This is a genomic window from Flavobacterium degerlachei (assembly GCF_900106645.1).
In the GTDB taxonomy this organism is placed as follows: Bacteria; Bacteroidota; Bacteroidia; order Flavobacteriales; family Flavobacteriaceae; genus Flavobacterium; species Flavobacterium degerlachei.
On record NZ_FNMV01000001.1, the window covers coordinates 173,015 to 230,685 of the forward strand.

Genomic DNA, 57,671 nt, shown 5'->3' on the forward strand with positions numbered 1-57,671 from the left:
CTGCGTTATGCATTGACATCAAACGCTCCTGAAACAAAAGACAACGATTTTACTTGGAAAGATTTTCAAGCAAGAAATAATAATGAATTAGTTGCCATTTTCGGAAACTTCATTAACCGCGTGGTGGTTTTAACCAATAAATATTACGAAGGAATTGTTCCAAGTCCAAATACATTTTCGACTGTTGATGAAGCAACTTTAACAGAGTTGAAAGCGTATCCAGCCGTGATTTCGAGTTCTTTGGAACGTTATAGATTCAGAGAAGCTTTGGGCGAGATGATGAATGTCGCTCGTTTAGGAAATAAATACTTGGCAGACGAAGAACCTTGGAAAATGATAAAAACGGATGCTGGTCGTGTACAAACTCAAATGTATGTTGCCTTGCAAATCGCAGCAGCTTTGAGTTCACTTTGCGAACCTTTCTTGCCGTTTACAGCTAAGAAATTATCTAGAATTTTAAAAATTGAAAGTTCGTTGAGTTGGAGTACAATTTCTGAAAGTTCAGACTTACTACCAGCGGGACACCAAATAGGAGAAGCTGAATTATTGTTTGCTAAAATTGAAGATGAAGAAATTCAGAAACAAATAGACAAACTAGAGGCTACAAAAACAGCTAACAAAGCGGAAAACAAGCTAGTAGAATCACAAAAAGAAGCAATTCAGTTTGATGATTTTGCCAAAATGGACCTGCGTGTTGGAACCATTCTAGAAGCAGAGAAAATGCCGAAAGCAAACAAGCTTTTAATCTTGAAAGTAGACACAGGTATTGACGTTCGTATGATTGTTTCAGGTATTGCCGAGAGTTTTAAACCAGAAGACATTGTAGGGAAAAAAGTGACTGTTTTAGTGAACTTGGCCCCGAGGACTTTGCGTGGTGTTGAAAGTCAAGGAATGATTTTGATGTCAACCAATACCGAAGGAAAACTGGTTTTTGTAAATCCAGATACGGAAGGTGTTGCGAATGGCGAGACGATAAATTAATAAAAGTCTGAACACGAATTTCATAGATTATCACTAATTAACTGGTGACAATTCATGTAATTCGTGTTCTTTTTTAAAAGGAAGCACAGATGACCAATGCAAAACCAAGATTAGCCCTTGCTTTCGGAATACTATGTATTTCTATTTTTCCAATATTGGTCAAACTCAGATTGACTCCTGGATTAATTTCGGCATTTTACAGAATGGCAATTGCTATTTCTTTATTACTGCCTTATGTCCTAATCACTAAAAAATTTCAACTACCCGAGAAAAAACATATGCTACTTGCGATTATTTGCGGTGTCTTATTTGCTTCGGATGTTGCGGTCTGGAATATTGCTATCCAGGAATCAAGTGCTACACAAGCCTCGCTACTGACTAACTTATCACCATTATGGGTAGGTATTATTTCTTATATGTTTTTAAAAACCAAACCTGCCACTAATTTTTGGATTGGAACTACGGTAGCCTTATTTGGAATGGCAATGTTAGTTGGCTTCAAGTTCTTTCTCGAATTAGACTTTGACAATGCTTTTATACTAGCCGTATTATCAGGGATATTCTATTCCATTTATTTATTGGTCAGTAAAAAAGCCTTGACACATATAGATGTACTTTCATTTATGGTCATTAGTTTGCTCGCATCGACAGTATATTTAGCAGTAGTTTGCGTTGTGATGAAAGAACCTTTTTCGGGTTTTTCAGATATGGGCTGGTTGGTTTTACTGATTCAAGCTGTGGTTTGTCAATTGATGGCTTGGTTATCGATCAGTTATGCAACGCAGCATATGCGTCCCACGCGAGTTTCATTGAGTTTACTTGGCCAGGCGGTACTAACTTCAATTTTAGCTTGGCTCTTTTTGGATGAAAAAATTACATTAAATATGATAATAGGAGGTATAATACTACTTCTAGGAATCCGAATTACCTTTTTTACCAAAACACTTTCAATCAAAAATTTATTTAAAAAAACAAAAGAAGATTCCTCTTTGACAACATAAACAGACATGAAAAATTTAAAAGTAATAGCCTTCGATGCTGATGACACCTTATTTATAAATGAAACCTATTTTGCCGAAACCGAAGAAAAGTTCTGCGCACTAATGGGAGACTACTTATCAAAACAAGGGATTTCACAACAGCTTTTCAAAGTAGAAATCGACAATTTAAAAATATATGGTTATGGAATTAAAGGATACATCCTTTCCATGATTGAAGCCGCTATGAGTATTTCTAATAATACCATTCCGATTGAAATTATTGAAAAAATCATACAATACGGAAAAGAATTAACTGAAAAACCTATTGTATTACTTGAAGGCGTTGAAGAGACACTTGAAGCCTTACACGGAAAATACAAACTCGTTGTGGCTACAAAGGGAGATCTATTAGACCAACGTAGAAAACTACATAATTCTGGATTGGGGAGATATTTTCACCATATCGAAGTGATGTCAGACAAGCAACAGGTTGATTATTCCGACCTGATAAAACGTTTGGAAATAACACCCGGGGAGTTCTTAATGATAGGTAACTCACTGAAGTCTGATGTTTTGCCGGTTTTAGAAATTGGAGGGTTCGCTATTCACATCCCATTTCACACTACATGGGCACACGAAAAAATAGACCACAAAATTGTACATGAAAACTTCAAGAATTATGATAAAATTAGTGCTGTGTTAAATTTTTTAGACTAAAAGAAGACATATTTAATCTCGAATTCCTTGTAAAGGCATCAAAACCCTAGAATAACGGCACATTACATTCTTAAATAAAAGCAAAATAAAAGATTTTTTAATAATTTTTATTATAAAATATTATCAAAAAATCTATACCAAGGTGCTTTTTATAAGATTATAACTAATTCTTATATAATTAACACATAGAAATTTCTTATTAAACATTATGTCGTAAATTTGCATAAATTTAAAAAAATAAAATTATGAAAAAACTTATACTAACGTTGATTTGTGCTGCGGCAATCACAACAGTAAGTGCTCAAAATGAGACTGAAAAAACAGCTACTAATACTGACTACAACAAATGGTCTATTGAATTGGCTGCTGGTGTAAACAAACCACAAAGACCAATGACTTCAGGTTATTTTACATCAACTCCAAGTCCTTACGTTATTGATTTAGGAGCTAGATATATGTTTAACAACAAATTTGGTTTGAAAGCTGACTTTGGTTACAACAGCTTCGAAGGAAAAGACGAATCTAAATCTTTTGACACTAAGTACTACAGAGTTGATTTACAAGCTGTAGCTAACTTAGGAAGAATCATGAACTTCGAAACTTGGACTAACACAATTGGTTTATTAGGACACGCTGGTTTTGGTTTATCAATGTTAGAGAGAGAAGATCCTTCTTACGTAAAAGACAGAATGGGTAATTTCATGGCTGGTGTAACTGGACAAATCAAATTAACTGATAGAATCTCTTTAACTGGAGATTTCACAACTATTCTTAATGCAGCACAAAATGCAGCATTTGATGGTGCAAGTACTCGCGCTTCAAGAGGATTTCAAGGAATTCTTTTTAACGGTACTGTAGGTGTAACAGTTTACTTAGGTAAAAATGCAAAACATGCTGACTGGGTAACTCTTGTTGATAAAGATGTATTAGCTTTAACTGATAGAGTTGATAATATTGAAAACAAAATGTTAGATACTGACAATGATGGTGTAGCTGATTACCTAGACCAAGAAGCAAATACTGCTTCTGGAGCTTTAGTTAACACTAAAGGTGTTTCAGTTGACGCAAACAACAATAATGTTCCAGATGACGTAGAAAAATACATCATGGAGAACTATACTAGTAAAACTGACAAATCTCCAATGTTAAGCAACAATGAGTTAATCAAAAGCTTAATTAATGGTGGTTATGTTGCTACTTATTTTGATTTTGATAAGTCTACTCCAACAAATGTTTCTACTGAAGGTATTGATTTCATCTTAACTTACTTAAGAAACAATCCTACTGCATCAGTTGACATTATTGGTCATGCTGACGAAATTGGAAGATCTGCATACAATGACAAATTGTCTAACGCAAGAGCTAACAAAGTAAAAAGTATCTTATTAAAAGCAAATGTTGATGCTTCAAGATTGAATGTAATTGCAGCTGGTGAAGATAATTCAGTTGATAAAGATTCAGAATTGGCTAGAAAACTAGTAAGAAAAGTTACTTTCAGAATAAAATAATTTACACATAGATTATTTAAAAAGCCCTAAAGGAAAATTCCTTTAGGGCTTTTTTCATTTAACCTATCTCACAACTACATCTACAAAATTACAAGAAAAAAATATTGATTAGTAAAATTATAAAACAACGAATTTTAAATTCAAAACAATAGTAGTATTTTTGAACAATACTAAAATCAAAAAATATTGAAAGCACTATTGGACATAGAAAAATGGCCTAGAAAAGAACATTTTCATTTCTTCAAACAATTCGAAGAACCCTTCTTTGGCGCCACAGTAGAAATCGATTGTACAAGAGCTTACGAAAATTCAAAAAAACTAGACAGTTCTTTTTTCATCTATTATCTACACAAAACTTTAGTTGCAGTCAACAGCATTGAATCATTTCGCTATCGCATTTCAGCCGATACGATTGAGATACACAATCGAATTGACGCCTCAGCGACCATAGGACGAGCCGACGGTACCTTTGGATTCTCATTAATAGAATACAACCTTAATTTTGACATTTTTAAAGCAACTGCGTTAGCGGAAATCGCACGTATTCAAAATACCACTGGTATTTTTACTCGAACATTTGAATCTGACAATATGATTCATTTTTCAGCTATTCCTTGGCTGAATTTTACTTCCCTTTCACATGCGAGAAGTTATACTTTTCCCGATAGTTGCCCAAAAATTTCCTTTGGCAAAATGATGGTGGCTGAGACTGGAAAGAGAACAATGTCCATGTCCGTTCATGTACACCATGGATTAATGGACGGTATGCAACTGGGACAATTTGTCGATTGTTTTCAAGAAATTATGAATCAATAAACAAAGGTTTTTGTAACTTTACTGTCAACACTAAATACTACAACATGTTATCAAAAAATATTGAAAAAGCACTGAACGATCAAGTTCGTATAGAAGCTGAATCTTCGCAAATCTATCTTTCGATGGCATCTTGGGCTGAAATTCACGGCTTGGCAGGTATCGCAAAATTCATGTACCTCCAATCAGATGAGGAACGTGCCCACATGCTTAAATTAGTGCGATTCATTAATGAACGTGGAGGCCATGCTAAAGTATCCGAATTAAAGGCACCAAAAACAACTTATGAAACATTCAAAGAAGTATTTAATGAAGTTTATAAACATGAAGTTTTTGTATCAGAAGCTATAAATGAATTGGTACATATATCCATCACTGAAAAGGATTATGCCACTCATAACTTTTTACAATGGTACGTAGCTGAACAAATTGAAGAAGAGGCGCAGGCTAAAACCATCTTAGACAAAATAAACCTGATCGGTGACGATAAGGGTGGTCTTTATTTATTTGATAGAGATTTGGAACAACTAAGCACAAACGGCTCGACCTCTGGTATCTAAAAAAGCATTTGCAATTTGGCACTTGCGTAATAGGGTAACTTTAATCTAATTTAAAAAAATTGGGTAAAAAAGATAAAAATAAAAAGAAGAACAAAGAGAAGAAAGATGCCGATCCCGGTAAGCTCAAGTCAAAATGTTGCGAAAAATATAAAAAAGGAGAAGACAAGCGTTGTAAAAAATGCCCCAGATTTGATTTAGACAAATAGCAAGATTGACTTTTGTTAAACTAAAAAAACCATCGATTACTGTCGATGGTTTTCATTTTGCATTCAGTCTCAAGACATTTAAACAAGTCTACTTACCTAAAAGCATCACTTCATTAGCAACCACTTCCGTAACATAGCGTTTTTCACCATTTTTATCCTCGTAGCTCCTGTGTGTCAATTTCCCATCGATAGCAATCTCCTTGCCTTTGGTTACATATTTTTCTATGATCTCGGCCGTTTTTCCCCAGGCTACTACCTTGTGCCATTCCGTCTGTTCAACCTTTTCTCCTTTATCATTTTTGTAACTCTCATTAGTCGCGATAGTTAAATTCGCTAACTTTCTTCCTCCTTCAAAAGTTTTGATTTCCGGATCATTCCCTACGTGTCCAATTAACTGTACTCTGTTTCTCATTGCATTCATGGCGTGTAAAATTTAAATGTTTATGTTAGATTAAAACTCATGCCGATTGTATTTTGATTTCGACATTGCAAAGATCTGACAGCTTCATAAATTTATTCGGTTGGTATTCAATTACTTTCGGTTGTAAATATTTGTAAACGTTTGTAAACGGATACTAATTGTATTATATTTACTGCAAAAAATAAATAATATGCCGAATACCATACAGTCTATTGAGTTAAGAAACTTAAAAATAGAGGACTACAAAGAATTAAAAAAATCAATGGTTGAATCTTATCCAGAAATGGCAGATTCATTTTGGCAAGAAGAACAATTAGAAATTTTACTAAAAAAATTTCCTGAAGGACAACTCGTTATTGTAGTTGACGGAATTGTTGTAGGTTCAGCTTTATCAATTTTGGTAACTGAAGATTTCGCTTTCAAAACAAAAACATATAAAGACATTACTGGTAATTATACTTTTTCAACACATAATTCAGAAGGAGAAGTTATATATGGAATTGACGTTTTTATCAATCCAAAATATCGTGGACTTCGATTAGGAAGACGTTTGTATGATGTTCGAAAAGAATTATGCGAGCAATTAAATCTGAAATCAATCATTTTTGCAGGTAGAATTCCTTCTTACGGGAAATACAAAAATGAAATTACTCCCAAAGTTTATATCGAAAAAGTAAAGAAAAAAGAGATTTACGATCCTGTTTTATCTTTTCAATTAAGTAATGATTTTCACGAAGTTCGTGTACTAAAAAACTATTTAGAAGGCGATACTGAATCCTTAGAATATGCTGTATTATTAGAATGGAATAACATTTATTATGAAGACAGCCCAAAATTAATTAATGTTAAAAAAAGCGTAGTTAGGCTGGGATTAATCCAATGGCAAATGCGCTCATTAGCGAATTTAAATGCTTTATTTGATCAAGCTGAATTTTTCATTGACACTGTTTCTGGCTACGAAAGTGATTTCGCATTATTTCCAGAGTTTTTTACAGCACCATTAATGGCTGATTTCAATCATTTATCAGAACCGGAAGCGATTAGAGAACTAGCAAAACATACTGAAGCCGTAAAGCTAAAATTTCAAGAATTTGCTATTTCCTATAACATCAATATTATCACAGGTAGTATGCCGTTTATAGAAGATGGACATGTTTATAATGTAGGCTTTCTATGCAAACGTGACGGTACAAACGAAATGTATCGTAAAATTCATATTACACCTAATGAAGTGTTCCATTGGGGAATTACCGGAGGAAATGCTATCCAAACCTTTGACACCGATTGTGGAAAAGTTGGGGTTATAATTTGCTATGATGTTGAGTTCCCAGAGCTTTCTAGATTAATGGCAGATGAGGGAATGAACATTTTATTTGTCCCTTTCCTAACCGATACCCAAAATGGATATACGCGCGTTAAACATTGTGCTCAAGCACGAGCCATTGAAAACGAATGCTATGTTGCTATTGCAGGTTGTGTAGGTAATTTACCGAAAGTGAATAATATGGACATACAATATGCTCAGGCAGCTGTATTTACTCCATCTGATTTTGCATTTCCAAGTAATGGAATTAAAGCTGAAGCGACACCAAATACTGAAATGACTTTGATTGTTGATGTTGACATCAATCTTTTAAAAGAACTACACGAACACGGAAGTGTAAAAATACTGAAAGACAGAAGACATGATTTATATAGTCTGAAAAAAATATAATAATGAAAAATTGTTTAGAATGTGAAGAAAAAATTGTGGGCAGGGAAGATAAAAAATTCTGCAGTGACGGTTGTCGCAATGCCTACAATAACAAAATAAACAAAGACAACAATAATTTTATGCGCAACATCAACAATAAGTTGCGCAAAAATTATCGTATTCTCTTAGAACTTAATACCGATGGAAAGTCAAAGACAACAAGAGCAAAACTACTAAGCAAAGGTTTTGATTTTGAATTTTTCACTAACATATTAAAAACAAAAACAGGAAATACCTACTATTTCTTGTATGATCAAGGCTATCTGCTTTTAGACAATGATTTTTACATGCTAGTGAAAAAAGATATTTAATACCACATCCCCAATCCCCAAAGTATGAAAAAAGGTTTTTCCTCCCTATTTTGCGTTTTATTTATCCTGACAATCCTAGGGATACTTTACTTCACAATGATGCCCCAACGGACTTCAGATGACGTACCACTTTCTGAATTTTCTACAAAGAGAGCGTTCACGCAAGTAGAGGCGATTTCACAACAACCACATTACGTAGGTTCCAAAAATCATGAAAAAGTAGCGGAATACCTTCAACAGGAATTACAGAAACTGGGATTGGAAACATCTATACAAGAAGGTTATACCTTAACAGATTGGGGAAATTTAGTAAAATCAAAAAATATCTTAGCCCGAATAAAAGGGACACAAAACTCAAAAGCATTATTATTGCTTACTCATTACGACAGTGCTCCACATTCATCGTCCTATGGCGCAAGTGATGCAGGCTCTGGAGTTGCCACAATTCTAGAAAGTGTACGCGCTTTTTTATATGCAAAGACACCGCATAAAAATGACATTATCATTCTTTTCTCAGATGCTGAGGAATTGGGGTTAAACGGTGCAGCTTTGTTTGTAACAGAACACCATTGGGCAAAGGAAATAGGGCTAGTTTTAAATTTTGAGGCTCGTGGCTCATCAGGACCTAGTTATATGTTAATGGAAACCAATAATGGCAACGCTGGATTGGTAAAAGAGTTTGCCGCTGCTGACGCTCCCTTTCCGGTAACCAATTCATTGATGTATAGCATTTACAAAATGCTTCCTAACGATACTGATTTAACTGTTTTTAGAGAAAAAGGAAATATTCAAGGTTATAATTTTGCATTTATTGACGATCATTATAATTACCATACTGCACAAGATGATAGCAAACATTTAGATAAAAACACATTGGCTCATCAAGGAACTTACTTGATGCCTTTATTAAATTACTTTTCGAATGCTAATTTGAACACAACTCAAATTACAAATGACGAGGTTTATTTTACAATCCCATATACTTTTATACATTATCCTTTTAGTTGGGTTTTGCCAATGTTGTTTATTGCATTAATCCTATTTGTTTTTTTAATTTTTATAGGGATTGGCAAAAGAATTCTATCATTTCCAGAAATCATAAAAGGATTTGTTCCTCTATTGGGTTCCATAATAACAACTGGATTGCTAACTTATTTAGGATGGAAAGGACTTTTGTTGGCCTACCCGCAATACAATGATTTGCTGAATGGTTTTACCTATAATGGACATGCCTACATTGCTGCCTTTGTACTACTGAGTATGGCAATTTGTTTGGCCTTTTATCAGAAATTATCGGCTAAAAAACGCACGATGAACTATTATGTAGCACCATTATTTCTATGGCTTGTTATAAATGGCCTGATCGCATTTTATTTACAAGGCGCTGGGTTTTTAATTATTCCAGTATATTTTGCAATTTTCACTTTTGGATTTTTTATTGTTACACAAAAATCAAGCGTGCTTCTAAACCTTATTTTAGGTATTCCCGCTTTATTGCTAATCGCTCCATTTATTCAAATGTTCCCAATAGGTTTGGGGCTAAAAGTACTTTTTGGAAGTGCCATTCTTACAGTGCTAACTTTTGTATTGCTTCTGCCTGTTTTTGATACTTTTGTCAAAAAGGGAAGATGGGCATTGTTCTTTCTATTCATCTCCATCGGATTTTTTGCGAAAGCGCATTACGAATCGGGTTATGAAAAAGGCAAAGCCAAATCAAATAGCTTGGTTTACATTTATGATGCCGATAAAAATAAAGCCGACTGGGTTACTTATGATAAAAATCTGGATTATTGGACTAAAACCTATTTAGGAGAAAACCCAAAAGAAGGAGTTTCTTATAATGAAACGCCATTATTTAGCAAATACGCTTCTAAATTCACCTTTGCTACCGAAGCGCCCGTGAAGGAATTGGCACAACCTACAATTGAATTTCTAAAAGACAGCTTGAGTGGTAATCAACGTTATCTTAAAATTAAAATTAGTCCTAATAGACGGGTTAATCGCTATGATATTTTTGCTAGTGAAAAAATAGTTTTTAATGACTTCAAAGCTAATGGCGCAACCCAACTAGAACAGCAGGGTTCTAAAATGAATCGCAAAGGAAAGAAAATCTTAAGTTATTATGTTGTTAATAATGAACCGCTAGAAATGCAATTTACCATTCCTAAATCGGCTCTTTTTGATATGCAACTTCTAGAAAGCTCTTTTGATTTAATGGCTAATCCATTATTCAACATAGCTCCTAGAGCTTCGTGGATGATCCCAACTCCTTTTGTTTTAAATGATGCTGTGGTTATCAAAAAAAGAATCAAACCCACACCAAAAATAATCGAAGTTCCTGTATTTATTCAGACTACTAAAATAATCCAACGAAAGGTAGTAGCTCCCGTTGTAAAGGACACTTTATAAAAAAGATTAATATTTAAAATTAACCGCAAATTCGCAAATTAAACTTTGTGAATTTGCGGTTTTAATTTTTACACTAAAGTAAAAAACAGCATTAAAAATTTTAACCAATACCCTCCTATTTTATACTATTTTTGTAATTTCTATTTAAGTTTACGATGAAACAAATTAGCATTTTAGGTTGTGGTTGGTTGGGATTGCCTTTGGCGAAAGCCTTAGTCGAAAAAAACATCAAAGTAAAAGGATCTACGACTTCAGTGGAGAAGCTTTCTATTTTAGAAAATGAAGGAATCCAAGCTTTCTTGTTAGCATTAGATAGCGAAAGCGCTCCTGATGCTCTTCCCGCATTTTTTGAAGGAAGCGGAACACTAATCATCGCTATTCCTCCAAAATTAAGAGGGAAAAACAAAGATTATTCCGGCGCCAATAGCAATTCGTTTGTAAAAAAAATAGCAAACCTTTTACCCTTACTCGAGCAATCTTCCATTCAAAATCTACTATTCATCAGTTCGACTGCTGTATACGGTGATGCAAATGCAACGGTTGACGAAGACACCAAACCGATTCCTGTTACCGAAAGCGGCAAACAATTGTTGGCAATAGAGAATCTTTTGATGGAGAATAGCCATTTTAAAACTACCATATTGCGTTTTGGAGGCTTAATAGGCAAAGATCGTCATCCTGCAAGGTTCTTGGCTGGAAAAGAAAATGCAGACAATCCTGAGGCTCCTATCAATCTTATTCACCAAGACGACTGCATCGGAATTATCATAAAAATTTTGGAGACTAACACTTGGGGAGAAATTCTTAATGCAGTTACACCATACCATCCTACAAGAGAACAATATTACACTCAAAAAGCAGTCGAATTAAACTTGGTTCCACCAACATTTAATCATACTAATCCATCTACAGGAAAAACCATTTTAAGTGACAAACTAATAGAAATGCTTGATTATACTTTTACAAAAACACATTTATAAAGTGAAAACTAAAATTAGGAATGCATTTTCGACCAAAATAAACGCTGTCGGTCTACCTATATTAGCCTTGTCTTTTGTGTGCTTTTTTTGGGGAACAACCTGGATAGCCTCAAAAGAAGGAGTTAGACATATGCCTGCCCTTCAACTTGCGGCAATCAGGCAATTTATAGGAGGAACGCTTTACGTTTGTTTTTTCCTTTATAAAAAAGCACCTTGGCCAAAAGGAAAACAATGGAAAACAATAATAATCCTGAGCATTCTTAATTTTGCTTTAAGCAATGGATTAAGTACTTGGGGAGTAAAATACATCAGCAGCGGATTAGGCGCAATCTTAAATGCAGTTTTCCCATTGTGGATTGTAATCATAACCTTTTTTAGAGGTGAAAAACTCGCGAAATTAGCTATTATGGGACTGATAATAAGTTTCAGTGGGGTTTGTGTCATATTCTACGACCACCTCAGCGACTTCTTGGACCCTGACTTTAGATTTGGTATAATGTTGTCTTTGATTGCAACGATAAGTTGGGCATTCGGTAGTTTGTATACCAAGAAAAAAGCAGCAACCTTCAATCCGTATTTCAGTCTGGGGTTACAAATGGTAATTTCGAGCAGCTTCCTTTTTGCCGTTACAGGTGCAACAGGAACTAGCGTAAACATAACTTTAATTCCGGCAATTTCCTGGTGGGCAATTGCCTATCTTGTTATAATGGGTTCTGTTTTATCATTTATTGCCTATATCTATATGCTACAGAAACTTCCTCCGGAAATCAATAGTATTTACGCTTATATCAACCCAATAATAGCTGTACTACTTGGAGTAATTATTTTTGGAGAATCCTTAACGGTGACTATTGGAATAGGTGGTGCAGTAACACTTTTTGGATTATATATGGTCAATCATTCTTTAAGAAGGACCCGAAAAATGGCACTACAAAACAAATTATAAAGTAAAAACATCATCTATTTAGATAAAAAAAATCCCAAGCTTACACTTGGGATTTCCCTTTATAATCAAACTTTTATCTTACCAAATCTTAACTCTTTTTCCTGGTTCGATATACATTCCATCTCCTTTTTGTATTCCAAATGCATCATAAAATGCATCTATATTTTGCATAGGCACGTAGGAACGGTACATCCCTGGAGAATGCGGATCAGTTTTCACTTGGTTCTTTATCGCTTCATCACGAGATTTTGTACGCCAAACAGTTGCCCAAGAAATAAAGAAACGTTGTTCAGGCGTTAATCCATTTATTAGTCCCGGGTTTTTATTTTCTTTTAAGTACAATTGCAATCCATCATAAGCTGCGTTAACACCTCCTAAATCTCCTATATTTTCCCCCAAAGTAAACTTACCGTCTACAAATGTTCCTGGAAGAGGCTGCAATGCGCTATACTGATCAGCCAATGCTCCTGTCAAGGCTGAAAATTGTTTTAAATCATCTGCTGTCCACCAGTCCATCAAATTTCCATCAGCATTATATCGAGATCCAGAATCATCAAATCCATGAGAAATTTCGTGTCCAATTACGCCACCGATACCTCCATAATTTACTGCTTCATCTGCTTGATAATTGTAAAATGGCGGTTGCAATATTGCTGCCGGAAAAACAATTTCGTTATACGACGGGTTGTAATAGGCATTCACCGTTTGTGGTGACATGTTCCATTTTGTTTTATCAACAGGCTTATTCAGGTCCGCTAAATCTTGCTCAAAGCGCCATTTAGCCATGTTTTTTGTATTCTCAAAATAACTCCCACCATCTTCTGGACTTTTGATAACTAATGCAGAGTAATCTTTCCATTTGTCAGGATAGCCAATTTTTATTTTGGATTTATGCAGTTTTTCAACAGCACTCAATTTAGTCTCTGGCGACATCCAAGTCAAATTGTTGATTCTGCTTTCAAAAGCGACAAAGATATTTTTTATCATAATTTCCGCTTTGGCTTTGGCTTCAGCCGGAAACATTTTCTCAACATATAATTTTCCTAAAGCCTCTCCTATTCTACCATTGATTACTTGCAACGCTCTCTCATCACTTGGTCTTTGTTTCACAGCGCCAGTTAAGGTCTTACCATAAAAGTCAAAGTTGGCATCTTCAATAGTTGTTGACAACTGGCTAGAAGCTCTATTTAATAATGACCAACGCATGTATGCTTTCCAGTCATTTACTTTATTCTCTTTTAATACTGACTCTAGAGCCGTCATGTATTTAGGTTGGGAAACGATTAACGAATCCACATTTTTTAAACCAATTTTTGTAAAGTAGTTGTTCCAATTAATAGAAGGAGTCAGCTTTTGCAAATCAGCAACCGTCATTGGGTTATATGATTTTCTTCTATCTCTTCTTTCAACACGATCAAATCTTGGTTTTGACATTTCGATTTCAAGTGCCAAAATTTGTTCTGCTTGTACTTTAGCCTCTGCCGGTTTTTCACCTAGGAACCCTAACATTTTTGCAACGTGAAGAACGTATTTCTCTCTTTTTTCTTTAGAATCTTTATCTTCAGAAACATAATAATCTCTATCAGGAAGACCTACTCCTCCAGGTCCAACACTAATCACGTTTCTATTACTGTTCTTTGCATCAGCACCAACGTTAGCACCAAAGAATCCAATTCCACCAATAGGTTCCATTTCGATCATTAAAGCTTCTAGATCTTTAGCATTTTTAACTGCTTCGATCTTTTTTAAGTAGGGCTTTAAAGGCGCAATACCTAATTTGTTTCGTCCAACGGTATCTAATATTGACTTATATAAATTGATGGCCTTGCCTTGATCTGTATTTGATTTGTATTTCGGATTATTTACAGATTCTTTTAGGATTGCCAATGCATCTGCATCAGTCCTTTGTCTTAGTTCGTCAAAACTACCCCAACGGGTTCTGTCACTTGGAATTTCTGTATTGTCAAGCCATGTCCCATTCACATATCGAAAGAAATCATTACTTGGCTTTACATTTTTATCCATGTAATTAATGTTAATTCCAGGCTGCACTGGTACCGAAACATTTTGTGCCTGAGTAGCTGCAAGTCCCATAATTGCAGGTATTGCAAAAAGAATTTTTTTGTTTATTTTGTTCCTCATTTTTATTCTTGCTAAATTATTTTGACAAATATAATTAATAAACAGTATCAATTATATAAATTATTCGAGACCAAAAAGAGAAATCAATCAGCAATTAACATAAAAACGTTATAAACGCACAAAACCCGAATAAAATTCGGGTTTTGTGCGTTTATAAATTAATCAAATTACCAGATTTTAACTCTTTTTTCTGGCTCGATATACATTCCGTCTCCTTTTTTAATATCAAATGCTTTGTAAAAAGCATCCACATTTTGAACAGGAACATAAGCTCTATACATTCCCGGAGAATGAGGATCAGTTTTTACTTGGTTTTTGATCGCTTCATCACGAGATTTAGTTCTCCAAACCGTTGTCCAGGCAATAAAGAAACGTTGCTCAGGAGTGAATCCATCAATAAGACCTGGGTTTTTATTCTCTTTTAGATACAATTGCAATCCATCATAAGCAGCATTTACTCCGCCTAAATCTCCAATATTTTCTCCAAGAGTAAATTTACCATCAACATGAACACCTGGCAATGGTTCCAAAGCGCTATATTGATCAGCAAGAGCAGTTCCTAGCGTTGTGAATTGTTCTAAATCTCCGCTAGTCCACCAGTCAACTAAATTACCATCGGCATTATAACGTGCTCCAGAATCATCAAAACCATGCGAAATTTCATGCCCGATAACAGCACCAATTCCACCATAATTTACTGCTTCATCAGCTTCGTAGTTATAGAAAGGTGGTTGCAAAATAGCTGCTGGAAAGACAATCTCATTATAAGAAGGATTGTAGTAAGCGTTTACCGTCTGTGGTGACATATACCATTCTGTTTTGTCAACTGGCTTATTCAACTTGTCGATATCCTTTTGAAAACCCCATCTTGCGATATTTTTTACATTCTCAAAATAACTTCCGCCTTCAGCTATTCCTTTAATTTCTAATTTTGAATAATCTTTCCATTTGTCTGGATATCCTATTTTAATGGTAATTTTATTTAGCTTCTCTATCGCTTTGACTTTAGTCTCGGCAGACATCCAAGTTAAATTATTAATACGGTTTTGATAAGCAAGAATAATATTCTTAATCATTTTCTCCGCTTTTATTTTTGCTTCAGCAGGAAATTTCGCCTCAACATATAACTTACCTAATGCTTCCCCTACAGTTCCGTTAACAGTTTGCAAGGCTTTTTCTTCACGGGGTCTTTGCTTAATTGCTCCGGTTAGTGTTTTTCCATAAAAATCAAAGTTAGCTTCTTCTATTTTTGTAGATAATAAAGGAGTAGAACCATTGATCAAGTTCCATTTCATGTATTCTTTCCATGCCGAAACATTATTTTCAGAAAGGATTGTTTGCAACGCTTTCATGTATTTAGGTTGTGTAACAATAACGGTATCTAGCTTTGTAAAACCAATTTCTGTAAAGTAGTTGTTCCAATTAATTGCCGGAGTCATTTTCTGTAATTCGGCTACAGTCATCGGGTTGTACTGTAATCTTCCGTCTCTACGTTCTACTCTATCTAAACGTGGTTTAGACATTTCAATTTCTAAAGCTAAAATTTTACTTGCACTCTCTTTAGCCTGCTCTGGAGATTCCCCAATAAATTGAAGCATTCTAGCAATATGTAGCTCGTATTTTTGACGTTTTTCTTTTGTGTCTTTTTCTTCTGAAGAGTAATAATCCTTATCAGGTAATCCTAATCTTCCAACACCTATACTAAGTGAGTTTTTAGCACTGTTTTTATTATCAGCTCCAACTCCAACTCCAATAAAACCAATTCCTCCGATAGGTTCCATTTCAACTAATAACCGCTGCAAATCACCAACATTTCTTACTTTGTCAATTTTAGCCAAATAAGGTATTAACGGAATTATATCTTGTTTATCTCTTGCAACGGTATCCAGAATAGTATTGAAAAGATTAATTGCTTTTCCCTGATCAGTATTGGATTTGTATTTTGGATTCTTAGAAGCTTCTTTCAAAATTGTTAAAGCATCCTTATCCGTTTTTTTTAGCAATTCATTAAAACTCCCCCAAGAAGTTCTGTCGCTCGGAATTTCAGTTTTGTCAAGCCAAGTACCATTTACAAATCGAAAAAAATCGTCAGCAGGTTTCACTTTATTATCAAAGTAGGAAACATTAATTCCAGGCTCTTTAACGGTAGTTTTCTTTTGCGCTTCCGCTTCCGTTAATCCAATTATTGCAGGAATCATAAAAAGCAATTGCTTATTCAACTTTATTTTCATAATTTTTTATTGTTTAGTTAGTATCACAAAGCTATTGATAAAAGTTTTAATAAATGTTAATTTCTTACTTGAATTTACAGTTCTCAAAATCGGTTTAAAAGAGCCTACTTTTTTGTATTTTTGCAAAAATTATTTTCTATGAAGTCTATTTTTATTAAATACCGACTATTTCTTGGTGTTTTTTTCGTGCTCTCAGCCATTATCTTATACTTATTCTACACAGCATTAAAGCCAGTTAAAACACTTCCTATATATAATCCGGCAGACGTAAATCCCGAACTGGTTGACAGTACCGTACAATACATCAGCAAATACCATACTATCGCTGATTTTTCTTTTGTGAACCAAAATGGAAAAACAATAACCCAAAAGGATTATGAAGGCAAGATTTATGTCGCCGACTTTTTCTTTACCACCTGCCCTTCCATTTGTCCAAAAATGACAGCCAATTTATTTGATGTTCAAAAAGCCATTATCAATAACCCAAAGGTGATGCTGCTTTCCCACACTGTCTTTCCTGAAAACGATAATGTTGCAGTTTTGAAAGCTTACGCTCTTAAAAACGGTGTTGATGATAGTAAGTGGAACCTAGTTACTGGTGATAAAAAAGAAATTTATACCATGGCAAGAAAATCCTATCTGGCAGTTAAAATGGGTAAACCAGAAGAATTATATGATATGGTTCATACTGAGAATTTTGTTTTGGTAGATGCTAAAAGAAGAGTTCGTGGTTTTTATGACGGAACAAAAAAAGAGGATATACAAAAGTTAATTGAAGATATTAATTTTTTGAGTAAAGAATAAGCTCTGCTTACCGGAATTTTCATCGCTCTCAAATCCTATCTAAAGGCCTTCTTTTTTCTTAGTCTTAAAATAGTTCAAATAAGTTATAAAAGTGATAATTATCATCTGTTTTAGTATTATAATATGTACTTTTGCAATATTAATTCAATCTAAATAAGACTTGCGAACAACGATAAATTCACTTAAAAAAGGCGAGAAAGCCATTATCAAAGATTTTGATATTGACATTATTCCATTAAAACTTCTCGAAATGGGTTGCTTACCTGGGAATACGGTCGAATTGCTGCAAATTGCTCCTTTCGGTGACCCTTTATATTTGGATATCAACGGTTCCCATTTAGCCATTCGAATTGAAACGGCTAAAGAGATTGAAGTTGAACTAATAAAAATTACGCTTTAATGATCAACACTAATATCAATGTAGCCTTAATAGGTAATCCAAATACGGGTAAGACTTCCGTTTTTAACCAATTGACTGGACTGAATCAGCAGGTGGGGAATTATCCTGGGATCACCGTTGAAAAAAAGATAGGTTTTTGCAAATTACCCCATAATATAAAGGCAAATATTTTAGACTTGCCAGGTACATATAGCCTTAATGCGAGTTCGATTGACGAAAATGTTGTGATCGAATTGATGCTTAATAAAAATGACAAATTGTATCCAGACGTAGCCCTGGTAGTTACAGATGTCGAAAATCTAAAGCGTAATTTACTGCTTTTCACACAAATAAAAGACTTGGAAATCCCTACCATTCTAGTCATCAATATGGCTGACAGAATGGAACACAAGGGAATCACATTAAATATACCTTATCTTGAGGAGCACCTTAAGACAAAAATTGCCCTTATCAGTTCCCGAAAAGGTTTTGGAATTACTGAGTTAAAAGAATTGATTGTCACTTATAAAACCATTTCAAGTGAACCTTGTTTGAATGCTTCAGTTATTGACACAGAATATTTCAATAGTTTGCGTAAAGCATTTCCAAATCAGTTATTATACAAGCTCTGGTTAGTAATCACCCAAGATGTAAATTTCCTGAATTTAGAACGTAAAGAGATTCAAGGCTCTTTTACTAAATCACATTCTGATTTAAAACGATTGCAACAAAAAGAAACCATCAAGCGCTATCAGTTCATCAATGAGGTTCTGAAAGAAGGGCTCAAAGTAGATACCACAGTTGCAAAAGATTTTCGGAGCAAATTGGATCGCGTTTTAACCCATAAGGTCTGGGGTTACGTGATTTTCTTCGTGATATTATTCGTGATTTTTCAATCTATTTTTGAATGGTCAAAAATCCCCATGGATTTCATTGACAGTACGTTTGCCTCTTTAAGCACCTTAGCAAATGATTCACTTCCAGCAGGCGCTTTAACCAATTTGATTTCGCAAGGAATAATCCCTGGAATTGGAGGAATCCTGATTTTTATTCCGCAAATTGCTTTTCTGTTTCTATTCATTTCCATACTTGAAGAAAGTGGTTATATGAGTAGAGTTGTATTCTTGATGGATAAGATCATGCGTAAATTTGGTTTATCTGGAAAAAGCGTCGTCCCATTAATTTCTGGTACTGCTTGTGCTATTCCAGCTATTATGGCCACTAGAAATATCGAAAACTGGAAAGAAAGACTAATTACCATACTAGTTACTCCGTTTACAACTTGTTCAGCTAGGTTACCCGTTTATGCCATTATTATTGCTCTTGTAATCCCAGACGAACGTGTATTAGGAATTTTAAATCTTCAGGGTTTAACACTGATGTTGCTTTATCTTTTAGGTTTTGGTATGGCGATATTATCTGCCTATGTTTTAAACAAAATAATGAAAATCAAAGGAAAGACATTTTTTGTTGTTGAAATGCCAAATTACAAATTACCAATGTTTAAAAACGTGGCGATTAATGTGATTGAAAAAACAAAAGCTTTTGTATACGGTGCAGGAAAAATAATTTTAGCGATTTCGATTATTCTGTGGTTCCTAGCTTCTTACGGTCCTGGAAAAAAATTCAAAAATGCAGAGCAGATAATACAATCCAAAATCGAAAATACTGCATTACCTCAACAAGAACTAGACAACAAAATAGCTTCATACAAACTAGAGAATTCTTATATTGGAATTATGGGTAAAACCATAGAACCAGCTATCTCACCTTTGGGTTACGATTGGAAAATAGGTATTGCCATTATTAGTTCATTTGCTGCTAGAGAAGTTTTTGTAGGGACACTTGCCACAATATACAGTGTAGGCGGAAGTGATAATGAAGACACAATAAAAAACAAAATGGCTGCGGAAATCAATCCTGAAACGGGCGATAAAATATTCAATTTTGCCTCAGGAATTTCACTATTGTTATTCTATGCCTTTGCCTTACAATGCGCAAGTACACTTGCTATAACTAAGAAAGAAACTAACTCTTGGAAATGGCCGGTAGGTCAACTTATTTTCATGAGTGGTTTTGCATACGTTGTAGCGCTTATTGCCTACCAAATTTTAAAATAAACACATTATGTTACAAGAAATAATAGCCTTTATTATTCTAGCAGTTGCAGTTGGTTTTTTAATTAAAAAATATTTTTTTAAGAAAAAAAAATCTGCTAAAGATTGTGGTAGCGACGATTGTGGTTGCCACTAAGATATAAACCATTCCTCTTTTTACGCCTTCTGCAAAAGGAATATATAATACCTCTTTTCTTTTTTTGTAAATTCTAAAATCCTGTTAATCCAAAAAGAGAAACAAGCTCCATCCTAATTAAAAAACTCTTCTTTAATTTAAGTTAATTAATTTATATTAACTAAATTTACGTAGCTCCCGTATGCATTTAAAGCTTAAAGGTCAGTTGTTTACATCGCTAACTGTTAATTATTGGATTTAAATCTAATTTCATACCTATTCGCTTTACTCCTACAAAAGCAATTGAAATTATGGAACAATTTGAATTAGAACTAAATATTGCATTGTACAAGATTATTTAAATGAAAAGCGCTATATCATTTATAGCAGTAATCATCAAAATGGAAACAGTAGAAGTTTATCGGTCTATAAATCGTAATATCTCTGCTGTCTCAATACATTTTAAAGAATAACTAAGTGCAGCCAAAAAACACACAACTACCAACTATGAAAATAAAAAGAGACTCCTTTTGATTTCCTAAGCAAATCTTTTACAAGCTGCTTAGTCAAGTCGCCAAATGAGAATTTCATACAATTATTATGTTACAATTGATTTCAAATCAAAAGGACCAATAACAACTGATTATGAAAAAATTTGTCTTACTACTTTTAATCCTAAATATGAGCTCGCTTTATTCACAAAAAGCAATCTCTGGCTACGTATTGAACAATGCTGGCGCAGGTCTTTCAGGAGCTAACATAACCGAAAAAGGCACCACTAACAGTGTCTCTACTGATATTAATGGAGCATATCGAATTGTTGTAAAAGACCAGGCTACTTTGATCTTTAGCTACTACAGTTTCCCTAAACAAGAATATGACACCACAGAATCTGTTCTAAACGTCATTTTATCTGAAGAAGGAGGACAAAATCCCAATGAAATTGTAGTCACAGGAACAAGAGCCGCTCCACGAAGCAATACTACTACCGCACTCCCCATAGATGTGTTATCATTTGAAGATTTAAGTTCGACTGGGCAATTAACCTTTGATAAAGCACTACAACACTTAATACCCTCATTTAACACGGTTCAAACACCCGTAAATGATGCCACTTCATTACTGGATCCCTATGAGATTAGAAATATGGGACCTAGCAGGACATTAATTCTTATCAACGGTAAACGAAAAAACTTAAGCTCACTACTCTATGTTCAAACATCTCCTGGTCAAGGAGAAACTGCGGCTGACCTTTCTGCAATACCAATTGACGCGATCGAAAGTGTAGAGATTCTTAGAGATGGCGCCTCAGCACAATATGGCTCTGATGCGATAGCTGGGGTTATAAATATTATATTAAAAAAGAGAACTGGCAACGGTATAATAAATTTAAAAACTGGCATTACAGCCAAAGGTGACGGCGAAATGATAGGCGTTAGTTTAAACAATGGATCTACAGTAGGCGAAAAAGGTTTTGTCAATTACACCCTCGATTTCTCAAAAGTAAATCTGGCGAACCGAGCCGGAAAAGTTGATGCAGAAGGAGATTTTAATGATTTTATAGCAATATCTCCCAGTAACCCGGCCAGTTATGTCAATAATGACAATACACTTAATGGTACCAACATTACTGGACTGAATGAAACCCAAATTAATGCAATATTCGAAGACTATAAAGGTTCTTCTGATTACAATGCAAAATTGGCTACCATTAACCAAGGTAATGTGGCAGGAAGAACTTCAGTGGATTCATTTTTAAAAGATAATCCAGACGGCAGGAATATAAATGGATCTCCAGAAACAGCTTCCGCTAAATTCTTGGTCAATGGAGGATTTAATCTGTCAGACCAAACGCAATTGTACTATAATGCCGCTTATAGCTATAAAAAAGTGAACTCGTTTGCGAATTATAGAACCCCTTATTGGAAATCGATACAAAACCCCTTTGAAAACCCCAATATCTCGAACTGGAGTACCGCATCAGTTTATCCAACTTATCTAAAGGATTTCTTTGGTGATGGTACAACAGCCTCTTACAAAGGCTACCATCCCACTTTTACCGGCGACTTAAATGACTACAACGCAACCTTGGGTTATGGAGCGATAAAGAATGGATGGAACATTGATGCCAGCATAACCGTTGGTGGCAATACCCAAACCTATACAGTAGAAAATTCACAAAACAGCTCCAATATAAAAGCTTCTAATGGCCTAAATGTCTATCAAGAGAACAGTCCCGTTTTTTTTAAACCGGGCGCTGCTTCTTTTAACCATATTGTGGGTAATCTGGATATTTCTAAAGTACTATCAGACAAAATTAGTATTGGGTTTGGTTCAGAGTTTAGATCCGAAACCTTTAAAATTGTCGAGGGAGACAAAGCCTCTTGGGATGGATCAGGTGCTGATTCTTTTTCTGGTAATAGACCGGAAGATTCCGGTAAGTGGAACCGCTACAATCTGGGCGGTTATTTTGATCTTGCTTATGATTTTAATAAAGACTTTTTGGTAAATGGTACAGTCCGTTATGAAAATTACAGCGATTTTGGCGGAGCCACTGTTTGGAAGCTAAGTTGTAGATATAAATTCGCTAATGATAAAGTTACCTTAAGAGGATCTGTTTCTACAGGATTTAGAGCACCAACCTTACACCAGATTTATACTCAAAAATCACAATACTCATTCCTGCCTGGCCAAGCTATTCAAATTAGCGGCTTAATAAACAACATTTCGGTGCAAGCGCGTGTTCTTGGAATCCCCAAACTAGATGCAGAAAAATCAACGAATATAACCATTGGAGTTGGAGCCAAACCATTCAAAAAATTTAACTTCACCATAGATTACTATAACATTAAGGTGGAAGACAGAATTATCCTGGGAGACAATGTTGAAACACAATTTGGAACTGTAACCTGGTTTGAAAACTCATTTGACACAAGGACTTCGGGTTTAGACGTAGTTACAAATTATAGTAATCTGCAACTTGGATATGGAGAACTAGGTTTCAATTTATCTGGAAACATAACTTTCGAAAATAAAAGAATTTCAGCCGTCGCAAGTGACAATTTTGGACCTACGCTTGATGCTTTAATGTTTACATCAAGACCCAAAACAAAGTGGATTTTAGGAACAACTTACAAAATTAACAAATTCGACTTATTTCTGAACAACACCTATTTTGGCAAAGCAACATTCAAACAAGATGGGTTAGATTCTAATTTAAGAACCGAGTTTACACCAAAAATTGTAACTGATCTAGGAATGAATTATGCTGTAACTGAAAAATTTACACTAGCTTTAAATGTGAATAATTTACTGAATGTATTGCCGAAATGGAATTTTAAGGCTGAAAACACGACTGGAGCTGCTATTTTAAATGACCCAAATCAAGTAAAATCGCAATTCAACCTGATTACATTCAATGGCCGATATTCTCAAATGACCTATGAAGGATATCACTTTAGCCAATTGGGAACACTATCTAGTGTAGCACTAATCTATAAATTTTAATTTGGTTAAAAACCAACTAAAACTACCGTAATACATCATTAAAATTATAAGATATGATACTCAAACACTACCTGTTTTATTTGATACTGCTGCTCACACTGATGGGAAGCAATCAAATATCAGCCCAAGAGCAAGCTGGCGGGAAGGATTATGCATTAAAAGCTGATTTTCTATTTCGTTTTGTGGACTATGTATATTGGAAAAATTATTCCAAGGAACAAACATTTAAGATTGCCATCTTAGAAGAAAGTCCCATTACCACTTCATTGCTAAAAGCAACAAAAAACAAGAAAATTGACATTAAGGAATACAAAACCCTGAAAGAAATTCGTTCTTGCCATATTTTATTTATTCCTTACAATTGTACAACCCCCATCGAAACCATACTTTCCAATTTTTCCGGAAAGCCAGTATTAATAGTAACGGAGCATAATGGGGATGGCAAAAAAGGGGCACATATGAATTTTGTTTTGATGGAAAATAAATTAAAATTTGAAGTAAACCTAAAGGCAATAAACAAAGCAGGAATAGGAATTAGCTCCTTCTTGCTACAACATGCAATTATTGTACAGTAATTTCTTAAATTTACATTGATTCAGGACTGCAGTTTTGATGACCTCCAATACTAATTATAAAACAAAACCACTACAACGACTTCAAAATGTAGTTGTTTATAGACTTGAAAAACAAATATAAATGATAAATCTACGCAACATTTCTATTAAAAATAAACTGGTCCTTATGCAGGTTTTCACATCAGCATTCGTATTAGGGATTTGTATTACAGCATTTGTGCTAATCAACATTAAAGGATTTAAAGACAGAAAAGCAATTACCTCAACTGCTATTGCTCAGGTAATCGGCTTCAATAGTGCTTCTGCCATTGAGTTTTTAGACAATGCTGCGGCCGAAAAAATCCTAACTGAATTACAAGTACAAAATGACATCTTAAATGCAGTTATCCTTGACAAAGAAGGGAAAGTTTTTGCTTCTTATACCAAAGTAGGATCTGATTCAACTTACAAGTTCTCTGTGCCAGAAATGGGGCAAAATAAGTCTTTGTTTACAACTGAAAATCTTTTTATTTATAGCAAAATTAAAAAAGACAATGAAACGATAGGATATGTTTGCATCCGCTTTGAGCTAACGGAGTTAACCAAAATAAAAATGGATGTATTAAGCCTAGGAGTAATACTTCTAGTCGTGGGAATCGGGCTTGCTTTTTTAATTGCGATGATTATTAAAAAATACATTTCAAAACCCATACTAAACCTCGTAAAGGTTATTCAAAACATAAAAGAAACATCTGACTATAAAATTCGAATGACTGTTGAAGGAAAAGATGAAATTAGCGTACTTGCCTCTGGTTTTAATGATATGCTAGAAAACATTGAAAAAAGAGACAATGAAGTAGCCAAATCAAAAGAGCAATTAGATGAGCAAAATACTCTTTTACAATCCGTAATTCAAAATATGGGTGACGGATTAGTAGTATCTGATGAAAAAGGAAAATTCCTTATTTGGAACCCCGCCTCCGCAAAAATAATCGGAATTGGATTGTTGGATATTCCTGAAGAGCGATGGGCTGATACCTATGGCGTATTCTGGCCAGACACTAAGATCATTATGAAAACTGAAGATCTTCCTTTGGTAAAAGCTTTACATGGCGAAGATGTTGATGACATGGAGCTGTTTATTCAAAACTACAGAAAAACCGAAGGTAATTTTGTTATAATGTCAGCAAGGCCATTGAGAGACTCAGCAGGTAAAATTACAGGCGCGGTCGCCGTTTTTCATGATATTACTGAAAGAAAAAACTCAGAAAATGTTATTAAGAAATTAAATGAAGAGCTAGAAAAAAAGGTGACTGAACGTACAGCTCAATTGGCAGAAGCCATAGAAACACTTCAAACAAGCGAAGAGAAATATCGTGAAATAGTAGAAAACACAAGTGATGTTGTGCATACTACGGATTATAAAGGTAACGTAACCTATATCAATCCTGCTTGCGAAAAATTAACTGGTTATACTCAAAAGGAATTGACAGGCACTAATATTTCAGATCTTGTTGCGCCAGAATGGAGAGAACGTGTAAACGAATTCTATCTTAATCAATTTAAACATAAGATCGACGAGACCTTATATGCCTTTCCCATAATCACAAAATCTAGACAACAAAAATGGGTGGAGCAAACCGTAAAACAGTTGAGAGAAGGAAATAGGATCACTGGGCATAAATCGATTATGCGAGACATTACTGATCGAAAAGCTGCCGAGCAAAAATTAAAAGAAAGCGAAGGTCAATTGCAAACCATATTTAACGAGGCACCAGATGCCTTAATTGTAATAAACGAAGACGGAAATATTATAAGATGGAATCCAAAAGCTGAAAAGATTTTTGGTTGGTCTTTAGCCGAGGTTTTAGGAAAACCCATGGGAGATTTAATTATTCCAGAACAGCATAGAGAGAGTCTTGCCAAAGAGTTCAAAACTTTTGTTTCAACTGGGGAAAGTCCCATCATCAACAAAACAAAAGAAATCACCGGTCTTAATAAAAACGGCTTAGAGTTTGACATCGAGTTTACGGTATCTCCTGCCACAATACTAGGTAGCTATATCTTTATCGCCTTTATCAAAGACATTTCAATAAGTAAAAAACTGGAAAACGAGAAAATTGAGGCCGATAGATTAGTACGTCAAAATGAACTAAAATTAAAATTGATTTTAGAAAATATTGGTGAGGGAATCATTGTTACTGATACCCAAAAAAGAATTGTACTTTCTAATCATATGGCTGAAGAAATTATAGGTATAAAACAAGATTCTGAAATACCTACCACCCTTGACTGGTCAGCGGAGTATGACTTATATTATCCTGATGAAAAAACCATTTTCCCCGCCCAAAACCTTCCTTTAGACAAAGCATTAAGAGGCGAGTCATCAGATGATGTTGAAATAATAATTGCGAATCCCGAAACAAAAACTAAAAAACGAGTTTTAATAAGCGGAAGACCCATAGTTGATGAAAATAACTACGTTATTGCAGCAGTTGCAAATATAAAAGACATCACTTCTTACAAGCAGCTTGAGGTAGCCTTGGAGGAAAGTGAAAAGAAATATCGAAAATTAATAGGTTTCAAAAGCGATGAAAAATAACTGAGCTTAGGATACGCTTACTTTATATAAGCTATCTGTAAGAAGTACTTTTTGGACTTGATTTTAACTCCCTCTTTTGGGTATGGAAAAACGTTTATACTCTCTATGTTTCTTTTATCAGCCGGTAAATATTGCGTAATCCAGGCAATGTTTTCCTGGCTGTTCTTCCCTGAAATAATCAAAGTTTCTTCCTTTATAAAATTTTTGTCCAGATATACAGCTACCACAACTTTTATCTCGCCAGCCCAAATACAGTTGACTCCTTCTGGACAGCGCGAATCAGAAAGAACTTCTTTAAATACTAAAGAATTCCCTTTTTTCTTTATGCAGCTATTTTGCTTTATTTTCAGATAACTGACATCATTATTGTTTTGGGCAAATAAAGAAAAGCTAAAAATTAGCATCACGGCAAAAAGAATATTTTTCATTTGACTTTCATTTAATTACATCAAATATAACTGATTTAATTTAAGTCGTTTCCACAAAAAGATTACTGGCAATTTTATTCGAAATCGTCAAAGCCACTCCGTCTACATTGATTTTGAAAGATAAATCAAAACTCTCTTTGCTTATAATTTCTATTTTGGATCCCAAAGCAATTTTTTGCTTGTCTAGGTACTTCAAAAATTCAGAGGAAGTATCTTTCACGCCCACACATATTCCTTTTTGCTTTGCAGACAACTCTGAAAGTAATTGCTTTTCAATTTTGAGTATCTGTCCTTCCGCATTTGGGATTGGGTCACCATGTGGATCAGTGGTTGGGTTTCCTAAAAAATCATCCAATTTATTAATCAGTTTTTCTGACTTTATATGCTCTAATTGCTCGGCGATATCATGTACCTCATCCCATGAAAAATCTAACTTTTCGACTAAGAAAACTTCCCAAAGACGGTGTTTTCTAACGATCATTTTTGCTGCTAGCTTGCCTTTTTCTGTCAAGGAAACCCCTTGGTATTTTTTATAATTGACCAAATCCTTTTCAGCTAGTTTCTTAATCATATCGGTTACTGAGGAAGCTTTAGTTTCCATCATTTCAGCAATGGCATTAGTGCTCACCGCAGAATTTGAAACGACTGTGATGTGGTAAATGGTTTTGAGATAGTTTTCTTCTGAAAATGTCATTTATATATTTTTTAGCCCCGCTGTTGTAGCATCTCCCGATTTATAAAACAAAGTTTTTTAACTGTAGTTTTTATTTATCGGGAATATAGCGCATAGCAGGAAAAAGCTCCTAATAATTTTAATTTTTAACTATAAATAGTGGGATTGAAATCTTGTGACGCAGCTTATCTACTGTAGTACCAAAAATCAAATCCTTGAAACCGGTATGGCCGTGCGTTCCCATGACCAAAATATCGAAATTCCCTTTATTAATAATCTCCGGAATGACCTTATTAGGTTTCCCAAAACCTAACTGTATCTCTACCGTAAATCCTTTTTCTGAAAGCATATCTTTGTATTCCTCTAGTAATTTTTCATCGACTGAGGTTTCATGATCGTCTATGTGCTCGCCATAAATCATTGCTCCCACAGTTTCTACAACATGTATCAAAGTGTATTTTGCACCTAAGCCTCCTAATTCGAAAGCACTATTCAGAGCCACTTCATCAGCATCAGAAAAGTCTACTGTCACAGCAACATTCTTTTTAGCATTACTTCCCGACTCCGAAAATTTAAGTTTTAAATTATGTGGCGAATGATTTTGAATGCTGATTTTAGATTTCGACACAAATGGTTTGAAAACAATATACAGCAATAGAATCAAGAAACTAAATGCCAAAGGAACCACTGTTAACCACAGTACAATAGGGTTTTCAGAGGTTGCTAGCCATCCGGTAATTTCATCATAAACTAACTTACCATTTAAAATAACAATTATTGTAGCCACAGTCCAAGAGGCAATTTGTGTAAGGGTACTGATATGAAATCCATGCATTTTTGATTTATCACTTACAAAATGAATTAGCGGTATGATCGCAAAACCAAGTTGTAAACTCAAAATCACCTGACTTAAAATCAGTAATTTTCCAGTTACGCCTTCGCCAAAAATGGTAATCACAATAACTGCTGGTACGATGGCGATTAATCGAGTTATAATTCTACGTACCCAAGGTTGAATTCTTAAATTTAAGTAGCCTTCCATAATAATTTGTCCAGCCAAAGTTCCTGTTATGGTTGAGCTTTGCCCCGCAGCCATCAAGGCTACAGCAAATAAAATAGGCGCCCACTTCGTTCCTAAAAGTGGCGCTAAAAATTTATGTGCATCTTGAATTTCGGCCACATGATACATGCCGACTTTATAAAATGTGGCTGCCGCCAAAATTAAAATTGCGGCATTCACTAAAAAAGCTAAATTAAGTGCGATGGTAGAATCTATGAAATTGTATTTTAACGCCTGCTTGATTCCTGCTTTGGTTCTATCGAATTTCCTGGTTTGCACCAATGAAGAGTGCAAATACAAATTGTGAGGCATAACCGTAGCTCCAATAATACCAATCGCGATATATAATGCGGTTTCATTTGGCATTGATGGGATCAAACCTAATATTACTTTGTCTAATTCCGGTTGTGCAAAAATCATTTCGAAAATAAATGACGCTCCAATTACCATCACCAATGTTATGATAAAAGCCTCCATTTTTCGGATTCCTTTATTAATCAAAAACAATAATAAAAAAGTGTCTAATACAGTAATCATTACCCCTTCGATAAGTGGAATATCGAAAAGCAAATTAATCCCGATTGCCATTCCTAACACCTCAGCCAAGTCACAGGCCGCAATGGCAACCTCAGCCAAAAAATAAAGAATGTAGTTGATAAATGGAGAATACGTTTCACGAGAGGCTTGTGCCAAATCCCGTTGAGTCACGATTCCCAGTCGAGCACTTAAACTTTGCAATAGCAAAGCCATGATATTACTCATCAATAAAACCCAAAGTAGAGAATAACCAAATTGACTACCTCCAGCAATGTCCGTAGCCCAGTTTCCTGGGTCCATATATCCAACACTAATAAGGTAAGCGGGGCCAAAAAAGGCCAATATTTTTCGGAATACTGATTTCTTATTTAGAGTGGAAACCGACTCGTTTACCTCTTCTAATGATTTTCCCATTTTATAACTATTTGAGGCAAATATAATTATGTTTTTTTGTTATATCAAATATAATTTTTAGATTTGCCTAAATTTATATTTAAACACACTCTAAAATAACATTTTGAAAAACCTAATACTATACTTTTTCTTAGTAATCACAAGCCTTTCATTTGCTCAATCGAGTCTAAAAGGAAGCGTTACTGCCGATGGAATGCCATTGCAGCAAGCTAATATTGTTCTAAAAAAAGCTGCTAAAACAACCATCTCAGATGAAAACGGGGATTATTCCATAAAAAATCTTGCGCCAGGAAATTATGAAATTGTAGCGTCTTATACTGGTTTTAGATCTGAGAGCAGAAATATTACTCTTATAGACTCTACTGAATTAGTAGTTGATTTCTATCTAAAAGAAAACAACTCTCTTGACGAAGTAGTGATAACCGGAACTATGAAGCCGGTTAGCCGTCTAGAAAGTCCTGTTCCCGTAGAAGTATACAAACCCACTTTTTTTAAGAAAAACCCAACTGCCAATATATTTGAAGCTTTACAAAACGTAAATGGCGTGCGACCACAACTAAATTGTAATGTTTGCAACACAGGAGACATTCACATCAACGGTCTTGAAGGACCGTACACTTTGGTTTTAATTGACGGAATGCCCATTGTAAGCGGGCTCTCCACTGTTTATGGATTATCTGGAATTCCAAATTCACTATTGGAAAGAATAGAAATCGTTAAAGGCCCTGCTTCTTCCCTATACGGAAGTGAAGCTGTAGGCGGTTTAATAAATATCATTACTAAAAACCCGAAAAATGCACCGATATTTTCAGCAGATACATTTATAACAGATTGGGGAGAATTGAATGTTGATTTAGGTTTCAAAGGAAATGTTGGAAAAGCAGCTTCGGTTTTAACAGGTGTGAATTACTTTAATTACAGTAATCCTATTGACAACAACAATGATAATTTTACCGATGTTACTTTGCAAGATCGTGTATCCGTTTTTCAAAAATGGAATTTTAATCGAAAAAGCAATAAGCAACTCTCACTAGCTGGACGTTTTTTTTATGAAGACCGTTGGGGTGGAGAATTGCAATGGGAAAAGAAATACCGAGGAGGAAACGAAGTCTACGGTGAAAGTATTTACACCAAACGTTGGGAACTTTTAGGAGCTTATGAACTGCCAACTATTGAGAAAATGTTATTCTCCTTTTCATACACAGATCACGATCAGAATTCGGTTTATGGTGATATGCCATATCTGGCAAAACAACGCATCGGTTTTGGGCAATTGACTTGGGATAAAAAAATAAACAATCACGATTTGCTTTTTGGTACTGCTTTGCGTTACCAATATTATGATGACAACACCACCGCCACGGTCGATGAAGATGTAAATTGGATTCCAAGTTTGTTCGTTCAGGACGAAATTGAAATTAATGACAATCATAAAGTGCTATTGGGTGCACGTTACGATTACAACAACAACCACGGTTCTATTTTCACTCCGAGATTAGCCTACAAATGGAAAATAAACGACAATAATATTCTGCGTTTCAACACCGGAACAGGTTTTAGAATAGTTAATCTATTTACAGAAGAACATGCCGCTTTAACTGGTTCGCGCGATGTAATTGTCCTAGAAGAACTGAAACCGGAACGTTCTTTTAATGCCAATTTAAATCACCTGAAGAAAATATATACTAATAACGGAACCTTCATTGGCCTAGAAACAACCGCTTGGTACACCCGATTCAGTAATTCTATAATTCCGGATTACGATTCTAATCCAAATCAGATTATTTATAAAAATTTAGATGGATATGCCGTTACAAAAGGGATAAGTACGAATGTAGATATGGTTTTTAACAATGGTTTAAAAATGATTCTTGGTGCGACATATATGGATGTTTCCAAAACCGAAAATAACACCACCACTAGACAAATCCTAACAGAAAAACTCTCAGCTACTTGGGCAATTTCATACCGAATAAATAAATTGTTTCTTGACTTAGATTACACCGGAAATGTTTACGGACCAATGCGTTTACCACTTTTAGGAGACTTAGATCCACGAGAAGAATATTCGCCTATATGGAGTATTCAGAATATCCAATTCACATTTAATAAATTTAAAAACTTGGAGCTTTATGCTGGTGTTAAAAACTTATTGAACTGGACTCCTAACAAGGGAAATCCTTTTATAATTGCAAGAGCAAACGATCCATTTGATAAAGAAGTGCAATACGACAATAGTGGAAACGTACAAGCAACACCTGATAATCCGTATGCATTGACGTTTGACCCCGGTTATGTTTATGGACCTAATCAGGGAATTAGAAGCTTTATTGGTTTAAGATACAATTTGAAGTGATTTTTTTTAACATATAAGTCATGTAAGTTTTCAAGGGATAATTAGATTGTGCGTTTTTAGACATATAAGTTTTTTTACAATTATCATCCTTTCTTAAACCACATAGAAACATAGAATTTGTATTGTGGTGAAAGGCATTTTATTTAATAGAAGAGAAACATAGATTTTAATGATTCATATAGTTTAAGATTACACAAAAAACAGTTTATCTATGTGGAAAGTGAAACTCTATCAAATTCTTTTTAAAGACAAACTACTTTCTATGACTCTATGTGGTAAAATTATTTAACATAAAAGTCATATAAGTTTTTTAGACATTATTATATTTTTTAACCACATAGAAACATAGAATTTGTAATGTGGTGAAAGACATTTTATTTAATAGAAGAGAAAAATAGATTTTAACGAATGTTATAATTTAAGAAAACACAAAAAACAGTTTAACTATGTGAAAAGTGAAACATCTATCAAACTCTTTTAAAGGCAAAACACTTTCTATGAATCTATGTGGTAGAACTTTTTATACGCAATACAACTTATATGACTTATATGTTTAATAAAAAAACAGTCCTTATATTGCTCCTAATACTCATGGCAATTCCATCGGGTTTTGCTCAATTAAAGACGCATTCCTTTACAGAAGTAGAGCAATTATCTAAGGAAAAACCAAAACCCATCGTAGTCTATATCCATACTTCCTGGTGTAAATACTGCAAAATAATGGAAATGTCCACTTTTAATAACCCCGCTATCATCAAAGAATTGAACGAGAATTTCTATTTCATCTCTTTTGATGCCGAATCGAAAAAAGAAATCACTTTCAACAATCATACTTTCCAATTCAAACCAACGGGAACCAATACGGGAATCCATGAATTGGCGACAGCATTAGCAACTATTGACAAGCAAGTCGTTTATCCTACATTGACCGTACTTGACACAGATAACGCCATTCTATTCCAGCAGCATTCCTATATTAATGCCAAAGCTCTTTTGCGTATTCTTGAGAGATTGAAATAATTGCCTATTTTTGAGAAGAATTTCTACAATCAATATGAAACATTACAATTACATTTTCACTGGTGCAGGTTTGTCCGCTTTGATGACAGTCTATAAAATGGCGTTATCCGGAAAATTTAAGGACAAAACGATTCTGCTTATTGATGAGGATGTAAAAAAAACGAATGACAGGACTTGGTGTTTTTGGGAAGAAAACGATTCCGTATGGGAAAAATCAATCTCCAAAAAATGGAATTCGGCGCTGTTTGCCAATGCTGATTTTCGTCGGACTTTAGATTTATTGCCGTATCAGTACAATATGATCCAAGGATTGGATTTTTACAATCAGGTATTTGAACGCATTCTGAATGAAACCAACATCCATTTCATCAACCAGAGAGTAATAGACATCAATGAAATTCCAAATCATGTCTATGTGGCGACAGAAGCGGACAGTTTTACCTGTGACAGTCTTTTTAACAGCATTTACAGAAAACAAGAAGCGGAAAACCAAACCAAATATCCTGTTTTGCAACAGCATTTTATAGGTTGGTTTATAAAAAGTGAAGAAGCTGTCTTTAATCAAGAGCAAGCTACTTTTATGGATTTTTCGGTGGATCAAAGAGGCAACACCCGCTTTATGTACGTTTTGCCCACTTCAAAAACCGAAGCCTTACTAGAATACACCCTATTCTCGCACCAACTTTTAGAGAGAAGCGAGTACGAAGAGGAGATTCAAAAATACATTCGGAAACTCGGTATTAGTAACTACGAAATAATCGAAAAAGAAAGAGGAAGTATTCCTATGAGCTGCTATCCATTTTGGAAAAAAAATACCAAACGCGTTCTCAACATAGGAACTGCGGGTGGCTGGACCAAAGCTAGTACGGGCTATACCTTCAAAAACTCCGACAAGAAATCGACTGAACTAATTGAATTCATTCAAAAGGATAGCGATCTAAGAAAGTTCCATAAAAAGACTAAATTCTGGTTTTATGACTTGCTTTTGTTAGATATATTAGACCGTCACAACGAAATGGGAGCCCATCTCTTTTCCTCGATGTTTAAAAAAGGAGATTCCACCTTAATCTTTAAGTTCTTGGATGAAGAAACTTCGTTGCTCGAAGACATTCAGGTCATTTTAAAATGCCCAAAAATGCCTTTTATCAGTGCTTTAATTCGATCGATTAAGTATTTATGATAGTAAATTAGCTCCAAAAATACCGTCTATTAAACAATAACAAAACTTTATAATGCAACTAATGGAGTTCTTTTTAAACTTCGTAACTTTGCTTATTAAAAAATTAATATTTAAAATACAAAGATATGTATCCAGAAGAAATGGTAAAACCAATGCAAGCTGAATTAACAGTAGCAGGTTTTCAAGATTTACATAGTGCAGAAGCGGTTGATAACGCAATAAAAGCAGAAGGAACTACACTAGTTGTTGTAAACTCTGTATGTGGTTGTGCTGCTAGAAATGCGCGTCCAGGAGCAAAAATGAGCTTAGACGGAGCAAAAAAACCAGACCATTTGATCACGGTTTTCGCAGGTGTTGACAAAGAAGCGGTAGATGCTGCAAGACAACACATGTTCCCTTTTCCTCCATCATCGCCATGTATGGCTTTGTTCAAAAACGGAGAATTGGTTCATATGTTAGAGCGTCATCACATTGAAGGTCGCCCAGCTGAAATGATCGCTGAGAACTTACAAGATGCTTTTAACGAGCACTGTTAATACTATAATTTAACCGTAAAGGTTACAAAGTATTTGTACTAAGTTCGCAAAGATTTTAACCGCAGATTCACAGATTCTAAATTTGTGAAGCTGCGGTTTTTTTGTTTGTAGCTATTTTACTTCGTCAGTTCGCTTCGCTCGCGTCAGCTATTCGTTACAATCTTTTTTCCCGCTAAAAACGCGGGTAAAAAAGGATTTCCACTGCTATCTGGGCTAGAAATGTTTTGTGTAGGAAAAATGTATATATTTGAGAAATGAGAAAAATAAAAACACATATGACTTTAAACCTAGGAATACTAATAGTATTAATTATTGGTGCTTTTTTTTCATACATAAGTGCTGAAAAAGACAATATAAAGAAAGATGAAATTGAAGCTAAAACGGACTCTTTAGTAAAAACAGGAAAAGAGACTATTGATAATTTAAATATAGTAAGTAAAGATGTTTTAAAAGCTCAAGAACAAGCTAATATTACATACAATAAAATAAAGGAAACTTATGATAACACGATTGAAAATCTAGAAAAATCCGATCTAAATTATAAAACTAATCTAGAGAATTTAGAAAGAACTCTTGAAGCGAAAAATTCAATTTTAGAATCGCAAAAAGACATGATTTCGAAATTAACTGGTGGAGATAGTTATCCGTATTTCACAATTGAAGCCAAGAAATTAAAACTAAATATAAACGGGAAATATAGTATTCCGAATTTACATTTTGTAATATACTTTTTGAAAGATTATCTACTTGAAGACGAAAACAACTTAAAAAAATATTTGTTTGAGGGAAAAATGTCAACAAATATCTTAAAGATAAATGAAGGGACAATACCTAAGTTATTTGTAAATAAAAATTATAATAGTTTAGAATTATCTAATGTAGTTTTACAAAGTATAAAAGATGATACATATTCAGGGATTGATATTAAGTTCACCTCGGAGTTCAAGACATGGTCCCAAACTATTCGATTAAATAAAAACATATTAGATAATAATATTATAGAAATATGTAATGTTATTTATGAGTTAAAGGATACTAAATCAGAAAACCCCTTTGAATTAGCAAAAAGGATTAAAGCGGAGTCTTCTAAAAATTTCAATTTACCAATTGAAATATTTCAAAAGCTTAATAAAATATCTCTTGTCAATAATTTAATAATTATATATCCTAAAATAGAAATTCTGGATTTGAAATCAAGTGAAATTGAAAAAAACTTAAATTACTTTAATATAGATGAATTTAAGTGATAAAAAACCTGATCCCCAGCTAGCACTAGCGTCACACTCGTAAACATAAAACTGATAATAGCCAAACTAATTGCATAAGTCAAAAAGTTACTCCTATAGATATCTAACTCAAAGTTAAAATTATTATAAAACCACCGCTTATCCCCTTCTTCCTTACAAAAAGTAATATTTTTATAAAATGAAAAAATCGATACTTACTCTTTGTGTTTTGGCGGCTGTTGTATTGTCTTGTAATAAGAAAAAAGACGCTCAAGATGAAATCATTAAAAACGATACTATTGCAGCAGTAATGCCATTATCAACAGCGGATTCTATTGTTAATCAGGCAATCGAAGCGCACGGTGGTGAATTATACTCAAAGGCTGATTACTCTTTTGTTTTTAGAGATAAAAAATACCATTTTAAAAATGACGGAAACAACTTTGAATATTCCTCTGAAGTTCAAAAAGGAGATTCTCTTATCAAAGATGTAATGATTAACAATGACTTTAAGCGATACATCAATACAAAGCAGCAAACTTTGAGTAAAGAAGACGCGGGTAAATATGGAGAGTCATTGAACTCCGTTATTTATTTTGCTACGCTTCCTTACAAATTGCAAGATGCTTCAGTAAACAAAAAATTTATTGAAGAAACCACAATCAAAGGAAAGCAGTATGATGTAATCGAAGTTACTTTTGGTCAAGATGGTGGCGGTAAAGATTTTGATGATGAATTTCATTATTGGATAAACAAACAAACGCATAAGATTGATTATTTAGCATATAGCTACCTAACAAATGATGGTGGAATACGCTTTAGAGCCGCTTTTAACACAAGAGTAGTTGACGGCATAACTTTTCAGGATTATATCAATTATGAAGCGCCATTAGAAACCGCTTTAAAAGATTTACCTAAATTATACGAACAAGGAAAGCTGAAAGAACTATCTAAAGTTCTAACGGAAAATGTTGTTAATAATCAAAAATAAATAATCTTAGGCAAAATGCTATCGCTAAACTCTTTCCCTAGCCCAGATTACTTCACTTGACTATATTTTTATAGGAGTTCAGTGAACTTCGTTTGCAGCGTCATCCTCTTGTAGCAGCGATAGAGCAAAGCTGACACGAGCAAAGCGAACTGACGAAGTAAAATAGCTCCCAAAAAAAATACCGATAATTCGCTAATTAAAAAGTTATCTGTAATTATGATAAATTAAAATTTGTGAATTTGGGGTTATTTTAATCATGTGTATTCCTTACCATAGAAACTTAGAACCTCCTAACCTTTGCTCCTCTGAACCTTTTTTCATACTTTTGCAAAAATAATTTTTCACACTTAAACCGTTTATAGCATGCAACTGTATAACACTTTAAGCGCAGAAGAAAGAGCAATCATGATTGATGATGCCGGAAAACAAAGACTTACTTTGTCTTTCTATGCTTATGCGCAAATTCAAGATCCAACACAATTTCGTAACGATTTATTCCGCGCTTGGGACCCACTAGTGATTCTTGGTCGTATTTATGTGGCCAAAGAAGGAATAAATGCCCAGTTATCGCTACCCGCAGATAATTTTTATGCTTTTAAAGACACTATTGAAAAGTATGATTTCATGCAAGGCATGCGATTGAATATTGCTGTGGAACAAGACGATCACTCGTTTTTGAAATTGACTGTTAAAGTGCGTGACAAGATTGTTGCTGATGGTTTGAATGATGAAACTTTTGATGTGACTAATATTGGGGTTCACTTAAAAGCCAAAGAATTCAATGATATTTTGGATGACCCCAATACGATTGTTGTTGATTTTCGAAATCACTACGAGAGTGAAATTGGCTATTTTAAAGGAGCGATTACGCCTGATGTAGATACTTTTAGAGAATCATTGCCTATTATCAATGAGCAGTTACAAGATTTTAAAGAAGATAAAAACTTAGTGATGTATTGCACTGGAGGAATTCGTTGCGAAAAAGCTTCGGCATACTTTAAACACCAAGGTTTTAAAAATGTATTCCAGTTAGAGGGTGGTATTATTAACTACGCAAAGCAAATTAAGGAAGAGGAATTAGAGAGTAAATTCATTGGTAAAAACTTTGTATTTGATCACCGCTTAGGCGAAAGAATCACTGACGATATCGTATCACAATGCCACCAATGTGGGAAACCCTGTGATGTACATACGAACTGTATCAATGAAGGTTGCCATTTGTTGTTTATCCAATGTGAAGAATGTGCTCAAGCCATGCAAGGTTGTTGTTCACAGGATTGTATTGATATTATTCACTTACCAGAAGAAGAGCAAAAAGCAGTACGTCGTGGTGTTAAAAACGGAAATAAGATTTTCAAGAAAGGAAAATCAGATGTGCTGACTTTTAAAAATAGAGACGCAAATCTTGATCCTTTGGCCGCAGTTCCTAATCTTGTCGATTTAACTAAATCGAAAGCATTGGCTAAGAAAGAGCCAAAAATTAAAAAACAATACATTGGTAGAGGAACCCACTTTTTCCCAAAACCAAGTGTTGGCCAATTTACAATTGAAGAAAATGAAATTAAAATAGGTGATACTATTTTGATTAAAGGAATGACAACTGGAGAACAAAAATTAGTGCTTACTGAAATGCTAGTTAATGATAAAGTGGCAGATAAAGCGGTTGCAAATGATGTTTGTACTTTCAAATTACCTTTTAGAATTCGTTTATCAGATAAATTATATAAAGTTTTAGACTAAATATCTATTTTAAAAATACTTCCAAAGCCTATTTCATTCATTTGAAATAGGCTTTTTTACATTTAAACACCTAAATCACAACATTTTCAAAAACAGAAATCAATAACAAAAATCGATTTAGTTAATAATATTTACATTAATCAAGCGTAACACACAAATAATACTGTTAATAAATGTTAAAATGTATTAGATTTACGTAAACTTATACACTTAACTAACCATGAAAAAAACGTATTTAATTCTATTGCTGTTCTTTTTTGGAATCACTACCGGTTATTCTCAAAATATCACAGTAAAAGGTAAGGTTTCAGATGCCAAAACTTTACCATTACCAGGCGCAAATGTGTCTCTGAAAGGATCCAAGACTACCGTTGCAACGGATATGGATGGAAATTATCAAATTGAAGCTTCAAAAGGAGCTACTTTGGTTTTTTCATACATTGGATTTATAAGCCAAGAGGCCAAAGTTTCAGGTAGTACTCTGAGTGTTTCTTTAAAAGAAGACGGAGAAACCAAACTAGACGAAGTAGTTGTAACCGCAATGGGAATCAGCAGCAAGTCGAAGTCTTTAGGTTACGCAAACCAAACGATTAAAGCTGCAGACATTGAACGTCCTGGGCAGTTAAATGCATTGCAGGCACTGCAAGGAAGTATTTCTGGAGTTACAATCAGCAAAACTTCTGGAGAAGCAGGAGGAGGAGTCGATATCTTGATCAGGGGAGTTTCCTCATTGAGTACAGGCAGCAACAACCAACCTTTGATTATTATTGACGGTAATCCAGTTAACAATAGTACGATATCTGGAAATGTTTTATCAAGTGCGAATACATCTTCGCCGGGAAGCAACGAGCAATTTGGTTTTTCAAACCGTTCTATAGACATCAACCCTAATGATATCGAGACTTATACGGTACTAAAAGGAGCTGGAGCTACAGCACTTTATGGAATTTTAGCTGGTAATGGAGTTATTATTATCACCACTAAAAAAGGAAAAGAGGGAAAAACAAAAGTAAATTTCTCTTCAAGTGTAACCATGAGTGAGGTAAATAAATACCCTGAATTACAATCAACATGGAGAGAAGGATCTGGTTTATCTCCTAGAGTTTTAAGCATGAATGCGGATACGCCTTCTGGTGTTTCTTACTACCCTGGATTTACTTCTGGTTTCCAAACTAATGGTCCTGCTTATTCAAGTAGTGATGATTCGAGTATTAAGTTTAGAGATTTTTACAAAGATTTTTTTAAAACTGGTATTAACACGACTAACAATATTAGTTTGAGCGGAGGATCTGAAAAAATGAATTATTTCGTTTCTGCCTCTTCAAGCAAAGATGAAGGAATCGTACCAAATACAGAATACGCTAGAAAAACCTTGAAATTTAATGGAGGTTATAAACTTTCAGAAAACTTAAAAATGGGAACATCGGTTTCTTACGCTAATTCTGGAGGAACTCGTGCAAATACTGGAGATAAATCAATAATGAGTTCATTATCTTATTGGTCTCCATCTATAGACATTAACGATTATTTGACTGCATCTGGAGGCGAGAAAGATTGGACTGTGGGAACTATTGACCAACCTATCTATTTTGCGATGACAAGTAATCTACATGACAAAGTTGACCGCTGGATTGCCTCCGCTGATTTGAATTGGCAAGCAAAACCTTGGTTAAACATAGTATACAGAGGAAGTGTTGACAACTATTCAGAAACAAGAAACAGATACGCTGGTCCGGACTTAGATCCAGGATCCCCTGTAAACGGTTTTATCGTTAATGAAAAAATTAATTTTAGAGGTTTAAACTCTGATATATTGGCAACAGCCACTAAAACATTCGGAGATTTTAATACGTCTGCAATGATTGGTAATCAAATTTTTGAGACCAACTCTGATTATGGTTTTGTAAGAGGTGAAGGATTGTTGTTACCTAAGTTTAATAATATTGCGAATACGATCAATAAATATGCTGCACAAACTACCGAAATAGTTAGAACGGTTGGTTATTTTACTGAGTTGAAAGCAGACTATAAAGAAAGAGTATTTCTAGCGGCTACAGGAAGAAGAGATTACGCCTCTACTCTACCTACTGCTAATCGAGCATTTAATTATTTTTCTTCTAATCTTGCTTTTGTATTTCATGATTTGGTAGACAAAGAAGGAAGTATACTTTCTTTCGGGAAACTGCGTGGGTCATGGGCTCAAGTTGGAAAAATTCCACCTTTTGGAATTGGAAGATACAGCTACCCAGATACTCCGTTTAATGGTGTAGGAGGAGTTAGTCTTGGTACTGTTGATGCAGATCCAAATATCAAAGCGGAGATTGTTACCACAACAGAAGCTGGTATTGATTTACGTTTCTTTCAAAATCGCATTCGTCTAGAATACACTTATTTTGATAGAAAAAGTGACGGACAAATTCTAAAAGTAACTTTACCACAAAGTACTGGTTTAACAGGAACTTGGACTAATTCTGGTTCTTTAAAAACTACAGGACACGAATTGACATTAGCTGCTGACATCGTTAAAAGCGAAGATTTCAAATGGACTGCGATAGCTAACTTTACCGCTTATGAAACGGAAGTATTGTCTATCCCTTTTGATAATATTGATTTTGCTTACAATGGTGGTGCCGACATTTATTCAAGAATTAAAGTTGGTGATGCTGCAGGTTCTTTATACGGTAGAACTTGGACTTATGTTGATGGTCAAAGATTAATTGGTTCAAATGGATTACCAGTAATCGCAAAAGACGTTAATGGAGCAGTACTTTATTCTAAAGTTGGAAACGCTTTTCCAGACTATGTTCTAACGTTAAATAACACTTTCAAATACAAAAACTGGGATTTAGGATTCATGTTTGAGTATAAAAAAGGCGGTGAAGGATTTGATCCAGCAGAAAGAAATGGTATTAGAAATGGTATTTTAAAAATGACTGAAGACAGAAATCACACTGCCGTTTTAGAAGGTGTAAAAGCGGACGGTTCTCAAAACGACATTCCTGTAACAATTGATGGTAATAGCTATTATAGAAACACAATTATCAACCAAGCATCTGAAATATTAATCCAAGATACTTCATGGTTGAAGCTTAGAAATGTGTCTTTAACCTATAATTTATCATCTAATTTGGTGTCTAAATTGAAATTATCGAGTGCTTCTTTCTCTGCAAGTGGAAATAACTTTTTGTTATGGACACCTTTCAGAGGATTTGATCCAGAAGGACAACAATTTGGTTCAGGAAGTAATGTTTATGGTTTCTCTGGTTTAAATATTCCTTTGACACAATCGTATACATTGGGCTTAAACATTGGATTTTAATTTTTAAACGAAACGAATTATGAAAAAAATATTTAAAATTGCTACTGTACTTACGTTAGCAATCTCCGTTTATAGTTGCAGTGACAACTATTACGACACGAACACGCCGAGTAACGCCGTTTCCTCTGAATCGGTTGGTATTAATAACATTTTATCTTCTTCTATTCAATACACAATGACTGCGCAATATAGTGCAGCTACGAGTTTGGCTCAAGTTGACCAACATATTGCATCGGCTTTTAACGATCAGAATATTGACAAGCATTACCAATCTTCATTAGATGAATACTGGAGACTTGTTTATTCGAAAGCACTTCCAAATATTAAAGTTTTGGAAGAAAAAGCAACTGCTACTAATTCAAGTCATTATCTTGCTATTGCAAAAGTATTAAAAGCAATAAACATGGGCTTTACTACTGATCTACATGGAGACGTTCCTTATTCAGAAGCTACTCTTGCTGCAACTAATTTTTATCCAAAATACGATGCACAACAGCTTATCTACACGGATGTTATTAAGTTGTTAGATGACGCAATTGTATTATTTGCATCTCCAAACACTTCTACATTCAACCCAGGAGCAGATGATTTGATCTACGGCGGAAAAGCAGCAAGCTGGACGAAAGCGGCTTACACTTTCAAAGCTAGATTCCAATTGCACTTAATGAAAGTAAACGGAGCTAATGCCACAGCTACTGCTGTTTTGGCAAGTTTATCAAAGGGCTTCACTGCTAATAGTGATGATTTCCAATTAAAATACAATAGCGTAAATACAAATCCTTGGTATCAGTCTCAACTAGGTCTGTCTACTGGAAATCTTACCTTTTATATTTCAAATCATTTCATTAGTTATATGAATGGAGGAATCGTTTTCCCGTTTGCCTCTCCGTCATTAACAATGGACCCAAGAATGCCTTTATTAGTTGATCTAAGTACGTATTCAAGCGCTGGAATTTCTGCGGGTCCAGATCCAACTGTAGTTGCAAACTATATAGGCTCAACAAATGGAACTGGTACTAGCTCTAAAACTAAAATTGGAACTCAGTTTTTTTATTCAAAAATCGATTCTCCGTTAGTATATCTTACTTATTCTGAAGCGAAATTTATGGAGGCAGAAGCTCAATTTCTTCTATCGGGAGGAACTTCAACAAGTGTTGGTACAAATGCTGCAGCAAATGCTGCTTACCTTGCTGGAATTTCAGCTAATATGGACAAACTTGGTGTTGTTGCTGCTAATAAAAATGCATATCTAGCTGATGCGTCTATCGCTAAAGGAGTTGCAGCATTAGAATTAAAAGATATCATGAGACAAAAATTTATTGCCTTATTCTTAAATCCAGAAGTATTCACTGATTATAGACGATATGATTTTTCAACAAATGCTTTCAAAAATTTAACTAAGCCAGCAAATACTGACCCTTTAAATGAAGGAAAATGGATTAGACGATACGTTTATTCAAGTAATGAAAGAGGAGCAAATACAGAAAATTATAATTTAAATTTCAAACCTATGATTAGCCCAGTTTGGTGGGATAAATAATATTTTAGACAAAAAATTAGTTTTTTTGCTCATTTACAAAAGCCTATTTCATTCATTTGAAATAGGCTTTTTTTATTAAATATTTATGAATTATTGCCGTTTTCAATGGTTGTTACATAAACTTAAAAAATGCTATCTTTACCAATTAATCGTTTTAAGAACATAAGTTGTGTTTATCACAACACTATATATAAAATTATGGCATGTACAAGTTGTTCAACTTCTGATGGTGGATCACCAAAGGGTTGTAAAAATAATGGGACTTGCGGCACCGATAGCTGCAATAAATTAACTGTTTTCGATTGGCTTTCTAACATGAGTTTACCTACCGGCCAGGCACCTTTTGACTGTGTCGAGGTTCGTTTCAAGAACGGTAGAAAAGAATTTTACCGCAATACTGAAAAATTGACGTTAAGCATGGGAGACATTGTAGCTACGGTTGCATCTCCAGGTCATGATATTGGAATTGTTACTTTAACTGGGGAGCTGGTTAAAATCCAAATGAAGAAAAAAGGAGTTAGTCCTGATAGTAATGAAGTTCCAAAAATCTATAGAAAAGCATCTCAAAAAGATATTGATATTTGGTCAGCTGCACGTGAGAAAGAAGAACCAATGAAGGTTCGCGCTCGTGAATTAGCGATTGCCCAAAAACTAGAAATGAAAATTTCTGATATCGAATTTCAAGGTGATGGATCAAAAGCGACTTTTTACTATACTGCAAATGACAGAGTCGATTTTAGACTTTTGATTAAGGACTTCGCAAAAGAATTCAGCACTAGAGTTGAGATGAAACAAGTAGGTTTCCGTCAGGAAGCAGCTCGTTTAGGAGGAATTGGATCTTGTGGAAGAGAATTATGTTGTTCTACTTGGTTAACCGACTTTAGAAGTGTAAATACTTCTGCAGCACGTTACCAACAATTGTCTTTGAATCCACAAAAGCTGGCAGGACAATGCGGAAAATTAAAATGCTGTTTGAACTATGAGTTAGACACTTATATGGATGCGTTGAAAGGTTTTCCTGATTTCGAAACTAAATTAGTTACAGAAAAAGGGGACGCAATTTGCCAAAAACAAGATATTTTCAAAGGTCTAATGTGGTTTGCTTACACGAATAATTTTGCCAACTGGCATGTATTAAAAATCGAAAAAGTAAAAGAAATCATTACTGAAAACAAGTTGAAAAACAAAGTTTCATCATTAGAAGATTTTGCAATTGAAATCATTCAAGAAACGGAAAAAGATTTTAATAATGCTATGGGGCAGGAAAGTTTAACTCGTTTTGACCAACCTAAAAAAAGGAAAAAACCAAACAAAAAACCAAGACCAGCAGGAGAAAATGTAATTGTTGCAAATAACAAGAAACCAGCAAACAACAACAATTCTCCAGCTAACGAAAAGAAACCAGCAGCACCAAGAAAACCTATAATTATTAAAAAAAATGAGACTAAAAAATAGCTTTTTTATTCTTCTGACGGTGTTTCTTATTTATTCATGTGATAAAAAAAGAGTATTTGATGAATATAAAACGGTAGGAAGCGCCTGGCATAAAGACAGCATTATCACTTTCGATTTGCCAGTTCTGGATTCCACAAAACGCTATAATGTATTCATAAATTTAAGAGACAATAACAATTATCAATACAACAACCTCTTTTTGATTGTTTCCATGGAAAAACCAAATGGATACACAAAAGTGGATACCTTGGAATACCAAATGGCCAATCCAGACGGTACATTACTTGGAGATGGATTTACTGATATTAAGGAAAGTAAATTGTTTTACAAAGAAAATGTGAAGTTCAAAGGAAAGTACAAAGTACAGATCAAACAAGCTGTCAGGGAAACAGGTAAAGTCCCAGGGGTAACACACTTAGAGGGTATCACTGATGTAGGTTTAAGAATAGAAAAAATAGAATAGGATAATTTATGGCTACGAAACAAAACAACAATAAGGTTAATACGGTCAATAAAGACTTTAAGTATTATACTAAAACATTTTGGAAAATTTTCTTTTATGGAATGGGCGCACTCGTGCTATTTTTCTTGTTTGCCTCATGGGGACTGTTGGGTTCCATGCCTTCATTTGAGGACTTGGAAAACCCAGATTCAAATTTAGCCACTGAAGTAATCTCTTCTGACGGAGTTGTTATTGGTAAATATTTTCAAAAAAACAGATCTCAATTAAAGTATTCCGATTTACCTAAAAACCTAGTAGATGCCTTGGTTGCAACTGAAGACGAAAGGTTTTATGAGCATTCAGGTATTGACGGAAGAGGTACCTTAAGAGCCATCGCTAGCTTAGGAAGCAGTGGAGGAGCAAGTACTTTGACACAACAATTAGCCAAACAATTATTTCACGGTGAAGGATCAAAATTTCTGCCTTTCAGAATTATACAAAAAGCAAAAGAATGGATTATTGCCATTCGATTAGAAAGACAATACACTAAAAATGAAATATTGGCCATGTATTGCAATATTTACGATTTTGGGAATTTTTCTGTAGGTGTAAGCTCAGCAGCACAAACTTATTTTTCGAAAGAACCAAAAAATCTTACTATAGATGAGTCAGCTATATTAGTTGGAATGTTCAAAAACTCGACCTTATACAACCCGGTAAGAAATCCACAAGGAGTAAAAAATCGTAGAAACGTTGTGCTTGCTCAAATGGAGAAAAGCAAAATGATTACTGAAGCACAAAAATTAAAGCTACAAAGCTTACCTATCACGTTGCATTTCAAATTAGAAAGTCACCGTGAAGGAACAGCTACTTATTTTAGAGAGTACCTTAGGGATTACTTAAAAAAATGGGCTGATGAAAATAAAAAGCCAGATGGCTCAGATTACGACATCTACAAAGATGGATTAAAAATCTATACTACCATTGACTCTAGAATGCAATTGCATGCTGAAGAAGCCGTTTCTGCGCATATGGCAAACCTTCAAGAAGAGTTTTTCATACAGGCAAAAAACAATAAAAACGCACCTTTCGTAAATATTTCTAGTGCCGAAACCCAGCGTATTCTAACCCAAGCTATGAAACAGTCAAATAGGTGGAGTGTTTTAAAATCTCTTGACAAAACTGACGAAGAAATCATAAAATCATTTAGCGAAAAAGTGAAAATGACGGTCTTTACCTGGAAAGGTGAAAAAGATACCATTATGACTCCTATTGACTCTATTCGTTATTACAAGCATTTCCTGCAATCAGGATTAATGGCCATGGAACCACAAACAGGAAGCATAAAAGCCTGGGTAGGTGGAATCAATTACAAATATTTCCAGTACGATCACGTTGGTCAAGGTGCTAGACAAGTTGGATCTACATTTAAACCTTTTGTTTACGCCACAGCGATCGAACAATTAAACATGTCTCCATGTGATTCGATTATCGATGCTCCCTTTACTATGCCAGCAGGACGCCACCATGCAACAGAAGCTTGGTCACCTAAAAACTCTGACAACAAATACAGAGGAATGGTGACTTTGAAAAAAGCATTGGCCAATTCGATCAATACCATATCTGCCAAATTGATGGATAAAGTTGGGCCTGAAGCGGTAGTCAAATTAACGCATAAATTAGGGGTGAAATCTGAAATTCCGCTACAAGCATCCATAGCATTAGGAGCAGTAGACATTACCGTTGAGGATATGGTTGCAGCATACGGAACGTTTGCTAATCAAGGTGTTTATATCAAACCCCAGTTCTTGACTAGAATTGAGGATAAAAGCGGTGTTATAATCTACGAACCTATTCCTGAATCACATGATGTTTTAAACAAAGACATCGCATTTGCAATTATTAAATTATTGGAAGGAGTAACTGAAGGTGGTTCTGGAAACAGATTAAGAACTGAAGGTGGAGGTTATGGATACAATAGAATTACGGGATATCCTTATAAATTCACAAACCCTATTGCGGGTAAAACAGGTACAACTCAAAACCAATCTGATGGTTGGTTCATGGGAATGGTTCCAAACCTTGTTACAGGTGTTTGGGTAGGTTGCGAAGATCGTTCAGCGAGGTTCAAGAGTATAACTTACGGGCAAGGGGCAACTGCTGCATTGCCAGTTTGGGCATACTTCATGAAGCTTTGCTATGCTGACCCTGAACTTAAAGTATCTAAAGAAGAATTTGAACGACCAGCAAATCTTTCTATTAAAGTAGATTGCTATTCTGCTCCAAAAGTAAAAGATACTACTGCCGTTCAAAACACAGATGAGTTCGAGTTTTAAAAGTCTTAGAAGCTATTTCCAGCTATTCGCTATAGCTGCCTTGGTTGAACTACAACCACAAAGGATGACGCTACTATCTGGATTATATATATACTATTAATTACATTATTAGAACCAAATCATATGATTAATAAAAAAGTAAATTCTGTTCAAGAAGCACTTCAGGGTGTCGAAAATGGCATGACCATTATGCTGGGTGGTTTTGGATTATGCGGTATTCCCGAAAATTCAATTGCAGAACTGGTAAAAAAAGAAACTAATAATTTGACTTGTATTTCAAACAATGCCGGTGTCGATGATTTTGGACTTGGCTTGTTATTGCAAAAAAAACAAATTAAAAAAATGGTTTCTTCTTATGTGGGAGAAAATGCCGAATTTGAACGCCAAATGCTTTCTGGTGAATTAGATGTTGAGTTAATTCCACAAGGGACTTTAGCGGAGCGCTGCAGATCTGCACAAGCCGGAATTCCAGCTTTCTATACTCCTGCAGGTTACGGAACTGAAGTAGCCGAAGGCAAAGAAGTTCGCGAATTCAACGGAAAAATGCACATTATGGAGCATGCTTTCAATGCTGATTTTGCCATTGTAAAAGCCTGGAAAGGAGATACAGCTGGAAATTTAATCTTTAAAGGAACTGCTCGAAACTTCAACCCTTGTATGGCAGGTGCTGCGAAAATCACTGTTGCTGAAGTAGAGGAATTAGTCGAAGCCGGAACATTAGATCCTAACCAAATTCATATTCCTGGAATATTCGTTCAACGAATCTTTCAAGGAGAGCTATATGAGAAAAGAATAGAACAACGTACTGTAAGGCAAAAATAGTATTTAGTATTCCTTTCGAAAACAAAACTTATATGACTTATATGTTTTAAAAAAATAAAAATTATGTTAGACAAAATTGGAATAGCAAAACGCATCGCTCAAGAATTAAAAGACCGTTATTTTGTTAACTTAGGGATAGGAATACCCACTTTGGTAGCAAACTATATCCCTCAGGGAATTGATGTCGAATTTCAAAGCGAAAATGGCGTTCTAGGTATGGGTCCATTCCCTTTTGAAGGAGAGGAAGATGCCGATATTATAAATGCTGGAAAACAAACCATAACAACTTTACCAGGTGCGAGTTTTTTTGATTCGGCTTTGAGTTTTGGAATGATCCGCGGACAACATGTTGATTTAACCATTCTTGGTGCGATGGAAGTGGCCGAAAACGGAGATATTGCCAACTGGAAGATCCCAGGTAAAATGGTAAAAGGAATGGGTGGCGCAATGGATTTAGTTGCTTCTGCCGAAAATATTATTGTTGCCATGATGCACGTCAACAAAAAAGGAGAGTCAAAAATCCTTAAAAAATGCAGCCTTCCATTAACTGGAGTTGGTTGCGTAAAAAAAATAGTTACTGAATTGGCTGTATTGGAAGTAACTCCAAAAGGATTCAAACTACTAGAACGTGCTCCAGGTGTAACTGTAGAACACATAATCGCTTCGACTGAAGCGGAATTGATTATTGAAGGTGATATTCCTGAAATGGTAATTGATTAATAATATCATAAGTAATTTTAAACATAAATGCATCCTTAGTTAGGATGCATTTATGTTTATATACATTATTCCGACAAAAAAGAATCGTCTTATTGAGTAATTTGGTATTTACACCCTTTCAATAGTTTACAATAAACGTAGTTTTAGCGTCTCCATGTTCGTTCTACTAAATGGTTTCTCAACAAACTCAATTATTTTAGAATATGATTCAGCCTTGTCTTTGTCTCCCTGATCTACTGAAGAAGTGACCATGACTACCTCGATCTTTTTATCAAAATCCTCTTGATGGATAATATCTAACAGTCCCCATCCATCCATAACGGGCATATTAATGTCTAAAAACAACAAAATAGGAGTATCATCAGGAACACTTTTAAAGAATTCTAAAGCCTTCAGTGCCGAATTGAACGTTTTTGGTGATTCGTGAAGACCAACAGCCTGAATTATTTTACTATGTAAAAACAGCACTATTTCGTCATCATCTACAACTACTACATTATAATTCATTTGACTTATTTTTTATTAATAGTTTCCGTTTTCTTAACGATATCTCTTATAATACCATCAAGTTCGGTCCCAGAGTCAAAAAAGTGACCCAATAAATTTTCATACTCAGATGGAATCCCGTCTGACTCTTTCATATAGTCAATAATTGACATCATTTTAGCTAATGGAGCTCTAACGACATGCGAATGTGTCCACGCAATTTCTTTCAAGCTTTTGTTCTGGTCTTCAATAGTCTTGATGTGCTGCATCTGTTTAGTTATATCATTAGCCATAACCAACTTAGCCTTAGAGTCATTAAAAAAAATGATGTTGCTTTGGATTTCCACATTGATAATATCACCATTTTTCTTCTGATGTCTTAAGTACCTCTTCTTGAAGTTCTCCTTATATTGGTCAAAGGAATAAACACCTTGATCAAATATAGGATAGTCCTCAACTGGCCAAATTTCCTTAATAGTCATATTAAGAAATTCCTCTTTCTTAAAACCGTAGTTTTTTATTGCAGCATCGTTGACGTCCAGAAACTGAAAGGTACCTAAATCGTAAACCCACATAGGTAACGGACTTAAATGAAAAAGATCACTATAACGTGTTTTTGCCATCTCATATGAGAAGAAAATCTTTTTACGCTCTATGGAGCACACCATGCTCTTAAAAAGCATAGCTGGGGTTAATTCTTCTTTTATCAAGTAATCTGCAATTCCTTTAGAAATTGATTTAATAGACATACCCACATCATCATTTGTGGTCAAAACTATAATTGGGCAAAAAAACACCAAATCTAACATTTTACCTACTATCTCATCCTTTGCAATATCGGGTAGGGTAAGGTCTAACAATACGACATCAAAAAACTTATCTTCCATTGACAAAATCAAAGAAGCTTCCTTAAAGTTTTTTGCATGCTTAATTTCCGTTTTACACTCAAGTACTGATATAAATCGTTCAATCTTCTCAAAATCATTGAAATCATCTTCAACAACTAGAATAGAATATATTTTTGGCGTTTCATTCATTTTCTGCGATATTCACTTTCATTATCCATTCTTTTAACTCCCCTGTAAACGCACCTAATAATTTTAGCCCTTCGGAATGGCTTCTATCAGTTTTTTTGTATATTCCCTTTGAGGGTTAGCATACAACTCATCCGCATCAGCAATTTCCTCTATTTTTCCTTTGTTCATCACCAAAACCTGATCACTCATATATTTTACTACCGCCAAATCATGCGATATAAAAATATAAGTAAAACCAAAATTCTCTTTTAGCTCATTTAACAAGTTTAAAACCTGCGCTTGAACTGATATATCCAAAGCCGAAACTGATTCGTCACAAACGATCAATTTAGGCTGTAGCGCAATAGTTCGAGCTATTCCTATTCTTTGTCTTTGTCCTCCTGAAAATTCATGCGGATAACGGTTAAAAAATTCGCCTCCCAGTCCTACTCTTTCCAGAATTTCAATTGTTTTTTCTTTCCGTTCTTTGTCATTTTTATACAAACCATGTACTTGCATTGGCTCCATAATGGCTTTTCCAACTGGTATTCTAGGATTCAAGGATGAATACGGATCCTGAAAAATAATCTGTATTTCTTTTCTGAGTTTTTTAATTTCGGTGCTCCCTAACTTTGTAATATCTTGTCCGCGATATAAAATTTGACCAGCCGTGGCTTTGTCCAGTTGTAGGATGGCATTTCCCAAAGTCGATTTTCCACAACCGCTCTCCCCTACCAATCCAAGGGTTTCGCCTTCATATAATTTAAAACTGACATTATTTACTGCTTTAAAACCAGACTTTTTCCCAAAGAAACCAGCTGTAGAAAAATACTCTTTCTCGACGTTGATAACTTCTAAAATGGGTTCCTGATTGTATAATTTATCATGAAATTGAACTCTATCTTCTAACGTTACAATTTCCGAATTTATTTCATTACTTAAAAAATCTTGAATTGTGGGTAAGCGTTTCAAGCGCACGTCTAAAGATGGTCTTGAAGCAATTAAAGCTTTAGTATAATTGTGCTCCGGATTTTTAAAAATTTGTTTTACTTCTCCCTGCTCTACAATTTCACCTTTGTACATCACTAAAACTCGATGCGCAATCTCAGAAACCAAAGACAAATCATGAGATATAAAAATGATACTCATTCCCGTTTCCTGCTGAATGTCTTTCAACAATTGAATAATTTCTTTTTGAACTGTTACATCAAGTGCCGTTGTAGGTTCATCAGCAATTAACAACTGCGGTTTGCAAGCAATTGCCATGGCAATCATGACACGTTGTTTTTGTCCGCCAGAAATTTCATGCGGATATTTTTCGAATAATATCTCAGGATTTGGCAGTTTTACTTTATCAAACAATAAAAGAGTTTCTGCCTTTGATTCTGAATTAGATAATTTTGTGTGTTGCTGTAGAATTTCCTGAACCTGAAAACCACATTTTAGTGATGGGTTTAATGAACTCATTGGTTCTTGAAAAATCATGGCGATTTCATTTCCACGAAGGTTTTGTAATTCCCTTTCGTTCAAATTCGCTACATTTTTTCCATCAAAAATGATTGTGCCTTCAGAAATCTTAGAAATATGCGCGGGTAACAAACCCATAATGGCCAAAGAAGAAACCGACTTCCCTGAACCTGATTCACCTACGATTCCTAGAATTTCATTTTCATGCAAATCATAACTGATGTTTTTTATAACAGCGTTATAACCTCCTTCTCTTTTGAAAGAAATCTCTAGATTTTGTATCGAAAGCAAGGGTTTGTTCATGTTGGCAAAAGTAACTAATTAAGCTTAAAGTTGGTCTAAATGTTGAAAAACTGAAGGCGAAAATTATGTTTAAACATGAATAATCTCGTCATCTATTAATAAATCTTCTCTTCGGAGTCGAAGAAAAATCTGGGCAACGGCAATAGTATCCTTTTCACAGTAGGTTACAATCCGGTCAATGTCTTTATCCACATAAAAAACATGCCCTACTTGACTGCCGTCAATATCCCCTTTTGGCGACGGAATCCCGAGCACCTTGCATAGTAATTTTAAAGAGGTAAAATGTTTGTAATCCCCGAATTTCCATAACTCCAATGTATCCAAATGCGGAATTTCCCATGGTTTTTTTCCAAATAAATTCAGTTTATCGGGAATCGCGATTTGATTAATTATCATGCGGCGGGCTAGAAACGGAATGTCAAATTCCTTAGCATTATGACCGCATAAAACATGCTGCGGTTGGTTGAAATGATTGTTTAATAAATTATTGAAATCGTGAAGTATTTTCTTTTCCTCTCCAAAAAAAGAGGTTACTCTAAAATTCCTAATGTCAGCTTTGTTAGCAAAGAAACCTACCGAAATGCAGACAATCTTCCCAAACTCGGCCCAAATTCCTGCGCGATCGTAAAAATCCTCAGCAGTATATTCGTCTTTGCGTTGGTATTGGGTTTTGTGTTCCCAAAGGCTTTTTAATTCCTCATCAAGAGAATTATAATCCTCGGCTTCTGGAACTGTTTCTATATCAAGAAAGAGAATGTTATTGAGGTTGATTTTTTCTATCATAATAATGGAACGCGGATGACGCGGATTCAAATGGATTAGACGGATTTTATAAATTCATTCCTTCAAATATAAATAATAATTTGTTGCAGTATATCTGCAATTGACTGGACTTTAAAACAAACTTTGTTGCGGACTAGGGTTTTCATGTTCCAATAGCCATTTTTTACGCCACAAACCTCCGGCATATCCAGTCAGTGAACCATCACTGCCTATGACTCTATGGCATGGAATGACGATCCAAAGCGGATTTTTCCCATTGGCAGAAGCAACTGCGCGAATGGCTTTTACATCTCCTAAAATCTTGGACTGTTCTAGATAAGTTCTGGTTTTCCCATAGGGAATTTCTAATAATGATTGCCACACTTTTTGTTGAAAATCAGTTCCCTTTGGGTTTAATTTGAATGTAAAATCGTTTCTATTCCCCTCGAAATAATCATTAAGTTGACTAACAGCCTCGCCCAAAACCGCTGGAATTATTGCTGAAGCCTCCCCTTCATCAGAAACTGAAATTTCTGAAACTCCGTTTTCGTCTCCTATAAGCGTCGCAATCCCTAAAGGCGTTTTGATGTAAGCTGTTTCCATTGAATAAAAATAATAAATTAAACTGCTTAATACACATAGAATATTTAAAGTTCCCAAAGCAGCTATTTTGAAAACAAAAAACCACTCGCTTTCGCAAATGGTTTTGTTTTTTTAGCCCTGATGGTAGTGACATCCTTTTCTTGCATTCTTTAGGCAAGGAAAGATATAACGAACAGCAGGAATAGCTTCAGATAATACCAACTCCAGCTTAAATTATTTTAAATTACTGTAAAAATATGCCTCTAAACCTTTCAGCTCCTCGTCAGACATTGCTTTTGTAACGGCAAAATTGGTTTTCATCACTTCGTATTGGCTTGGGTCCACAATTGCTTCCCCTTCCCCTTTTAAAAAGGTGATTATGTCTGCGTTTTTGTCCTTATACATTTTCGCAATCTCCTGAACACTTGGTCCTATTAATTTTTTATCAACTTGATGACAAGATATGCAATTACCTTTGCCATTAAAGATTGTTTCTCCAAGTTCTTCTGGTGTTTGTGTTTGTGCCGGCATACCTTCAGAAACGGTAACCTCAGGCTCAACTTCTTTACCAAAAGATTCCTCCTCTTTGCCTTTACAAGATAAAGCTAAAAAAACCAATCCTAATACTATTATTTTTTTCATGATATAAGTGTTTGTTCTACCAAAGTTACACTATTAAAAACACCTGGATAGTGACTTTTGTCATCTTAATGCAAAAGTAATCGTTATTATTTATTTAAAAGTATCGCAGCTTCCTTTGCAAAATAAGTCGAAATCAAACTTGCGCCTGCACGCTTGATACACATTAATTGCTCCATCATGATTTTGTCATGGTCTAACCAACCTCTTTCGGCTGCAGCTTTAATCATCGCATACTCGCCAGAAACATGGAAAACCGTTACAGGAACATTTACGGCATTTTTAACTTCACGAACAATATCTAAATAAGCAATTCCAGGTTTCACCATTACCATATCAGCACCTTCTTCGACATCCCAAAGCGCTTCTTTGATGGCCTCAATGCGATTTGCATAGTCCATTTGGTATGTTTTTTTGTCTTTTGGAACTACCACATCCGATTCTCTTGGTGCACTGTCTAAAGCATCACGAAAAGGCCCGTAAAATGCCGATGCGTATTTAGCCGAATAACTCATGATTCCCACATTGTGAAAACCAGCAGCATCAAGACCTTGACGCAAACGTAAAACTCTTCCGTCCATCATATCAGATGGCGCAACAAAGTCGGCGCCAGCCTCAGCATGTGAAACTGCCATTTTTACCAAAGCCTCGTTTGTTGAGTCGTTTTCTACATCGCCGTTTGTAATGATTCCGTCATGACCATAAATAGAATAAGGATCTAAGGCTACATCTGGCATCACAATCATTTCAGGACAAGCCGCTTTGATGGCACGAATAGCTTCTTGCATCAATCCGTTTGGGTTCCAAGCTTCTTTTCCAGTATTGTCTTTTAAATCCTCGCTTACTTTTACATAAATATTTACGGCGCGAATTCCTAAAGCATATATTTCTTGTACTTCCTTTACCGTTAAATCTATCGAACGACGGAATATTCCGGGCATAGATGCAATTTCAACTTGCACGTTTTCACCTTCAGCAATAAACATAGGAAACATGAAATCAGATGGACTTAATGTCGTTTCACGAACCAAACTTCTGATGGATTCGTTTGTTCTTAATCTTCTACCTCTTTGTAATGGAAACATATGATTTATGATTTTAGATTAGTGATTGCAGATTTATGATTTAAAAACAAATGGTGATAACAGAAAATCTGAAATCAAAAATCGTTAATCCTCAATCTACAATCCAATTTTTTGGGTTTTCTAATACGTTTACTAATTTCTCTTCTTCGCTACCTGCTTCTGCATGATGGTCGTAAACCCACTGCACATGTGGCGGCAAACTCATCAGTATGCTTTCTATTCTTCCGTTGGTTTTTAGTCCAAATAAAGTGCCTTTGTCGTGAACCAAATTGAACTCAACATAGCGACCACGGCGAATTTCCTGCCATGTTCTTTGTTCTGGGGTATATTCTAAATTTTTTCTTTTTTCAACAATTGGAACATAAGCTTGAAGGAAACTATCCCCAACTTCTGAAACAAAACTGAACCAATCTTCCATTTTCATTTCCTCAGTTTCTTTGCAATAATCAAAGAACAATCCTCCTATTCCTCGTGCTTCATTACGATGTGCGTTCCAGAAATACGAATCACATTGTTTTTTATATTTTGGATAAAATTTAGGGTTGTGTTTATCGCAAGCTGTTTTACAAGTTTGATGAAAGTGAACTGCATCTTCTTCAAACAAATAATAAGGCGTTAAATCTTGTCCACCGCCAAACCATTGTTGGATTACATTTCCCTGATCATCGTACATTTCGAAATAGCGCCAATTGGCATGAACCGTAGGCACCATTGGACTTTTAGGATGTAAAACCAAACTCAATCCACAAGCAAAGAAATCAGCTTCGCCTACGTTGAATAGTTTTTGCATGCTGTCAGGTAATTTACCGTGAACAGCTGAGATATTGACACCGCCTTTTTCAAATACGGCACCGTTTTCGATTACTCGGGTTCTTCCTCCTCCGCCTTCTGGGCGTTCCCAAAGGTCTTCTTTGAATTTGGCTTGACCATCAACAGCTTCTAGTCCTGCAACGATGGTATCTTGTAAGTTTTGTATGTAGGTAAAAAATTGTTCTTTCATTATATTAAAGCAAAAGTATTTAAAAGTGTTTAAAAGTGTTTAAAAGTGTTTAAAAAGTGTTTAAACGATTTCCCAGAAATATCCTGGTGTATTAACAATCTTACCTTCTATCCTTAATGCAGAAAGATAATTCGTAACCTTATTTTTTTTCTTTTCTTCTGAAAGAGCAGTCGATAATTTAGGAATAATTAAGTTATCAATTTTATCTCGTTTCGTTTTCCCCCATTTTTTAAGGCATTCAAGTATCATCTCTTTAAAATGAGAATCGTCAAAACTACGGTTAGCTAAATATTCGGCTTGTAAATTTTCATCATTTGTTGACTCAATAATATCATAGGATAAGTAAATATTGGGTCTTCTTCCTTCAATATACTTCGCTTTTTTTAGATGCTTAAATTCAGTTTCTGTTATTTCTTTATGTTTTTGAACTTTGTCTAACAAAATGATTTCATCTAAACCTAAATTTGAGTTTTTGATAAGAATTCTAGCAAAATTCTCAT

General features: G+C 34.8%; 48 protein-coding genes (2 of these 48 running past the window's edge). 33 read left to right on the top strand and 15 right to left on the bottom strand.

Features of this window, described 5'->3' with window-relative positions:
* From metG to BLV91_RS16940, 7 genes are all read left to right on the top strand, one after another.
* On the top strand, positions 1–981 hold the final stretch of the coding sequence (gene metG, locus BLV91_RS00685) for a methionine--tRNA ligase (RefSeq protein WP_091428519.1). It extends 1,080 nt beyond the left edge of the window; 981 of the gene's 2,061 nt are visible here — the last part of the coding sequence; its start codon lies beyond the left edge, outside the window; the stop codon is at positions 979–981.
* Between the two features lie 89 nt (positions 982–1,070).
* On the top strand, positions 1,071–1,982 hold the full coding sequence (locus BLV91_RS00690) for a DMT family transporter (protein ID WP_091428521.1): 912 nt from the start codon (positions 1,071–1,073) through the stop codon (positions 1,980–1,982).
* Between the two features lie 6 nt (positions 1,983–1,988).
* Complete coding sequence (locus BLV91_RS00695; RefSeq protein ID WP_091428522.1) at positions 1,989–2,678, top strand: HAD family hydrolase; 690 nt, start codon at positions 1,989–1,991, stop codon at positions 2,676–2,678.
* Positions 2,679–2,923: 245 nt separating this feature from the next.
* The gene (locus BLV91_RS00700; RefSeq protein ID WP_091428524.1) at positions 2,924–4,186 is read left to right on the top strand and encodes an OmpA family protein; all 1,263 of its coding nucleotides are present in this window, start codon (positions 2,924–2,926) and stop codon (positions 4,184–4,186) included.
* A gap of 186 nt (positions 4,187–4,372) precedes the next feature.
* Positions 4,373–5,002 carry a chloramphenicol acetyltransferase gene (locus BLV91_RS00705; RefSeq protein ID WP_091428526.1) on the top strand — a complete coding sequence of 210 codons (630 nt, stop codon included), beginning with the start codon at positions 4,373–4,375 and terminating at the stop codon, positions 5,000–5,002.
* A 44-nt stretch (positions 5,003–5,046) separates the two neighbouring features.
* Positions 5,047–5,559, top strand: coding sequence for a ferritin (locus tag BLV91_RS00710; protein ID WP_091429096.1), 513 nt, complete (start codon positions 5,047–5,049; stop codon positions 5,557–5,559).
* A gap of 59 nt (positions 5,560–5,618) precedes the next feature.
* A complete protein-coding gene (locus BLV91_RS16940) occupies positions 5,619–5,765 on the top strand; it encodes a hypothetical protein (protein WP_175513923.1) in 147 nt (48 codons plus the stop codon).
* 88 nt (positions 5,766–5,853) lie between these two features.
* On the opposite strand, the gene BLV91_RS00715 is transcribed toward BLV91_RS16940, so the two are convergent.
* Positions 5,854–6,186 (bottom strand): single-stranded DNA-binding protein, encoded by a 333-nt coding sequence (locus BLV91_RS00715; RefSeq protein ID WP_091428527.1) that lies wholly within the window; start codon positions 6,184–6,186, stop codon positions 5,854–5,856.
* A gap of 190 nt (positions 6,187–6,376) precedes the next feature.
* On the opposite strand from BLV91_RS00715, the gene BLV91_RS00720 reads away from it, so the two are divergent.
* The 5 genes from BLV91_RS00720 (at position 6,377) to BLV91_RS00740 (ending at position 12,585) form a co-directional block, all read left to right on the top strand.
* Positions 6,377–7,900 carry a carbon-nitrogen hydrolase family protein gene (locus BLV91_RS00720; RefSeq protein ID WP_091428529.1) on the top strand — a complete coding sequence of 508 codons (1,524 nt, stop codon included), beginning with the start codon at positions 6,377–6,379 and terminating at the stop codon, positions 7,898–7,900.
* Positions 7,901–7,902: 2 nt separating this feature from the next.
* The gene (locus tag BLV91_RS00725; RefSeq protein WP_091428531.1) at positions 7,903–8,250 is read left to right on the top strand and encodes a hypothetical protein; all 348 of its coding nucleotides are present in this window, start codon (positions 7,903–7,905) and stop codon (positions 8,248–8,250) included.
* A 96-nt stretch (positions 8,251–8,346) separates the two neighbouring features.
* Positions 8,347–10,659, top strand: a complete 2,313-nt coding sequence (locus BLV91_RS00730; protein WP_091428533.1) for a M28 family peptidase — start codon at positions 8,347–8,349, stop codon at positions 10,657–10,659.
* A gap of 155 nt (positions 10,660–10,814) precedes the next feature.
* A complete protein-coding gene (locus BLV91_RS00735; protein WP_091428534.1) occupies positions 10,815–11,639 on the top strand; it encodes an SDR family oxidoreductase in 825 nt (274 codons plus the stop codon).
* 1 nt (position 11,640) lies between these two features.
* Positions 11,641–12,585 carry a DMT family transporter gene (locus BLV91_RS00740; RefSeq protein WP_091429098.1) on the top strand — a complete coding sequence of 315 codons (945 nt, stop codon included), beginning with the start codon at positions 11,641–11,643 and terminating at the stop codon, positions 12,583–12,585.
* A gap of 78 nt (positions 12,586–12,663) precedes the next feature.
* Here the strand turns inward: BLV91_RS00740 and BLV91_RS00745 are convergent, their stop codons facing one another.
* Together BLV91_RS00745 and BLV91_RS00750 are read right to left on the bottom strand one after the other, a co-directional pair.
* A complete protein-coding gene (locus BLV91_RS00745) occupies positions 12,664–14,727 on the bottom strand; it encodes a M13 family metallopeptidase (RefSeq protein WP_091428536.1) in 2,064 nt (687 codons plus the stop codon).
* 167 nt (positions 14,728–14,894) lie between these two features.
* Positions 14,895–16,958: a M13 family metallopeptidase gene (locus BLV91_RS00750; RefSeq protein ID WP_091428537.1), complete on the bottom strand. Its 2,064-nt coding sequence runs from the start codon at positions 16,956–16,958 to the stop codon at positions 14,895–14,897.
* A 138-nt stretch (positions 16,959–17,096) separates the two neighbouring features.
* On the opposite strand from BLV91_RS00750, the gene BLV91_RS00755 reads away from it, so the two are divergent.
* The 7 genes from BLV91_RS00755 (at position 17,097) to BLV91_RS00785 (ending at position 27,036) form a co-directional block, all read left to right on the top strand.
* On the top strand, positions 17,097–17,762 hold the full coding sequence (locus BLV91_RS00755; protein ID WP_091428539.1) for an SCO family protein: 666 nt from the start codon (positions 17,097–17,099) through the stop codon (positions 17,760–17,762).
* A 160-nt stretch (positions 17,763–17,922) separates the two neighbouring features.
* A complete protein-coding gene (locus tag BLV91_RS00760; RefSeq protein ID WP_007136735.1) occupies positions 17,923–18,162 on the top strand; it encodes a FeoA family protein in 240 nt (79 codons plus the stop codon).
* The gene (gene feoB, locus BLV91_RS00765; protein ID WP_091428540.1) at positions 18,162–20,261 is read left to right on the top strand and encodes a ferrous iron transport protein B; all 2,100 of its coding nucleotides are present in this window, start codon (positions 18,162–18,164) and stop codon (positions 20,259–20,261) included. Before BLV91_RS00760 ends, feoB begins: the two co-directional genes overlap by 1 nt.
* Before the next feature lie 7 nt (positions 20,262–20,268).
* Positions 20,269–20,394 carry a FeoB-associated Cys-rich membrane protein gene (locus BLV91_RS00770; protein WP_091428542.1) on the top strand — a complete coding sequence of 42 codons (126 nt, stop codon included), beginning with the start codon at positions 20,269–20,271 and terminating at the stop codon, positions 20,392–20,394.
* Between the two features lie 624 nt (positions 20,395–21,018).
* A complete protein-coding gene (locus BLV91_RS00775; protein WP_091428543.1) occupies positions 21,019–23,880 on the top strand; it encodes a TonB-dependent receptor in 2,862 nt (953 codons plus the stop codon).
* Between the two features lie 53 nt (positions 23,881–23,933).
* On the top strand, positions 23,934–24,455 hold the full coding sequence (locus tag BLV91_RS00780) for a YfiR family protein (RefSeq protein WP_091428545.1): 522 nt from the start codon (positions 23,934–23,936) through the stop codon (positions 24,453–24,455).
* A gap of 166 nt (positions 24,456–24,621) precedes the next feature.
* On the top strand, positions 24,622–27,036 hold the full coding sequence (locus tag BLV91_RS00785; RefSeq protein WP_175513924.1) for a PAS domain S-box protein: 2,415 nt from the start codon (positions 24,622–24,624) through the stop codon (positions 27,034–27,036).
* A gap of 17 nt (positions 27,037–27,053) precedes the next feature.
* Here the strand turns inward: BLV91_RS00785 and BLV91_RS00790 are convergent, their stop codons facing one another.
* The 3 genes from BLV91_RS00790 to BLV91_RS00800 form a co-directional block, all read right to left on the bottom strand.
* Entirely contained in the window at positions 27,054–27,464 is a 411-nt protein-coding gene (locus tag BLV91_RS00790) for a hypothetical protein (RefSeq protein ID WP_091428548.1), read from the bottom strand.
* Positions 27,465–27,504: 40 nt separating this feature from the next.
* A complete protein-coding gene (locus BLV91_RS00795; RefSeq protein ID WP_091428549.1) occupies positions 27,505–28,158 on the bottom strand; it encodes a metal-dependent transcriptional regulator in 654 nt (217 codons plus the stop codon).
* 118 nt (positions 28,159–28,276) lie between these two features.
* The gene (locus tag BLV91_RS00800; RefSeq protein WP_091428550.1) at positions 28,277–30,148 is read right to left on the bottom strand and encodes an Nramp family divalent metal transporter; all 1,872 of its coding nucleotides are present in this window, start codon (positions 30,146–30,148) and stop codon (positions 28,277–28,279) included.
* 103 nt (positions 30,149–30,251) lie between these two features.
* On the opposite strand from BLV91_RS00800, the gene BLV91_RS00805 reads away from it, so the two are divergent.
* From BLV91_RS00805 to BLV91_RS00870, 14 genes are all read left to right on the top strand, one after another.
* On the top strand, positions 30,252–32,504 hold the full coding sequence (locus BLV91_RS00805) for a TonB-dependent receptor (protein WP_091428552.1): 2,253 nt from the start codon (positions 30,252–30,254) through the stop codon (positions 32,502–32,504).
* Between the two features lie 591 nt (positions 32,505–33,095).
* Entirely contained in the window at positions 33,096–33,524 is a 429-nt protein-coding gene (locus BLV91_RS00810; RefSeq protein ID WP_245709578.1) for a thioredoxin family protein, read from the top strand.
* 34 nt (positions 33,525–33,558) lie between these two features.
* The gene (locus BLV91_RS00815; RefSeq protein WP_091428554.1) at positions 33,559–34,704 is read left to right on the top strand and encodes a lycopene cyclase family protein; all 1,146 of its coding nucleotides are present in this window, start codon (positions 33,559–33,561) and stop codon (positions 34,702–34,704) included.
* Positions 34,705–34,829: 125 nt separating this feature from the next.
* Positions 34,830–35,240 (top strand): BrxA/BrxB family bacilliredoxin, encoded by a 411-nt coding sequence (locus BLV91_RS00820; RefSeq protein WP_007136745.1) that lies wholly within the window; start codon positions 34,830–34,832, stop codon positions 35,238–35,240.
* 254 nt (positions 35,241–35,494) lie between these two features.
* Complete coding sequence (locus tag BLV91_RS00825) at positions 35,495–36,487, top strand: hypothetical protein (RefSeq protein WP_091428556.1); 993 nt, start codon at positions 35,495–35,497, stop codon at positions 36,485–36,487.
* Between the two features lie 178 nt (positions 36,488–36,665).
* Complete coding sequence (locus BLV91_RS00830; RefSeq protein WP_091428557.1) at positions 36,666–37,457, top strand: DUF6503 family protein; 792 nt, start codon at positions 36,666–36,668, stop codon at positions 37,455–37,457.
* A gap of 363 nt (positions 37,458–37,820) precedes the next feature.
* Positions 37,821–39,197, top strand: coding sequence for an oxygen-dependent tRNA uridine(34) hydroxylase TrhO (gene trhO / locus BLV91_RS00835; protein WP_091428559.1), 1,377 nt, complete (start codon positions 37,821–37,823; stop codon positions 39,195–39,197).
* Positions 39,198–39,417: 220 nt separating this feature from the next.
* Positions 39,418–42,516 (top strand): SusC/RagA family TonB-linked outer membrane protein, encoded by a 3,099-nt coding sequence (locus BLV91_RS00840; protein ID WP_091428561.1) that lies wholly within the window; start codon positions 39,418–39,420, stop codon positions 42,514–42,516.
* A 19-nt stretch (positions 42,517–42,535) separates the two neighbouring features.
* Complete coding sequence (locus tag BLV91_RS00845) at positions 42,536–44,056, top strand: SusD/RagB family nutrient-binding outer membrane lipoprotein (protein ID WP_091428562.1); 1,521 nt, start codon at positions 42,536–42,538, stop codon at positions 44,054–44,056.
* A 198-nt stretch (positions 44,057–44,254) separates the two neighbouring features.
* The gene (locus BLV91_RS00850; protein WP_091428564.1) at positions 44,255–45,511 is read left to right on the top strand and encodes a PSP1 domain-containing protein; all 1,257 of its coding nucleotides are present in this window, start codon (positions 44,255–44,257) and stop codon (positions 45,509–45,511) included.
* Positions 45,495–45,974: a gliding motility lipoprotein GldH gene (locus tag BLV91_RS00855; RefSeq protein WP_091428566.1), complete on the top strand. Its 480-nt coding sequence runs from the start codon at positions 45,495–45,497 to the stop codon at positions 45,972–45,974. Before BLV91_RS00850 ends, BLV91_RS00855 begins: the two co-directional genes overlap by 17 nt.
* Before the next feature lie 8 nt (positions 45,975–45,982).
* Positions 45,983–48,289, top strand: coding sequence for a penicillin-binding protein 1A (locus BLV91_RS00860; RefSeq protein WP_091428568.1), 2,307 nt, complete (start codon positions 45,983–45,985; stop codon positions 48,287–48,289).
* Positions 48,290–48,412: 123 nt separating this feature from the next.
* Complete coding sequence (locus BLV91_RS00865; RefSeq protein ID WP_091428571.1) at positions 48,413–49,111, top strand: CoA transferase subunit A; 699 nt, start codon at positions 48,413–48,415, stop codon at positions 49,109–49,111.
* Positions 49,112–49,174: 63 nt separating this feature from the next.
* Positions 49,175–49,831 (top strand): CoA transferase subunit B, encoded by a 657-nt coding sequence (locus BLV91_RS00870; protein WP_091428574.1) that lies wholly within the window; start codon positions 49,175–49,177, stop codon positions 49,829–49,831.
* Between the two features lie 126 nt (positions 49,832–49,957).
* Here the strand turns inward: BLV91_RS00870 and BLV91_RS00875 are convergent, their stop codons facing one another.
* The 9 genes from BLV91_RS00875 to BLV91_RS00915 form a co-directional block, all read right to left on the bottom strand.
* Positions 49,958–50,338 (bottom strand): response regulator, encoded by a 381-nt coding sequence (locus BLV91_RS00875; RefSeq protein WP_091428577.1) that lies wholly within the window; start codon positions 50,336–50,338, stop codon positions 49,958–49,960.
* A gap of 5 nt (positions 50,339–50,343) precedes the next feature.
* A complete protein-coding gene (locus BLV91_RS00880) occupies positions 50,344–51,354 on the bottom strand; it encodes a response regulator (protein ID WP_091428579.1) in 1,011 nt (336 codons plus the stop codon).
* A gap of 63 nt (positions 51,355–51,417) precedes the next feature.
* Positions 51,418–53,103 carry an ABC transporter ATP-binding protein gene (locus BLV91_RS00885; protein ID WP_091428581.1) on the bottom strand — a complete coding sequence of 562 codons (1,686 nt, stop codon included), beginning with the start codon at positions 53,101–53,103 and terminating at the stop codon, positions 51,418–51,420.
* Positions 53,104–53,172: 69 nt separating this feature from the next.
* Positions 53,173–53,886 carry a 3'-5' exonuclease gene (locus BLV91_RS00890; RefSeq protein ID WP_091428583.1) on the bottom strand — a complete coding sequence of 238 codons (714 nt, stop codon included), beginning with the start codon at positions 53,884–53,886 and terminating at the stop codon, positions 53,173–53,175.
* Positions 53,887–53,997: 111 nt separating this feature from the next.
* Positions 53,998–54,468 carry a methylated-DNA--[protein]-cysteine S-methyltransferase gene (locus tag BLV91_RS00895; protein ID WP_091428584.1) on the bottom strand — a complete coding sequence of 157 codons (471 nt, stop codon included), beginning with the start codon at positions 54,466–54,468 and terminating at the stop codon, positions 53,998–54,000.
* A gap of 213 nt (positions 54,469–54,681) precedes the next feature.
* Positions 54,682–55,089, bottom strand: coding sequence for a c-type cytochrome (locus tag BLV91_RS00900; RefSeq protein ID WP_091428586.1), 408 nt, complete (start codon positions 55,087–55,089; stop codon positions 54,682–54,684).
* 86 nt (positions 55,090–55,175) lie between these two features.
* The gene (gene hemB, locus BLV91_RS00905) at positions 55,176–56,171 is read right to left on the bottom strand and encodes a porphobilinogen synthase (RefSeq protein ID WP_091428587.1); all 996 of its coding nucleotides are present in this window, start codon (positions 56,169–56,171) and stop codon (positions 55,176–55,178) included.
* A gap of 91 nt (positions 56,172–56,262) precedes the next feature.
* Entirely contained in the window at positions 56,263–57,171 is a 909-nt protein-coding gene (gene hemF, locus BLV91_RS00910; RefSeq protein ID WP_091428589.1) for an oxygen-dependent coproporphyrinogen oxidase, read from the bottom strand.
* A gap of 60 nt (positions 57,172–57,231) precedes the next feature.
* Positions 57,232–57,671, bottom strand: partial view of an RNA-binding domain-containing protein gene (locus BLV91_RS00915; RefSeq protein WP_091428592.1) — the final stretch only. Its footprint extends 1,222 nt past the window's final position; 440 of the gene's 1,662 nt are visible here — the last part of the coding sequence; its start codon lies off the right edge, out of view; the stop codon is at positions 57,232–57,234.

Bases quoted from the DNA above. Each gene is read 5' to 3' on its own strand.
- BLV91_RS00690 (WP_091428521.1), top strand. From the start codon at position 1,071: ATGACCAATGCAAAACCAAGATTAGCCCTTGCTTTCGGAATACTATGT.
- BLV91_RS00695 (WP_091428522.1), top strand. From the start codon at position 1,989: ATGAAAAATTTAAAAGTAATAGCCTTCGATGCTGATGACACCTTATTT.
- BLV91_RS00700 (WP_091428524.1), top strand. From the start codon at position 2,924: ATGAAAAAACTTATACTAACGTTGATTTGTGCTGCGGCAATCACAACA.
- BLV91_RS00710 (WP_091429096.1), top strand. From the start codon at position 5,047: ATGTTATCAAAAAATATTGAAAAAGCACTGAACGATCAAGTTCGTATA.
- BLV91_RS00715 (WP_091428527.1), bottom strand. From the start codon at position 6,186: ATGAATGCAATGAGAAACAGAGTACAGTTAATTGGACACGTAGGGAAT.
- BLV91_RS00720 (WP_091428529.1), top strand. From the start codon at position 6,377: ATGCCGAATACCATACAGTCTATTGAGTTAAGAAACTTAAAAATAGAG.
- BLV91_RS00725 (WP_091428531.1), top strand. From the start codon at position 7,903: ATGAAAAATTGTTTAGAATGTGAAGAAAAAATTGTGGGCAGGGAAGAT.
- BLV91_RS00730 (WP_091428533.1), top strand. From the start codon at position 8,347: ATGATGCCCCAACGGACTTCAGATGACGTACCACTTTCTGAATTTTCT.
- BLV91_RS00735 (WP_091428534.1), top strand. From the start codon at position 10,815: ATGAAACAAATTAGCATTTTAGGTTGTGGTTGGTTGGGATTGCCTTTG.
- BLV91_RS00745 (WP_091428536.1), bottom strand. From the start codon at position 14,727: ATGAGGAACAAAATAAACAAAAAAATTCTTTTTGCAATACCTGCAATT.
- BLV91_RS00750 (WP_091428537.1), bottom strand. From the start codon at position 16,958: ATGAAAATAAAGTTGAATAAGCAATTGCTTTTTATGATTCCTGCAATA.
- BLV91_RS00755 (WP_091428539.1), top strand. From the start codon at position 17,097: ATGAAGTCTATTTTTATTAAATACCGACTATTTCTTGGTGTTTTTTTC.
- feoB (WP_091428540.1), top strand. From the start codon at position 18,162: ATGATCAACACTAATATCAATGTAGCCTTAATAGGTAATCCAAATACG.
- BLV91_RS00770 (WP_091428542.1), top strand. From the start codon at position 20,269: ATGTTACAAGAAATAATAGCCTTTATTATTCTAGCAGTTGCAGTTGGT.
- BLV91_RS00775 (WP_091428543.1), top strand. From the start codon at position 21,019: ATGAAAAAATTTGTCTTACTACTTTTAATCCTAAATATGAGCTCGCTT.
- BLV91_RS00780 (WP_091428545.1), top strand. From the start codon at position 23,934: ATGATACTCAAACACTACCTGTTTTATTTGATACTGCTGCTCACACTG.
- BLV91_RS00785 (WP_175513924.1), top strand. From the start codon at position 24,622: ATGCAGGTTTTCACATCAGCATTCGTATTAGGGATTTGTATTACAGCA.
- BLV91_RS00790 (WP_091428548.1), bottom strand. From the start codon at position 27,464: ATGAAAAATATTCTTTTTGCCGTGATGCTAATTTTTAGCTTTTCTTTA.
- BLV91_RS00795 (WP_091428549.1), bottom strand. From the start codon at position 28,158: ATGACATTTTCAGAAGAAAACTATCTCAAAACCATTTACCACATCACA.
- BLV91_RS00800 (WP_091428550.1), bottom strand. From the start codon at position 30,148: ATGGGAAAATCATTAGAAGAGGTAAACGAGTCGGTTTCCACTCTAAAT.
- BLV91_RS00810 (WP_245709578.1), top strand. From the start codon at position 33,096: ATGGCAATTCCATCGGGTTTTGCTCAATTAAAGACGCATTCCTTTACA.
- BLV91_RS00815 (WP_091428554.1), top strand. From the start codon at position 33,559: ATGAAACATTACAATTACATTTTCACTGGTGCAGGTTTGTCCGCTTTG.
- BLV91_RS00820 (WP_007136745.1), top strand. From the start codon at position 34,830: ATGTATCCAGAAGAAATGGTAAAACCAATGCAAGCTGAATTAACAGTA.
- BLV91_RS00825 (WP_091428556.1), top strand. From the start codon at position 35,495: ATGAGAAAAATAAAAACACATATGACTTTAAACCTAGGAATACTAATA.
- BLV91_RS00830 (WP_091428557.1), top strand. From the start codon at position 36,666: ATGAAAAAATCGATACTTACTCTTTGTGTTTTGGCGGCTGTTGTATTG.
- trhO (WP_091428559.1), top strand. From the start codon at position 37,821: ATGCAACTGTATAACACTTTAAGCGCAGAAGAAAGAGCAATCATGATT.
- BLV91_RS00840 (WP_091428561.1), top strand. From the start codon at position 39,418: ATGAAAAAAACGTATTTAATTCTATTGCTGTTCTTTTTTGGAATCACT.
- BLV91_RS00845 (WP_091428562.1), top strand. From the start codon at position 42,536: ATGAAAAAAATATTTAAAATTGCTACTGTACTTACGTTAGCAATCTCC.
- BLV91_RS00850 (WP_091428564.1), top strand. From the start codon at position 44,255: ATGGCATGTACAAGTTGTTCAACTTCTGATGGTGGATCACCAAAGGGT.
- BLV91_RS00855 (WP_091428566.1), top strand. From the start codon at position 45,495: ATGAGACTAAAAAATAGCTTTTTTATTCTTCTGACGGTGTTTCTTATT.
- BLV91_RS00860 (WP_091428568.1), top strand. From the start codon at position 45,983: ATGGCTACGAAACAAAACAACAATAAGGTTAATACGGTCAATAAAGAC.
- BLV91_RS00865 (WP_091428571.1), top strand. From the start codon at position 48,413: ATGATTAATAAAAAAGTAAATTCTGTTCAAGAAGCACTTCAGGGTGTC.
- BLV91_RS00870 (WP_091428574.1), top strand. From the start codon at position 49,175: ATGTTAGACAAAATTGGAATAGCAAAACGCATCGCTCAAGAATTAAAA.
- BLV91_RS00875 (WP_091428577.1), bottom strand. From the start codon at position 50,338: ATGAATTATAATGTAGTAGTTGTAGATGATGACGAAATAGTGCTGTTT.
- BLV91_RS00880 (WP_091428579.1), bottom strand. From the start codon at position 51,354: ATGAATGAAACGCCAAAAATATATTCTATTCTAGTTGTTGAAGATGAT.
- BLV91_RS00885 (WP_091428581.1), bottom strand. From the start codon at position 53,103: ATGAACAAACCCTTGCTTTCGATACAAAATCTAGAGATTTCTTTCAAA.
- BLV91_RS00890 (WP_091428583.1), bottom strand. From the start codon at position 53,886: ATGATAGAAAAAATCAACCTCAATAACATTCTCTTTCTTGATATAGAA.
- BLV91_RS00895 (WP_091428584.1), bottom strand. From the start codon at position 54,468: ATGGAAACAGCTTACATCAAAACGCCTTTAGGGATTGCGACGCTTATA.
- BLV91_RS00900 (WP_091428586.1), bottom strand. From the start codon at position 55,089: ATGAAAAAAATAATAGTATTAGGATTGGTTTTTTTAGCTTTATCTTGT.
- hemB (WP_091428587.1), bottom strand. From the start codon at position 56,171: ATGTTTCCATTACAAAGAGGTAGAAGATTAAGAACAAACGAATCCATC.
- hemF (WP_091428589.1), bottom strand. From the start codon at position 57,171: ATGAAAGAACAATTTTTTACCTACATACAAAACTTACAAGATACCATC.